The sequence below is a fragment of the Natronomonas sp. CBA1123 genome (assembly GCF_009741925.1).
In the GTDB taxonomy this organism is placed as follows: domain Archaea; phylum Halobacteriota; class Halobacteria; order Halobacteriales; family Haloarculaceae; genus Natronomonas.
Genome location: NZ_WPCC01000028.1, coordinates 1 through 44,209 on the forward strand (window position 1 = coordinate 1; position 44,209 = coordinate 44,209).

Sequence of the window (44,209 nt, forward strand, 5' to 3'; positions counted from 1 at the left end):
CCCCGACCTCCGCCCGCAACAGGTCGACGACCGCGGCTTCGCCGTCCGCGACGGCGACCTCGATTCCGTCGAGGTCACTCGCCGCCCCGACGACCGGGTCGCCGCCGGCTGCTTCGACGGCCGCCGCGAACGCCTCGTCACCGACGACACCGACGCGCTGACTCATCTGCCCGAAGGGACGGCCGGGGAGGGCAAAAAGGCCCCGTCCGCGACCGACGCACGGGAGGGTTTTTGTCCCGCCACTGCAACGGGGGAGATATGCGTAGCGTACTCGACGAGTGGCGGCCGATAGTCGACGAGACCATCGAGTCGCTGCTCCCCCGCGAGGTCGACGAGGCGTACCTCACGGAGTTCTTCGGCGAGGCGACGTTCGCCTACGACCCGACGGCGATACAGCACGCCCTCGCCGACCCCATCTGGGACCTGCTGGACCGCGGCGGCAAGCGCTGGCGGGCCGTCCTCTTTCTGTTGTTCGTCGATGCCTTCGGCGAGGACCCCGAGGAGTTCCTCGAGTACGCCACTATCCCCGAAGTGTTGCACAACGGGACCATCATCGTCGACGACGTCGAGGACGGTGCGACCCACCGCCGGGGCAGTCCCGCACTCCACCACACCCACGGGATGGACGTGGCGCTCAACGCCGGCAACGCGATGTACTTCCTCCCGCTGAAGGTCATCACGCGGAACCCGGCCGACCTTCCGGCCGAAACCCGACTGGCCGCCTACGAGATGCTCACCTTCGAACTCAACCGGACGCATCTCGGCCAGGGGATGGACATCTGCTGGCACAACGAGAAGGAGGTCCGCATCACCGAACCCGAGTACCTCGAGATGTGCGCCTGCAAGACCGGCTGTCTCGGGCGCATCGTCGCCCGATTGGCCGCCATCGTCACCGAGAACCCCGACGCCGAGGACGCCGTCGCGAACTACGCCGAGGACATGGCCGTCGCCTTCCAAATCGCCGACGACGTACTCGACGTCGAACACGCGATGGAGGAAGGCGGCTCCTTCGGAAAGGGCGTCGGAAACGACATCCGCGAAGGGAAGAAGACCCTGATGGTCATCCACGCCGCCGACAACGCGCCCGCGGAGGACGTGGCACGCCTCGAGGAACTGCTGTGGGCCGAAGAGAACACCGACGAGGAGGTCATGGAAGCCATCGACATCCTCGAATCCGCCGGAAGCGTCGAGTATGCACGCGGCGTCGCCGAAGACCTCTCGGCGGAGTCGCAGTCTCACCTCGACGATGTCGACCTCGAAGACGGGGCAGAACGGAAGCTCCGGTCGTTCGCCGAGTTCGTCGTCGACCGGGAACGATAGCGCCCGGGATTTGGAAACACATTAATGGGCTCCGTGCCGACGCCAACGTATGGACCCATCGGTTACGCTGTTCGGCCCGGTCGATACGTATCTCGCGCCGGTCATCGGGTACGTGCTGCTGGCGCTCATCCTCCTCAACGTTCTCGGCCGAGGCATCGAGTACAGACGAATCGCAAAGCAAGCCAAAGACGGCGCCGACGCCGTCAGTCGAAACCCGCTCCGCGTCGCGACGAACTTCCTGCTCGTCGTCGGGGGGTTCTACTACCTCACGGTCAACCGCCACGCGGGCCTCGTCGTCTCGCTGTTCGTCGTCACGATGGTCGTCGCCGACGTCTTCGAGTTCGAATCCCGGAAGGTCGAAGCGCGGCAGGACTGGGACGTCGAACGGCCGTGGGGCTCCCTCGCTGCCTCCGGCTTCGCACTCGCGTACATCGCCTACCAGACGCTGTTCTTCCTCGTTCGGCCGTTCTGGAGCGCCATCGTCTGACCGGTCGGAGCACTCGTCTCTTTTTACGCTGGCTCGTATCCGACCGGTGGACCCACCGAACGCGGCTCCGATAGCTGTCCGTTGACGCCACGCGTCGCTTCGATAATCGTTCCTGACGGACGAGCAACTGCTGTGCGTGTCGAACTGCCGCCAGGAGAGTCACACCGCTTTCCGTGTTGCTGTCGACTGAGCGTCGACGTTACGCCTCGGCGCTTCGCTCGTCGAAGTAATCGCGAAGTTCGTAGAACGCCGGGATGAGGAACCAGAACGTGATGACCCCGATGATGACGAACCCGGCGGTCACGTCACGGAGGAGCAACACCAACTCGGCGTACGTGCCGGGGTCCTCCGGCGGCGGCGCGATGAGCTGTGTCCCTTCGAAGCTCTCGGTCGTCAGCCACGCGGAGATAGCCATCCAGACGAGACCCCCGCCCGTGAGGATGGCGAGTCCTTTCGCGAATTCGTCAGCCATTATCCGAATCTTCGGCGGTGTCGTCTTTAGACTTTCCCATTCCCGCCGTCCGGAAGCGAGTCGAGAACGCGTACACTGCGCTCCCACCGACGATGAGCGCGAGCCCGACGGCGACGAGAAGCAGGTTCACGTCCTCCGGACTCGCCGTCGCACGCTGGGTGCCGCGGTCCAGCAGGACGAACCCCCCGAGAATCGAGACGATGGCGATGAGCGTCGAGAAGACGGTGACCGTCTTGTACAGCCGCAGCGGTACCACGATGTCCCGACCCGAGGCGCCGACCGCCATCTCCGCATCGGAGACGCGAGGGTCGTCGTCGGAGGCAGTGCTGTCGCTGTCGTCGTCGTCGGGAGTGTCGTCTGAAACCATGAGAGAACGAAAAGACGGTGAGCCGCGTTACTTCGGCGGGCGGAGCCGGTAGTACCGGCGGTTGAGTTCGAACATGTACCCCTCGCGCATCGTCTTCAGCACCGAGTAGGCGACGAAGGCGAACGCGAACGGGAGCATGAACGTCAGGATGAACAGCTCACCGGACGTCATCGGGAGCAGGTCCGTGATGAGGTTCTGGACTGCGAGCACCGCGATGGTGAACGCGAAGACGACGCCGCCGACGCCGACGGCCGCCCAGAACGGCTCCTCGACGGGTCGCCGTGCGCTGCCCTTGTTCAGGAACGGGACGATGGCGATGACGCCGACGACGACGAGGTTCGCGAGCACGCCGTACGTTCGGTCCGACATCAGTTTCTGCCCGCCGAGCAGCGACAGCTCGGGGTTGATGGGCGTCAGCTTGAGCAGGCCGAACGACCAGTACAGATACCAGTCCGGCAGGATGACCGCCGGCGTGGAGTTGGGGTCGGCCGGGCCCGGAATGTGCGGCGGAATCGCCGCGGCGATGAAGAACATCGCTCCGAGGAAGAACGACGTAATCGCGAGATTGCGAATCATCTCGTGGGGCCACGTCGGGAACGCGAGCACGTCACGCTCGACGTAGTCCGATGCGCGACGGAGGTCTTCGTCTTCCCGTCGGGACCGCTCGAAGTACTCGTAGGTCAGCCGAGCCAGCCCTTGGGTGCGCTCCTTGCGCTCGCTCCACGTGGGAGCCTGGTCGTCCTGTGGGACGATACCGCCTCCGTCCGTCTTCGGTTCGCCGCCGTCGGTTTTGGGTTCGTCGTTGCTCATTGTATCAGTGCGGTTCCGCGATGCCCTGCATCCAAACGATGCCGATGTGGATGGCGATGACGAGCGTCACCACGAACGGCAACAGGAAGACGTGCAGGATGTACATTCGTTGCAGCGTCGCTTCACCCAGCGTGAAGCCGCCGAAGATGAGCTGTGCCACCCAGTCGCCGATGAGCGGAATCGACAGCGCCATCTCGACGCCAATCTGGCCGGCCCAGTACGACAGCTGGCTCCACGGCAGCAGGTAGCCGGTGTAGCCGAACACCATCGTCAGCGAGATGAGGACGATGCCGATAATCCAGTTCAGCTCACGCGGCTCCTTGTAAGCGCCCGTGAAGTACACACGGAGCATGTGCAGGAAGACCGCGGCGGTCATCACCTGCGCCGACCAGCGGTGGAGGCTCCGCAGGAACGTCCCGAAGTTCAAATCGCCCATGATGAACAGGACGTTCGAGTAAGCGACCGAGGTGGCCGCATCCGCCGACGGTGCAGCCGTCGAGGGGGCGTAGTAGAAGCCCAATAGTGCACCCGTAATGGAGGCTACCACGTATGCGATGGTACTGAACGACCCTAACGCGTACAGCGGGTACCAGTACCAGAACTTGTTGTCGAGGTTGTACTGCTCGGTGTGGCTCTTCGGCATCTGGAGGTTCGTCTTGTAGTACATGTCCTCCAGCAGCTCCAGGTAATCGACGATGCGGAGCCGTTTGTCGAGCCAGATGAGGGTGGTGAGGTAGACCTCCTCGATGGGAGAGAGGTCCTTCGTCTCCATCCACCCTTCGTGGTCGTGTTCGTCTTTTCGTTCTAGGCTCATGGTTATTAGTCAGGTCGCGGGAGCGCGATGAACGTCCCGAACTCGGGGGTGAAGGGGTCGTACGTCGACTGGTGGCACTGACAGTAGACGCCGTTTTCGGCGTCGTACTGGGCGGCACTCGGACTGTCCTTGTAGCCGGGGACACAGCAGAAGTGCGTACAGACGTTGAGGTACGCGATGACGCCGTTGGCCGAGGCGGCCTCGATCCAGTTGCCGGCGTCGCTGTCCTCCTGGGCCAACTCCTCGATACGCGTACTCCGGATGAGCGTCACGGGCAGTTGTCCCTCGACGCCTTCGGAACGCCACGTTGTCGAGGCGGGTTTGCCGGTTCCGTCGTCGCCGATGCCGTTGCCCCAGTCCTCGTAGCCTTCGAAGTCGTCGATGTGGATGCGGTCGCCCTCGCTGAGTTCTTCGGCTTGCCACTCGTACGTCGGGGAGGCAGTGGACCGGAAGTAGTTGTCGAACTCGGCGCTGGGTTCGACGCCACCGGCGTTCTGCCGGCCGCAGTACTGATACCACGCCGAGGAGTACGTCTGTCCGCCCAACTCCATCTCGGCGACATCGTAGGTGACGCCGCCTTCGGTCACCGTCTGGACGTCCGGCCAGATGCCGCGAAGGTAGCCCTCGCCGTCCAGTTCCAGCGGGATGTACGGCATCCCACGAGGTGCTGGACCGCCGAGTTGTTGGATGGCGGCGAACTGCGTCGGACCGCCACCACCGCCACCCGCCTGCGTCGCGATGTCGATGGTTGCGGCACCCCCGACGCCGACGCCGGAGAGGGCCGCGCTCCCGACGACGCCTTTGACGAAGCGACGACGACCGGATTCGCTCGGATATTTGTCACTCATTGTTATTTCTTGTAGTATGGGTAGATGGCACGCTTCAGTTTGTCCAGCGTGCCGTCGGTGATTTCCTCACCGTACATGTCCTCCTCGCGGATGTAGAGGTCCTCCCACTTGCGGCGGCGCTTCTTGACGACCATCACGTCCGGGAGGAACTCCTTGCGGTACAGCAGCAGGATGAACGCGAGATTGATGAAGATGGCCGCGAGCAGCAGACCGAGGAGGACGTTACCGGCTTCCGTACCGGTCGAGGTACCGACGCCCCACCCGGCGGTGAAGCCGTAGGTGAACACGCCGACGAAGACGATTTGGATGACCGACAGCAACACGATGGTAATCGCGGCGACGGTGCTCTCACGCGCCGGTTCGTACCGGTGTATCGCGCCGTAGCTGTTGTCGGACATGTCAGTTACCTCCGCTCGTGTGCGGCGACTCGCCGTACTTCAGCATGAAGAACGTGAACAGCAGCGACACCGTAATCATCAGGATGACGCTGACGCCGACCCAGTGCTCGTGGATGTCCACGCCGAAGTGTGAGGGGTCCTTCAGCGACGGCCCGCTGGTGTCGATGGTGGGCACGTCGTCGCCGACGGCGATACCGCCCTTCATACCTTGTCCTTCGTGCGGATTGCAGTAATACGTCGTGATGCCGGCGTGGTCTTCCGTGAACTCGAACTCGTAGGTCGTGCCGGCCTCGCCAACGGGCGACCCGCTGTTGAGTTCGGCCGGTCCCTCGTTTGCGACGACGTTGTGGGCGCCGCCCTCGCCGGTCCATTCCCACGTCACCGTCGTTCCCGGCGAAATCCAAATCGCTGGCGGGTCGAACGCCAGTCCGTCACCGGCACCGACGGAGATGGTCACTTCGTCCTGGTCACGGAGGTCCTCGGCCGACTCGTACAGATTGGCGTCGTCGAGATAGGCACCGAAGTCCGGCTCGAGATTGCCGCCGCCCGAGCCGCCTCCTTCCTCTGCGGCTGCGGCTGGCTGTGCCGCGCCCGCGGCCGCCGTCGCGGCCACCGACGCACCACCGGCAGCGCGCATGAAGTCCCGCCTTTTCATACACCTGTTGGTCAGGACTGTTTGTGCTTAAACCCACCGATGGCGCCTTCGTGAGAGGGCCCTGTAACGCCGTCTAAACGCCTGTCTCTGCGTTCTCCTTCCCTCGCGGGGCGATGGACCTCCTACCTGTCTCCCGACTGAAGCTCGCTTCCCTCGTCGGCCTCCTCGATGGCCTCCCGGTGGATTCGCTCCATCGCCTCCTCGAGTTCCCGGCCGCCGGCTTCGAAGGCCTCCTCCGGCAGAAACGACGGCCGCTCGTCGGAGCCGGCACCGACCGCACGGAGTCTGTCTCGGTACTGCTCCGAGCGCATCCGGTCGGAGAGTCGCGCGTTCGCCACCGTCAAGAAGAGGAAGAACCCGATGACGAGGAAGAACAGCCCCAGCGTCACGATGATGGCGCCGCCGAAGCCGAGTCCGATTAAGTCGACGACGCCGGCCACCCACACGAGCAGGAAAATCACGCCCGAAAGCGTCGTCGCTCCGGCCACGACCTGCAACATTCGGTTGCCGAAGTCGCCGCTCCCCTCCGGGACCGTATCGGGGTGGGGCAGGCCGGCGTCGTCGTCGACTTCGGGAACGTCGTACTCCTCCATCGCACACAGCGCAATCATCGGCTCGACGTCACGGAGAATCGTCCCGGTCCCCTGAATCGACCCGTCCGGGCGGACGATGACGTACCCCTCGTCGGAGTAAGCCACCACACGGTCGTCGTCACCCTCGCCGACACGCTCGACGACGGCGAACACCTCCCGACGCTCGACGTTCGACCGGAGTTCGTCTTCGACCCGGTCGAGCAGTTCCGACCCAGTTATCCACGAATCCGCGTCGAAGACGGCCTCCCACTCGTCGGCGGACATCTCCGCCATCTCCGCGGGGCCGAAGTCGTCGAAGTCGTACTGTTCTTCGACCTGCCGGCGCAGTTCCTCCGTCGAGAGCGTCTCCGTCTCGCCGGCGCCTGCATCCGGCTCTGTGCCGTCGGATTCGGCAGCCTCGGCATCGGTCGACGCCGAATCCGTGGCGTCCGCTGCCTCCTCGGTCGGGTCCCGCGAGTCGGCCATTGCCGGATGTTGGGCCGTCGAGGGCTTACGCTTTCCGACCGCGGACGACACGGCACACTCAAACCCTCGCCGCCCCTACCGCCGACAATGGCCACGGACGCCCAAATCGCGACACTCGTCGTCATCTCCGTCGCCGCCAGTTTCCCCTGTTTTCTGTACGGCGCGTGGATAATGATAGACAACGAGAAGATTACGTGGGGGGTTCTCACCTACCACCTGAAGTTCATCTTCACCGGCCTGACGCTGACGACGGTGCCGCTTCTGTTCTGGATGCTCCCCCGTCTACTCGAACAGTTCGGGGGCTTTGCCGCCGCACACGCCTTCTTCGGCCTGCAGGCGTACGCGTTCCTCGCCTTCGGCTTCACCGGCATCGTCCGCATCTTCCGGGCGAAGTACGAACACGACCTCTACACCGAGTACGACGAGGACGTACTGCTCGACGAAATCGGCGGCGACAACATGGAGTTCTGGCGCCGACGCCTCCGTATCGGCGTCTTCGGCTACGTCGGCTGTTGGCTCATCGCCTTCCTGACCGGCTTTACGCGCTATCTCTCAGCGTACGTGTTCTGACGGTCGCCGTCTCGATTTTCACCACTCGCTGCCGTCGGCGAGGTCGACGGCGCCGTCTCCCTTCTCGGAGGGACAGATGTCGGCCAACACGCAGTCGTCACAGTCCGGGTTCCGGGCGGTGCAAGTCTCCCGTCCGTGACTGATGAGCAGGTGGGTGTACTCCTTCCAATCGTCCTCGGGGACGATACTCATCAAATCCTCCTCGATGTTTTCCGGGGACCGCTCCTCCGTGAGGCCGAGACGCCGCGAGATACGCTGGACGTGGGTGTCGACGACGATTCCTTCTGTGAGGTCGTGGCCGTGCTGGAGGACGACGTTGGCCGTCTTCCGACCGACGCCCGCGAGGTCGGTCAACTCCGACATCGTGTCGGGAACTTCGCCGCCGTGTTTCTCGACGATGTCGTCACACGCCGAGCGGATGTACTTCGCCTTGTTGTTGTAGTAGGTAATCGAGTTGATGTCCTCGGCGAGTTCCTCTTGCTCGGCCGCGGCGTACGCTTCCGGCCCGTCGTACTTCTCGAAGAGCTCCGCAGTGACCTTGTTGACGCGTTCGTCGGTACATTGTGCGGACAGCATCACCGCGATGAGCAACTCAAGTCGGTTCGAAAAGTCCAGTGAGATTTCGGGGTCGGGATACTGCTCGTACAGTCGGTCGAGTACCTTGACGACCTGTTCCTCGCGTGACTCCAGCGGCGTTCCCATACTCGATGGGTGGGTGGCTCCCCCTTTTCGCTGTCGGGTTGGCGACGCCGTGTGCTATCTTGTGACGCCCCTCCGATAGTTTCAATTCACTCTCCGTCCACGGGAGAAATATGCCCGGTCCAGCCTTCCTCCGCGGCGATACGGTCGACCTCCACACGGTCGAAGAAGACGACCTGCCGTTCCTCCATCGGCTCGTCAACGACCCACGCGTCTGGCGGTCGCTGTTCAACGCCGACCCTCAGACGATGGCCGACGAGCAGGCGTTCTACGAGAACGTCGTCACCGCCGACGGCGAGGTCCACCTGCTCATCTGTGACGACGGCGACCCCGTCGGAATCATCGGCCTCAATAGCATCGACCCGAGTTGGGGCATCGCCGAGGTCGGCTACTACGTCGACCCCGACGCCCACGGCCAGGGGTATGCGACGGCTGCAGTCGCGTTGCTCGTCGAGTACGCCTTCGACCAGCGCCGCCTCGAGAAACTGAAAGCCGATGCCTTGGCGACCAACGAGGCGAGTCAGCGCGTCCTCGAGAAGAACGGCTTCGTCGAGGAGGGTCGCTTCCGAGAACACGGGTACGTCGACGGCGAGCGCGTCGACGTGGTCCGGTACGGGCTGCTGGCCTCGGACCGCTAGAACGCGGCCGACGACTCCGAGACGCTCTGTCGCCACGCCGCGCCCTCTGCGGGCGTCGTGGTTTCGGCGTCGCCGTCGGCGCTCGCCTCGAACAGCGCCGAGAGTTGCCACACTTCTCGCTCGGAGGCGTCACACTGCAGACAGACTAACGAGACCCGGTCGAGCGCCTCGATGCGGCAGTCGACGCCGGTCTGTCGCTCGACGAGTTCCCTCGCCGCCGCCGGCAGTGACCCACCCGCCTCGACGACGCCGCCGGGGGTCACCCACTCGTCGTCGCCGCTGACGGCCAAGACGCCGTCGGCACCTTCGACACGAACCCGAACCTCGGCGATGTCACCGCGACCCTCGACGGACTCGAACTCCTCGCTGTCGACTGACACCGTCGTCTGCTGTACGTCGAATCCCTCGTATCGCTCGTAGAGTGCGTCCAGATACGCGGAGACGCCGCCGGAGATATCGGGAGAACTCATTGACAGGTCGAAGTTCGGGAGCCCCATAAACCCGTCCAATCCGGAACCTTACAGGACGCCGGTGACTGTGGCCGCCTCGATTGCGGCGTCCTCCTCGATGCCGTCACCCAAGATGGTGTAGCGGTCCCGAATCTCGTGGGCCGTCGTCATCGCCTCGATGAACTGCTCGGGGTCGATGCCGAGGTCCTCGGCGGTCGTCGGCGCGTCGATGCCGGCCAGCGCATCGTGGACGCGGTGCCACTCCCCGCTTTCGCCGCTGTGGAGGTACTCCGTGACGATGGAGGCGACGCCGACCTGGTGGCCGTGCAACGCCGCACCGGGTGCGATTCGGTCCAACTGGTGGGAGATGAGGTGTTCGGCACCCGAGGCGGGACGAGAGGAACCCGCAATCGACATTGCCACGCCCGAGGACACGAGCGCCTTCACGACGACCCACGCCGACTCCTCTAAACCGCGTTTGATAGAGCTCGATTGCTCGACGAGCATCTCGGCGGTCATCTGTGAGAGCGCGCCGGCGTACTCGCTGTACTCGACGTTCTTCAGCCGGTGGGCTAACTGCCAGTCCTTCACCGCCGTGTAGTTTGAGATGATGTCGGCACAGCCGGCGGTCGTCAGCCGCCACGGCGCTTCGGCGATGAGTTCCGTGTCGGCGATGACCGCAAGCGGCGGGTCGGCGGCGACGGAGTGGCGGCTGTCGCCGTCCGGCACCGACCCCCGCCCGGAGACGATGCCGTCGTGGCTGGCCGCCGTCGGTACCGAGACGAACCCACAGCCGCGCTCGTCGGCCGCCATCTTCGCGATGTCGATGGGTTTGCCACCGCCCAAGCCGATGAGAAAGCCGGCATCGACCGCTTCGGCCGTCTCCAAGACATCCTCGACTGCGGAGAAGGTGGCTTCCTCGACGATAGCAATCGCGGGGTCGAAGCCGGCGGCCTCGAAGGCCTCGACGAGACGGTCAGCGGCCAACTCCTCCGGCGTCGGCGAGGTGACGATGAGCGGCCGCCCGGTGAGATACAACTCGTCGATGACCTCGACGGCGCTGTCGAGGACGCCGTGACCGACGACGACGCTTCGCGGCAGGCGAATCCACGACGACTTCTCGAACATAGCGGACGTGTGCGAGGACAGGTGAAAACCGTTCCCCCTACTGGACCGTCTCCAGTACGTCGAGTAAGCGCGCTTCGGTCTCGCGGTCCGGGCCGTTGTCCCGGCCCGTCCGCTCGGAGTTGCGGTAGTCCTCAACTGTCTCCGCCAACGCCGTCTCGTGGGGCGTCGACTCCCAGCCCAAAGACCGGAGTTTGCTCGTCTCCAGCAGATGGGGGTATCCCCGGTAGATGGGGAAGTCGTCCAGCGACAGTCCGACCGCGCCGAGTTCCCGCTCGCTCGCATGGACCGTCTCGACATCGGTGTCGCAGGCGTCGGCGAGTAACTCGACCCACTCGCCGAGGACGGGCGCGTGGCCGTCGCCGACGTTGTACGCCTCGCCGGCCGCACCCTCCTCGGCGACGGTTCGGAGTGCCGAGGCTACGTCCTGCACGTAGACGAGGTGCCAGAGGTTCGTCCCGTCGCCGGGGACGACGATGCGGTCGTGGTTCTCGACGCGGTCTATCCAGTAGTTGAACCGCTCGGTGTAGTCGTAGGGGCCGTAGACGACCGGCGGCCGGACGGCCATGGCGTTGACACCACGGTCGGCGGCGGCGAACACCGCGCGGTCGCCCTCTGCCTTCCGGGGGCCGTAGGAGTCCATCGAGTCGTCGACCGCCTGCTCGGTCGAGCAGTCACACAGCGCCGTTTCCCCCCCCCCCTCGCGTTTCGGAATCCGCTCGTCGCCGTAGGCCGCCCCCGAGGAGATGTAGACGTAGGCGTCGACGTCGCTGAAGATGTCGGTCGCCGTGTGGACGTCGCGTGGGTAGTAGGCGACGCAGTCGACGACCACGTCGGGGTCGATGTCGAGTCCCGCCCGGCGGAGTTCCGCCTCGTTGGTCCGGTCGCCGGAGACGTGAGCCACGCGGTCGTCGCCGGCGAAGGGGTTGTCGTGATTGCCGCGGTTGAAAATCGTCACGTCGTAGCCCGCATCGAGGAACTCCTCGACGGTGTGTCGGCCGATGAATCGCGTACCGCCGATGACGAGTGCGTGGTCGGACATACCTGTCGCTGGGGGCGCGACGCGAAAAAGGGTGTGGACAGCACGCCAAACGCCGACGTACCGCCTACAGCGAGACGCCAATCGCGACGACGTTCTCCGCCGGCGCGAACGTCGCAGAGAGGTCCTCCTCGTCGACCGTCGCCAGCACCTCGGCGGGGCCGACCTCGTAGGCGTTGGTTTCCTGTGGGCTGTCGGGCGATTCGATGAAGTAGGAGAACGTCTTCGAGTCGCCATCACCGGACGGCAGGTCGTCGGTGTTGAAGGTGCCAAAGGAGACGACGCCGTCGCCGTCTTTCTTGCCGTCACCGAGCGATTCGAGCAGTTCCCACTCCGGCGGGAACGAATCCCGAATCTCGACGGTATCGGCATCGGTGTCGACCGACTCGAGGGTCACCTCGACGCGATTGGCGCGTCCGCCGGGCGTCGCCGACGCATCCACGTTACGGCTCCCGGACGCGGCGAGAGCCGCACCGACGCCGCCAGGGTCGACGCTCCAGTCGTCGACGCGACCGTACTCGCGTTTCGTCTCGCCAGTCTACGAATCTGCTTGAACCCGAGCGCCGAGGTGAACACGACGTTCCCGAGGAAGGTCAGCGTGTAGTTCTGCAGGCCGAAGGGATGGAGGTTCGCCTGCGTCGCCGGCGGGAGCAGCGAGGAGATGTAGTGGATGCCGCGACCGCTGTCGGTGCTCTCGGTGACCGAGCCGGTCGCCACCAGCCCGTTAGTGCGCGCTGCCACCGAAGCGATACCCTCGTTGGCCGCCGAGAGGAACGCCGACTCGTCGACGAGGTCCATCGGTGCCGAGCCGCTGACCTGATAGCCGAGCGGCTGGACCTTCCAGAGTTGGTTCTGGATGGGTCGGACGCTGTCGTCGAACAGCGGATGGTCGAGGTTCTTGTCGGTGTACCGGGCCACGTCGAGGAACTGCCGCTGGACGTTCGACTCGCCGATGGCGGACCCATCGAACAGTTCGTTGTCGAGTTCCGGCAGGACGTAGGTGCCCGTGTCGGTGACGACGAGATTGCCACCCGAATCAACGAAGTCGTCGAGAGCATCGGTGTAGTCGTCGTCGGTTACGCCCTCCGTAATTTCGACGTTCGCGTTGACGTTCTTCGAGACGCCCTCGGAGATGCGCTCGGTCGGCGAGACGTAGTCGTGGATGAGGACCGCGTGCTCGTACTCATCGAGGGCACCCTGTTTTACGTCCTCGACGGTGACCGGGTCGACGGTACCATCGTCGATGAACGTCCGCAGGGTTCCGCGCTTCTCGGCGGACTGGTAGTCCTCGAAGAACTGGAACGGCGTCACGTCGTAGGCGGTCTGTTCGTACCCCTCGTTGCCCCAGCTGTCGACACTCGATGGGTCGGGGTTGCTCTGGGCAGCCAGCGTCCACCGCTGCATCTCGACGAGTTGGCCGGCTTCCTGGTAGTTGGCGATGCTGAGCGTCCACGTGCCAGGGTCGGGGTCGCTGACGGTGAACTCCGGTAAGCCACAGCACTTGCCGCCGACTCGCTCCTCGGTGACGCCCTCGAACTCGTACACCGTCTCGCCGGACGGCGAGCGGAGTTCGAGGTCCGCGATGACGTCCTGTCCGTGGAGGTGGACCCCCATGCTGTTGAGGTCGGTCTCCGTCACGTCGAAGGTCAACTCGGTGCGGTCGGCCGCGAGTTCGGTCTCCTCGGTCGTCTCGTAGAACTGGGTATCGGGGTCGAAACTGAGTTGGCTCTCCGTCCGTCGCAGGGCGTCGTCAGCGCTTCCGGGGTCGCCAGTCGTGATGTAGGCGACCGAATCGCCGCCGGTCTCGGTTTCGGTGCTGAACTGCTCGTCGGTCGTCGGCGTGTCGGTGTTGTTGACCGCGAACTGCGTGATGGTTCGGATGGCTGCTCGGTAGCCTGTGACCTCCATCTCGAACAGCTCGGGGTTGTAGACGTTACCGCCGAGCATATGGTTGAACGACATCTCGAAGTCCAGCGTCGTCATGTCCAGCCCGATGGGTTCGGGGTGGGCCATCCAGTCGAGGAACGCCCCCGAAACCGTGTAGCCGATGGTGTCGTAGATGGTGGCGTAGTCGAAGGCACTCTCCGGGACGACGCCGAACAACACCGGCGAGAACTGCTGGTCGCCGACGAGGTCGACGCGGGCCTGCCCGACGGTCTCCCAAGTGTCGAGGGCCTCAGCCAGCGTGTCGTTGATGTTGAGGCACATCTCGTAGACCTCGTGCAGTTCGCGGGTGTTGAACTGGTCTTGGCTGATGAGCCCCAACACGAAGTTGTTGAACACGGGGCCACCGTGGAGGTCCGCGCCGTAGTTGAGGTTCTGGTAGTCCTGGAAGTAGTCGACGAGCGCCTTCGCGTCGGGCACCTTCTCGTTGACGAACGACGGCTCCTCGCCGGTGTAGTTGGCCGGGGGTGCCGGGAAGTGTGCGGGGTTGATGTAACCGACTGCCGGGTACTGTCGATTCGTGTCGAACACCTCGGCGTTGCCGCGTTCGTACAGCGGTGCGGCCGGAGCCCGTGGAAGCCCCGTCCCGGGACCGCCGACCTGCCATCCGGAGTCGTACTGCGGGTTCCGGACCGCCCAGCCGTCCGGGTTGGTGAAGCCGATGATGACGACCACATCGTCGAGTAGCGGTTCGAGTTTCGCGTCGCTTCCGGGCACGTCCGGCTCGGAGCCGCGGGCGGCGTTCTCCAACACCCGAGCGCCGGTCTCGCGGCCGGCCATCTCCAGCCCGTGCAGCGAACACGAGAAGAACACCTTCTCTTTGTCCTCGAAGTCCGTCGTCGAATCGAAGTTCGTCAACTCGACGACGTACATCCCCTTCGGGTCCAGGCGGTCGGTGACGTTGTTGGTGTGGCCCGGCGACTGGCCGACGCGTTTCACGCGGATACGGTCGGGATAGCGCTCTTCGAGCACGTCGAGGCCGTCCTTCAGCTGCTCGAAACCGATGTAGTCGACCGACCGTCGCGGTTCCGGGAACACCCCCGCCGGATAGTAGCCGATTCGCCAGAAGGGATTCGACCCCGGCGCGAACTGGAACTCGGAGGCTGACGGCAACTCCGCGAGGGTCGAGGCCTGCGTCGTCGTCAACTGGGCGTAGCCAGCGGGTTCGGGCGACGTAATGGTCTCGGTTTCGACATCGGAATCGAGGAGTCCCTCCATCGCCGTCGGGCCGCTCGCATCCGAGAACCGAACCAGCGTCGGTACCTCGTAGTCTTCGGGAGTGTGATTCAGTACGTACTGATACTCCGTCGAGAACGCCGAGGCGCTTGCGTCGGCCGTCGCGTTCCCCGGAAGCGTCAGGGCGGCACCGGTCGCCGCCGACAGCTGCATGAATCGCCGGCGCGACACCGGCGAACCGTCGAATGGGTCGTCGTTGCTCATGTGTGACTCACACGACCAGACCCACTATCACTTACAAAACGTTGTGACAAACCTATCCAAACAAACCCACTTTTTGCACGAGAACGCGGGTCGCGCGCCGGACGGCGCGCGACACCGGTTCTCGGCAAAAACGTGGGGAAAAATAGCGCGTACTCCTTCTGCTCGCTTCGCTCGCGTCAGTCCGTGCGCGCTACCGATGCCTCACGCCTCCGGCGTTCGGCATCGGAGAAACGCCTCGCTTCGCTCGGCGTATACTACCATTAGCTGTACGTCCAGCATCCGCGAGCGCCGAAGGCGCGAGCGGTTCGCCGGACGCGACCGTAGGGAGCGTCCGGGTCGTTTTTCCCCACGTTTTTGCGAGGAGCGGTTCGCGCTCCGCGCGAACCCGACGAAGTAAAAAGTGGGTTTTAGTCGTCGCTCGCCACGTGACCCGTCTGGTCGGCAGCGGCGTCGGGCGTCGCCGAATCCGGCAGTTCGGTGCGCACGTCGGCCTCCTCGCGCTCTTCGATGATGTCGGCGTAGGCGTCGGGCAGCACCTTCACGAACTTCGGCAGTTCCTCCTCCCAGTTGTCGAGGATGTACTCGGCGCGGTCCGAATCGGTGTAGGCGACGTGGTTCTCCAGCAGGCGCCGGAGCATCTCGCGGTCCTTCGCGTCGAGTTCGTCCATCGTCGACACCATGCCGTAGTTGACCTTCTCCTCGAAGTCGCCCTCGCGGTCGAGGACGTAGGCGACGCCGCCGGACATCCCGGCGGCGAAGTTCTTGCCCGTCTGGCCGAGACAGGCGACGACACCGCCGGTCATGTACTCACAGCCGTGGTCGCCGACCGATTCGACGACGGCCTTGACGCCGGAGTTGCGGACGCCGAAGCGCTCGCCGGCCATCCCGTTGATGTAGGCCTCACCCTGCGTGGCGCCGTAGAGTGCGACGTTGCCGATGAGGATGTTCTTCTCGGGTTCGTAGGGGGCGTCGTTCGGCGTGTTGACGACGAGTTTGCCGCCGGAGAGTCCCTTGCCGACGTAGTCGTTCGCGGTGCCGGTCAACTGCATCGTCACGCCGTCCTGCAGGAACGCGCCGAAGCTCTGTCCGGCGGTGCCGCCGAAGTCGACGGTGATGGTGTCGTCCGGCAGGCCCTCGGTACCGTAGGCCTTCGAGATACGGTTCGACAGTGTCGCACCGACCGCACGGTTGACGTTCGAGATGTCGCTGTCGATGTGGACCGGTTCGCCGGTTTCGATTGCGTCCTCGGCTTCGTCGATGAGGTCCCAGTCGAGGGCCTCGTCGATTTCGTGAGCTTGGGGGTCCGTCTTCGTCCGCTGGTCGCCGGCGGGTTCGGCGAGAATCGCCGAGAGGTCGAGTTTCTTCGCCTTCTCCTGTTGGACGTCGTCGCGCTGTCGGAGGGTGTCGACTTGTCCGACCATCTCTTCGACGGTCTCGAAGCCGAGGTCGGCCATGATTTCCCGCAGTTCCTGGGCGATGAACGTCATGTAGTTGACGACGTGCTGTGGTTCGCCGGGGAACCGCTGGCGGAGTTCCTCACGCTGGGTCGCGACGCCGACCGGACAGGTGTTCTCGTGGCACTGACGGGCCATCACACAACCGGAGGTGACGAGCGGCGCGGTGCCGAAGACGTACTCCTCGGCGCCGAGCAAGGCGCCGACTGCCACGTCGTAGCCGGTCTTCATCCCGCCGTCGACGGTGACGCGGATGCGCGAACGCAGGTCCGTCGAACACAGCATCTGGTTGGCCTCGGCGAGGCCGAGTTCCCACGGCAGGCCGGCGTTCTTGATGGAGGTTTTCGGTGAAGCGCCGGTGCCGCCGGAGTGTCCGGAGATGTGTACTACGTCGGCGTTGGCCTTCGCGACCCCCGCCGCAATCGTGCCGATGCCGGCCTCCGAGACGAGTTTGACGTTGATGTCGGCGTCGGGGTTTGCGGCCTTCAGGTCGTGGATGAGCTGCTTGAGGTCCTCGATGGAGTAGATGTCGTGCAGCGGCGGCGGCGAGATGAGGCCGACGCCCGGCGTCGAGTACCGGACGTGGGCAATCATCTCGTTGACCTTCCGGCCGGGAAGGTGGCCGCCCTCACCGGGCTTGGAGCCCTGTGCCATCTTGATTTGAATCTCGTCGGCGTTGGTGAGGTAATCGCTCGTGACGCCGAAGCGGCCGGATGCGACCTGCTTGACGCTGCACTCCTTTTCGGTGTTGAACCGCTCGGGCGGTTCGCCGCCCTCACCGGTGTTGGACTTGCCGCCGAGGCGGTTCATCGCGATGGAGTTGTTCTCGTGGGCCTCCGGCGAGAGGCTGCCGAGACTCATCGCGGCCGTCGAGAAGCGCTGGACGATGTCCTCAACGGGTTCGACGTTATCGATATCGACGGGGTCGCGGTCGGAGTCGAACTCAAGCAGCCCGCGGAGCGTCTGGAGGTTCTCCGTCTGGTCGTTCATCAGCTCGGCGAACTCCCGGTACTGCTCGTAGTCGCCCTGTCGGACGGCCTTCTGGAGCGTCCCGACCGTCTCGGGGTTCCACTCGTGGAACATCCCCGAAGAGCGGTGTTCGTACTCGCCCTGGTGTTCGAGGTCGGGGTCCTCGCCGAAGGCAATCTCGTAGCGCTTCCGGAGGTCCGACTCGATGTCCCCGATGTCGACGCCTTCCGTCCGGGCCGTCGTTCCCTCGAAGTACTCCGCGACGAAATCGGAGTCGAGACCGACCGCTTCGAAAATCTGGGCGCCCTGATAGGACTCGACCGTCGAGATGCCCATCTTCGCCATCGTCTTCAGCAGGCCGTCCTCGACGGCCTTGATGTACGCCTCGATTGCTTTCTCCTCGTCGGCGCCGTCGGGGCCGGCGACGAGGTCCGTGATGGACTGGTAGGCGAGGTAGGGGTTCACCGCGCCGGCGCCGTAGCCGATGCAGGTCGCGACGTGGTGGACCGCACGCGGGTCGCCCGACTCGAGCACGATGCCGACGTGGTTCCGGAGGCCGTTGCGGACGAGGTGGTGGTGGACCCCACCAGTCGCCAACAGCGCGGGGATGGGGAGTGCCTCGGGACCGGCCTCGCGGTCCGACAGCACGATGATGTCGTGGTCCTGTGCGGCTTCGGTAGCCTCCTCGCGGAGCGCCTCGACGGCGGCTTCGAGGTCGCCGTCGGGGTCGTAGGTGATGTCGAGGACGTACGTCGAGAGTTCGCCGTCATCGCCGTCGAGGTCCTTGATGGATGCCGTTTTGGCGTCCGTCAGGACGGGAGAGTCGACGACGAGCTGTCGGGCGTGGGCCGGCGTCTCGTCCAGCAGGTTCCGCTGGTGGCCGAGACGCGACTCGAGTGAGGTAACGAGTTCCTCGCGGATGTAGTCCAGCGGCGGGTTCGTCACTTGTGCGAACAGCTGTTTGAAGTAGGTGAAAAGCGGCCGGTTGAACTGCGAGAGGACACTGAGCGGCGTGTCGTCACCCATCGAGCCGACGGGGTCCTTCCCGTCGCGGGCCATCGGCTCCAAGAGGTGGTTCATCTCGTCGTGGGTGTAACCGTACAACGCCTGATGGGCGCGAAGCCCCGACACGTCGTCTCGCGGTAGGGCGTCGTCGGAGTCGGCGATGTCGTCGATGGTGACCTGCTCGTCGTCGACCCACTCGGCGTACTTGTCGTCGACGAGGTCGTCGAAGATTTCTTCGTCGGGGATGACACGGCCCTCCTCGGGGTCGGCGAGGAACAACTGTCCGGGCTGAAGTCGGTCCCGTCGCACGATATCTCCGAAGTCGTGCTCGAGGGCGCCGGCCTCGCTGGCCATCACGAGCGTGTTGTCGCTGGTCACGTCGTAGCGGCACGGTCGGAGGCCGTTTCGGTCCAGCACGGCACCGACCCGTTCGCCGTCCGTGGCGGCGACGAGGGCGGGGCCGTCCCACGGTTCGACCAAGGAGGCGTGGTAGTCGTACCACTCGCGTCGCTCCTCGGGGACGCGGTTTGCCTCGCCGCGCCACGCCTCGGGGATGAGCATCCGGAGGGCGTGTGGCATGTCGCGGCCGCCCTGCATCAGCAGTTCCAGCGCGTTGTCGACGGAGGCGGTGTCCGACTGATTGGGGTCGTTGATGATGGGTCGCAGCGTCTCGATGTCGTCGCCGAAGGCCTCGTCTTCGAGGTCGTCCTCGCGGGCGCGCATCCAGTTGATGTTGCCCTGGATGGTGTTGAACTCGCCGTTGTGGATGATGTTGCGGTAGGGGTGGGCGAGGTGCCACGCGCCGAGGGTGTTCGTCGAGAACCGGGCGTGGACCATCGCGAAGACCGATTTCACGCGCTCGTCTTCGAGTTCGGGGTAGTAGGCCGGGAGTTGCTCGGCGGTCAGAAGTCCCTTGTAGACGACGGTGTCGCGGTCCAGAGAACAGACGTAGAAGCGGCCGGAGCCGTCGGGGCGGCGCTCCTCGATGGTGTTCTCGAGGTCGCGGCGGCCGACGTACAGCGCGCGGTCGAAGGCGTCGTCGTCGAGGTCCGAGCGGACGAAACACTGGACGACAGCGGGTTCGGATTCGGTCGCGGTCCGTCCCAACTCGCTGTTGTCCGTCGGCACCTCGCGCCAGGCGAACACGTCGAGTCCGTGCTCGGCGAGGACGGACTCGACGAGGTCCTGTAGATGTGCGGCCTCGTCGGCGTCCTGCGGCATGAATAGCGAGCCGACGGCGTACTCGCCGGGGTCTGGGAGGTCGTCGATTTCGTCGGCGAAGAACTCGTGCGGCGTCTGGAGCATGATACCAGCGCCGTCGCCGGTGCCTTCGTCGGCACCCGTCGTTCCGCGGTGTTCGAGGTTTTCGAGTAGTTCGATACCGTCCGCGACGGTTCCGTGGGAGACGCCGCCGTCGAGGTCCATGACGACGCCTACCCCACAGTTGGCGCGGTAGTCGTCTGAGTCTACGAGTCCGGCCGAACCCGTAGAGGAGTCGATTCGCTCAGGCATACCACACACTCACGAACACCTCAATAAGAGGCTTCCCCTCAAAGACTAAAGGTTAGTTTACCCCATATAAGGCAATATAATGTCGGGAAAGGATAACATTGCCATGTCAAAATAGCGCGCGGCTCAGTCGTCGGCGGCGACCGAATCGAACGTCTCATGCGACTCCAGTGGTGGGACGATTTCCTCGGCGGGTTGGTCGTCGCCGCCGAGTCGGGTACGGCGGTCGCGGACCGTGTGATACGCCGCGGTTCCGGACACCGCGAGCGCGATGCACAACGCGTAGCCGAACCCCGGAACCAAGTCGAACGGCCGAACCCCGAGCGCCGCGACGGTGACGAGGGCGGTGAACACGGCGCCGAGTCCGAGATAGAACTGACTCCACGGGAGGTCGTCGGTCGGGACGATGTCGAGGTAGATGTCGAGTTGGCTGACGTGGGGCGTCATCCCGACGACGCCGCGGTCGCTGTCGTACTCGATTACCTCGAGTTGCGACATCTTCGGGAGGTGGGTCTGGTACAGCGCCGTGTACACACGTTTGCGGAGTTTCGGCGTCACCGACTCGCGGTCGATGCCGTTCTCCCACGCGGCGACCTGTTCGGAGAGGTCCCGAACCGTCACCGGTTCCCCTCGCTGTTTGAGGTAATGGAGCGTGTACCGCCGGCGCTGACTGCTCAGCGTCTCGAACACCGCCTCCGTCGAAAGCGCCCCCGACTCGGAGTCGTCGGAACCGTTAGAATCTAGCCCCCCGCGGTTCCCCTCCTCTGCGGCTATGGCTACCATGTCTCTCTCCCCCTAATCGAACCAAACGCATCGAAACGACATATACACCACTTATAGATGGTTGCCATATCAGGTATGGATACCTTATTGCTCTCCGGGTTCGGTGAGTGAGCGCAGACTGCGTCGGTCCGCAATCAGATGGCACACGGAGGTTCCCGCGAGCAGCGCCAGCGCCGCGCTGGCCCACAGCAGCGGGTCGAGAAGCGACACCACCGGAAGCCCCGCCAACGCGCCGACGACGAGACAGAGCCCGAGGATGCCGATACCACGATACAGCTCCGTCCACGAAATACCGAACATCGCGACGGGCGTGGCGTAGTGTCGAACCGACCGAGCCGCGGCGAGCGCCCGAACTTCCCGGCTATCGGCGTCGTAGGACACCAACCCGAGGTCGGCCAACCGCGGGACGTGGGTCTGTCGCAGCGAGTTGTACACGCTCTCACGAAGCGGCGACGGGGGCTGGTCACAGCCCGCTTCGGCTGCCGCGACCGCGTCGGCGAGCCGCGAAACCGACATCGTCCCCTCGTGACTGAGCAGCCGAAGCGCCGTCGCCCGGCGCGGACTGCTCAGTACGCGGTGTACGGTCGTCTCCGAAATACGGTGCTCGGGGTAGCGCCCTGCTACCTGGTCCCCACTCGACATGCACCAACAGAGGTCCACGGGGTGATAACCATGGGGAGCATACCGGTTTCGACCGGTCGGTTTCGCCAGACGGAGAGCCGCCGGAACGGTGACCATACCGGGACGAAAACCGAGCGTTTAGCCGGGTAGGACTATCGTACCGACTCGACGAACGGGCCGTTCAGCCGGTCTCAACGCCGCGTTCTGTACATGGTCCGCTGTCTTTACCTATGACCCCTCCCCCCAGAGGGAAACCTATCCCGAGGCGTCAGGGGACGACCCACGACCCGCGGGGAGTGAACCAACATGACCGACGACAACAAACCCACGACGTACAGCCTCTCGCGCCGCAAGACACTCGCCGGACTCGGGGCCATCGGCCTCGCCTCCGCCGGCGCCGGGCTCGGGACCTCCGCGTTCTTCAGCGACCAAGAGTCCTTCACCGGAAACACCCTCACCGCGGGCACGCTCGACCTGCGTGTTCCCTACGAAGCCTCCTACGACAGCGGCGGCACGGTCGAGAACATGGCCGATGAAGCCATGGGAACCCAGGACGGCGACCCCGCGGGGATGTTCTACGACCTCCAAGACGTGAAACCCGGCGACTCCGGCCACGTCGAGTTCTGCTTCGAAATCGTCGACAACCCCTCCTACATGTGGGCCTGTGGTGACCTCACCCAAGCCGAAAACGGGATGACCGAACCCGAGATGGATGTCGACAACACGCCGGACATCGGCGAACTCGGCGACGCTATCGACGCACGGCTCTCCTACTGCGACGAAGTCGACGGCGAATTCGTTGAAGGCGAGGAAATCGTCTCCGGCTCGCTCGTCGACGTGTTCGCGGCCATCTCCGGCGGCGCCGCGCTCGACGGCGACGGCGTCGCTGGCCTCGCACCCGGCGAACAATCCCCGTACGACGAGGAAGCCGTCGAGGACGATGAGGAGTACATCACCGGCGCCTGCCTGTGCCTGTACTGGGAAATCCCCTACGAGGTGGGCAACGAGATTCAGTCCGACTCCCTGACGATGGCACTGGAGTTCCACGCGCTGCAGTCCCGCCACAACGACGGGACGACCAACCCCTGTGAACCCACCATCACCACCCGAACCGGTGAGGGCTTCGCCAAACAAGAGGAGTTCGCCACCGAACAGGAGACCTCCTTCGCACGCGGCCGCTTCGGTAACAACGGCCCCTCCGGCTCGTGGGAAGTCGCCGTCGGCCCCGACGTCATCAGCGCCGACACGGCTAACTACGTCTGGACGCCCGGCGAAACCGTCGCGTTCAGCTACAACTACGACGGCAGCGGCAACGCCTCGTTCGCTCTCGATGTCGATGACGCTAACGTGAACGTCGCAAGCGGCATCCCTGCCCCGAGCGGCAAACTCGCCATCACGACGAAGGCCGACGAGGCCACCGTCAGCGTCGAGAACCTCACACTCGACCTCGACGGCGTTCCGACGGCCCTCAGCGGCCCCGACGCGATTTCGGCATCCAACGACGGCCCCGACCGCGACCTCACCTACCTCGTCTTCGACACCGACGCGGCAGACGTCGCGAACGCGTTCACCATCAGCGGTGACGTGACCGTCGACGTCCAGGGCGACTACCCGGGCACCGAGGAAGGCGTCGCCTTCGACATCAGCGTCGAGTAATCGCGGACACTCACCCGGGGGTCCCGGGCCGAACCAAACTACACAACACGAAATCATGAACGACGAAACACAACCACACGGCCTCTCCCGCCGGAAGATGCTCGCCGGTATCAGCGCCGTCGGCGTCGCGAGCGCAGGCGCGGGACTCGGTACCTCCGCGTTCTTCAGCGACACCGAATCCTTCGACGACAACACCCTCACCGCCGGCACCCTCGATTTGAAACTCGATTACAAATCGACGTACCTCGGCGGCCCCGGCCGCCTCGACGACGTCGTGGCGATGGGCTACCCCGACGCCGAGGACCTCGGCGACGGCCGGTACCTCCTCGACCAGGCCCCCAGCCCCGCCGACATGCAGGCCTGGGAGGACCTCGTCCAGGGCGATGAGTTCGACTTCTGTTCGCCCGAAGCCGACGAGTACCTCGTCAACGGCGACGGAATTCCGGTGTTCACGCTCGAAGACGTGAAACCCGGCGACTCCGGCGAGGTGACAATCAGTCTCCACATCTGTGACAACCCCGCGTACCTCCAGCTGTTCGGCGCCCTCACGGAGAACTTGGAGAACGGTCAGACCGAATCCGAGCTGGACGCCGAAGGCGAGGATTCCGACGGACTCGGTGAACTCGCCGACGCCATCGAGGTCTGCGTCTGGTACGACGAGGACTGCGACAACGTCTACGAGCCGACCGGCACCGGTCAACAGAACGAACTGGAAGTCGCACTCGTCAGCGACGTCTCGGGTTCGATGGGTGGGTCGGCGCTGTCCTCGCTGAAGACCGCGGCCACGACGTTCGTCGACAACCTCTCCTCGCCGGACGAAGCCGCCGCAATCTCGTTCAACTCCAGCGCGGCGACCGACCAGGAGCTGACGACGGACTACCAACTCGTCAAGGACGCCATCAACGCCTACACGGCAGGTGGTGGCACGTCCATCGCCGCCGGCATCATCGAAGGCGAGGACGAACTGCTCAACGGGACCAACGCCACGCCCGGCGCGTCGAAGGTGATGATTCTGTTGAGCGACGGCAATTCCGACGCCAGCGACGCGATTTCGGCAGCCAACGACGCGAAGAACGTGGGCATCCGCATCTTCACCGTCGCACTCGGCAGCGCGAACACGAGCCTCCTCCAGAGCCTCGCGAGTTCGCCCGACGACGCCTTCGTCGCACCCGACCCAGCCGACCTCGACACCGTCTACGCCGAAATCGCACAAATCGTCCTCGAGGGCGAACAGAAGATCCTCTCCGGAACGATGGCCGAAGTCTTCGGCCAGCTCTCCGAGGGGTTGCTCCTCGACGGCAACCGCCAAGAAGAGGGCGTCCAGCCCTACCCGGGTGCGACGACCCAGTGTATCGGCTTCGAGTGGGAACTGCCCTTCGAGGTCGGCAACGAGGTCCAGAGCGATTCGGTCGCCTTCGACATCGGCGTCAACGCCGAACAGAGCCGCCACAACGACAGTCCGTTCGCGGAGGCCGACAACTGATTCGGCCGATTGAGCTGGGGTATCTCCCCCAGCCGAGCTACGGTCCCCCACTTGGAGCATGACGTCTTTGGGCCGTTCGAGGACGCATGGCACGGGCACCACCCGTGAAACGGCGGTTCGACTCCGCCGGTGGGCTTTCCCCGACCGGGGAGACACAATCATGACAGACAACAACAGCAACAACCCGATGGCTCTCTCGCGCCGTCGCATGCTCGCCGGCCTCGGAGCCGTCGGCGTCGCAAGCGCGGGCGCCGGCTTCGGCACCACCGCGTTCTTCTCCGACGAGGAGAGCTTCGTGGACAACAGCCTCGTTGCCGGCGAACTCGACCTGCTCATCGACTGGCAACAGACCTACGACTTCGGCGAAGGCCACACCTTCGTCAGCGCCCACCCCGACCACGACGGCGACGGGGAACAGTCCATCGCGGCCGACAACGACGCCGGCCAACTCAAATACAGCGACTTCCCGGACGTGGAAGACCCGGACAGCAACGGGGCGAACATCCCGGAACTGAACTGTGAGAACATCCCGCCGCTGTCGGAAGCCGACTTCGGCACCGACCCCGTGACGGGCGAGGAGATGGAGACGTTGGTGCAACTTACCGACGTCAAACCCGGCGACTCCGGCGAGATTACGTTCTCGCTGCACCTCTGTGACAACCCCGGCTACGTCTGGATGCAGGCCGGCAACGTCAGCGACGAGGGCGGTATTGCCGCCGAACCCGAGCTGTTGGTCGACCCCGACAACCTCGGGAATCTCGGCGAGGCAATCCAGGCGACGTTGTGGTACGACGAGGACTGCGACAACGTCTACGACGGCGCCGAGCCGGTCGACATCATGCTCACGCTGGATTTCTCCGGCTCGATGCTGTACGACCAGTACGGTGGCGTCGTCTCCGAGGACGACATCAGTATCAACGAAACTACGTACGGCGAGACGACGAAAATCGACCTCGTCGAACTCGGTGCCCGACAGTTCGTCGACTACCTGCAGTCGCAGGGCTCCGACGTGAACATCGGCGTCGCGTACTTCGACGGCGAGGGCAGCGACGACACCGAGCCCCGGACCGGCATCCTCCAGACGATGACGACCGACCTGTCGGTCGTCGACGGTGCGCTGTCCGGACTCCGACAGAAGCTCGCGAACGTCGTCAGCGGTGGCCCCGGCTCGACGCCGTCCGACGGTGACGGTGACCCCGACCCGTTCTCGAACGCGGACGGTATCGCGACTGGCACCTACATCGGTGAGGGCGTCGACGATGCACAGGACGAACTGGCCGCCAACGGACGGAGCGGCGCCGAAAAGCGGAACATCGTCCTCTCGGACGGCGAGTCGTTCAACGGCACTGGCAGTACCCAGTTCTCGTCGCCGACCGGCGCTGCGAGCGACGCGCGGGCAGCGTCTCCGGCGCCGGAAACGGACGTCTACACGATTAACGTCAACGGCAGCGCCAGCACGCTACAGGCGATGGCGGGACCGGCCGGCGGCTCCGGCGGTGACCCGGCGTTCTTCAACGACGTCGACGACCCCCTCGACATCCCCAGCGTGTTCGGCAGCCTCGCGGCCCAGACCGTCGCGGAGAAGGTCATCATGCAGGATTCGTTGGGCAACATCCTCACCAAACTGGCCGACGGCAACGGCATCCCGCTGGACGGTAACCGCGCGACGTTGTACGACGAGCTGGAGGACTCTTCGGACGACCCGGACCGCGAGCCGTTCCGCGGTGACGGCGTGATGCACTGCGTCGCGCTGTCGTGGGAACTGCCCTTCGAGGTCGGCAACGAGGTGCAGGGCGACACGCTCGGATTCGACCTCGGCTTCTACACCGAGCAGGCACGGCACAACGACGGCAGCGGGCCGGCGCTGTCCTAAGCCCTAAACGACTGGACACGCCCTGTCACCGTCCCACGCTGGCGTACGGGGGTTCGACTCCGCACACGTCGAGTCGCCGTAGCCGCTGTATCGACGGCGGTACGAACACCCTACCGCTCAACGACGAGGCGACACTCGACCCATACCTATGCGATATCCTCCCCAGTGGGAGAGCAACACGAGCGGCCGAACGCGGCCGGAGACTGATGAAATGCAATTCACACGACGACAACTGCTGGCAGGAATCGGAGGGGGGACGCTCGCAGCCGGCGGCATCGCCGCGGCTCGGCCAGCCGACCCTACGTTCACGAGATACACCTACGCGGCGCCGGACACCGACGACCGCCGGCTCCGCGTCGCGTGGTACGAGCGATACAACGGCGCGTTTCTCGAACACCAAAACGGGACCGAAGCGGTGACGCTCACCGACGCGCTCGATCCGGCGACTGACCCCGAATACGTCGTCGAAGCCAACGGCCCGGTCGTCTCGCTTTCGAACGTCGTCCCCGGGGATAGCGGTACCTTGGTCGTGGGCCTCGAAGTCGTCGACGATGAGGGCGCAGAACCACTCGATGTCTACGTGCGCGCGTCGCTGACGGAGGACGAGGAAAACCGCGTCAACGGACCCGAACTCGCGGCCGGGGATGACCCGGACAGCGACGAGGGAGAACTCGGTGCCGCGACCGAAGTCGCCCTCTGGCGTGACGGCGTGCCGGGTGGCAGTTGTGACGGCCAGTTCCAGCCGATGGCCGGCTTCGGCGAAACCGCTATCGCCGAAGGGTCGATGAAGTCGGCGTTCGCGGGGGAGTTGGCAAACGATGGCGAACTCGCAATCGACTGTCTGTCCGTCGGTTCGATTCGGTGTATCTCGCTGTCGTGGCGAGTCCCGATGGGTGTGGGCAACGTTGTCCAGACCGACAGCGTCGGGTTCGACATCGCCTTCGGCGGCGTCCCCTGTGGCGGCGAGAACCCCTTCACGATGGAGGCGGCCGAATGACGCTCAGCAGGCGCCGCGTGTTGGCGGCACTCGCCACGGCCGGCGGAGCGGGCGTGGTCACCGGCGGCGGGACGGCCGCCCTGTTGGACGACGACGAACGCCTCACGGGCGCCATCGGCGCCGGCGCCGTCGACCTCGCAGTCGGCTACGAAGTGCTGGCCGGACCGAACGCGGGCGAAACGGGACGCAACAACGGACGGACGCTCGGACTCCCCGTTGCCGACCTCACGGAAAGCGACGACAGCGGGACGGCACTCGTCAGCGTCTCTCTTCCAGACCTCCCGGAGAGCGTCAACAATCCGGCGGCCGTCTGGCTTCGGTTGGACTGCCCGCCGGCGTCGGCGCTGTCGGAACACCTCTCAGTTCGGCTCTCGTATGCCGATTGTACGACCGGTGCTCGCGGCGACACCATCGCCGATGGCTCGCTTCTTTCCGTCGCCGACGGACTGCGGAACGGCGAACTGCTCGATGCCGACGCCTCGACCGCTCCGGTCGACTGTCTGACCGACGAACTGTGTCTCCTCGTCGAGTACTGGCTCGACGAAGGGTACGTCGGAACCGACGCCACCGAGCTGTCGTTCGATGTCTACGGCGTCCAGTGTCGCAACGACGAGACGAGAGCGAACCCGTTCCCACCGCGGCCGCGCTGTGACACCTACGATCCCTGTGTGTGCTGTGACCGGCTCGGAAAGCTGGAGTTCGAGGACGGAGCGGCTCCCGGAATCGGTGATAGCTACATCGAACCGGGTGTCTACGCGTTCAGCGAAGGCGGCGACGGCTACGAAATCGAGATATACGACACAGTGGAGAAAGACGGCGGCGACGAAACCACGGCGGTCGCGTTCCGCCTCCACCGAACCGACGGGGGAACGCCCCCAACCCTGTGTGAGGTGGGCATCAAGGCGGGCCCCGGTGACCCACAGCCCTACACCGCGGGAGAGCAGCCGACCAACGACACGGCGTCGCTGGAAGACGGCGGCCTGCTGTACGCCGACGACGACAGGGGAATCAGCCACGTCACCGTCGCCGTCTGCTCGACCGACTGTGAGGAGGAGAACCAATGACAGACGAAACCACTACAACCGAGGAGACGGCGACGAGCGACACCCAACCGGAACGGGAATCGGCACCGGAGAAGTCGTCCGAAACCACCACCAGCGGTCGGGCACGCCGTATCGCGGCCGTTCTCGGGTTCGTCCTCCTCGTGGCGCTCGTCGTCCCCTTCGTGGTGTTCGCGGTGCCCCAGACCATCGGCGCCGACCACGGGTTCGTCGTCCTTTCGGGGAGCATGGAACCGGCCATCTCGCCCGGTGACGTCGTCATCGTCGCCAGCGGCCCGGTCACAGTCGGTGACGTCATCACCTACCGGACGGGCAACGAGGTGCCGACGACCCACCGAATCGTCGAGGAAGTCGACGGCGCCTACCGGACGAAAGGCGACGCCAACGAGAACGCCGACGCCGGACTCGTCGCCCCCGAACAGGTGCTCGGCAGCGTCATCGTCATCATCCCGCTCATCGGCTACGTCATCCTGTGGGCGAACACGACCCTCGGGTTCGTGCTGTTGGTCGTGGTGCCGCTGGTCCTTCTCGGTGGCATGGAGGTGTACCGTTTCCTCCGTGACCCGGAGGAAGAATACGCCACCGCGACCGCGGCGACGGACGGTGGAGCGAGCGTCTCCGACGGGAGTTCGCCTGCCGAAGGGGCTACCGATGCCGAGACCAACTCCTCTGAAACGTCACCACAAAAGACCGTCGAGGTCGCTGGATTCGACCTGACACTAACGTTCTGGGTGCTGTTGGCCTTCGCCGCGTACGCCGGCTACGTGCTCTTCACGGAAGTGAGCCGAACCGGCGTCCCGAGTGCCGTCGGCGTCGGCGTGTTCACCGGCGCACTCGTCGGGTTCCTGCTGGTCGCCGCGTTGGTGGGCCGAGAGCGTCTCCGCACTCGCCGGCAGGACGCCGAACCGGTTGCCGTGACGGACCCGGACGCCGACGGAACCCCCGGAGGTGACTGAGATGGCAAACGACATCGCCGTCGCCATCGCCGTCGTGGCGGTGTTCGTCGCCGCGACGGTCGGTTCCGCGGGCGGAACGGCTGCGCTGCTGTCCGACCAGGAATCGGTGACCGTCCCCCGTCAGCGCCGACGTGGCGCCGCCAGTCCAGCCAGTCGAGGACGACAATGACACAGGCCCTTCGGCCGAAGGGTTCTCGCCGCCGTCAGCCGGTCCACCCGGAGGACCGACCGCGTTCGCACGCGGAGGTGGCCCCGGTGGCGACAGCCTCGATAGCGATACCAGTGCCCCGACGACGGTATCGACCGACGACGAACAGCCGGACGGCGAACAGCCACCCACCGAACAGACTGACGACTCACCGACGGTCGAAAACGGCTCCAGCGACGGAACGGACCCGGACGGAGAACCCGCCGAGGAACCGGGCGAAAACACGCCCGAGTCGAACGACGAGGGAGACGGTTCGACGACCGAGGACGAATCGGACGCCGGTTCACAATCCACTGACGGGTCCGGTGATGCCGAACCCGAGGGCGAGACGTCGGAAGATGCCGGCGAGGCGGACGCTGACGGTGCCGACGCCGACAGTGCTGACGATACCGCGGACGACGAGGACGCCGGTACCGACGCCGAGGCCGAAGAGCAGACCGACGACGGTGTCGACTCGACCGACGGTGCCACCGAGACGCCAGAAGCCGACGAACAGTCCACCGACGATGGCGAGCAGGCTCCCGACGATGGACAAGCCACCGACGAGCAAGCGGACGACTCGACGGAGGACGGTGTCGAAACCGAGTCGACCGACTCCGACGACGAATCCGCGAACGACTCCTCATCGACCGACGGTAGCGACACTGACGGGGCAGTCACCGACGATGAGACGACAGATGAGGACACGACAGACGCCGGGACGGCAGACGACGGAACGACTGACGGCGACACTTCGACCGACGGCGACACTTCGACCGACGGCGACACTTCGACCGACGGCGACACTTCGACCGACGGAACGACCGCCGACGAAACGGACGCCTCAACGAGCGACGCCGAAAGCGAGTCCACGGGCGGAGACACCGACGAATCAGACGAGACCGCCGACACGACCGTGTCCGGCGAGTCCTGATGCGTATCCGAGGGGTCCCGACCATCGGCTTAATCGTGACGCTCCCGGGGATGCGCCCCGGGGCGAATCGCCGCAACGCGCTGGTGGCGCTGACGTATCTGTTCGGGCTGCTGCTCGTGATTTCACGGCTGTTGTAGGTACCGGCCGAAAATCGAACCGCGCGCTCAGTAACTCTTCGCGAAGTACGCCGTCTCGACGGCCTCTTCCTCACAGATGCCGCAGGTGTCGTGGACGGGCTCTTCGTCCTCGTCGAGGGGGAGCATCACGATTTCGGCGGCGATTTCGTCCTTGATGGCCGTCTCACAGGCTTCGTCACCACACCAGCCGGTCTTGACGTAGCCGCCGTGTTGGCCGATGGTGCCGAGGATTTCGCCGCGGCCGTGGGCCTCGCGGATGTTCTCTTCGAGGTTCTCCTCGGCGGCGGCGTACAGTTTGGCGTACACCGTCTCCAGTGCTTCGTCGACCGACTCGACGATGCTGTCCGCGTCGGCCACCTCGCTTTCGCCGTCGGGGCGGTGGACGAGCGTTGCTTCGCCGTCTTCGACCTCGTTGGGACCGATTTCGATGCGGAGCGGGATGCCGTTGAGTTCGTGTTCGTTGAACTTGAAGCCGGGGTTGCGCTCGTCGCGGTCGTCCAACTCCACGCGGAACTCTTCGTCGAGGTCGGCAGCGAGGCCGGCGGCGTACTCCTTGACCTCGTCTTCGGTATCGGCCTGCCAGATGGGGACGACGACGACCTGCGTGGGCGCCAGTGCGGGGGGGATGACGAGTCCCTGGTCGTCGGAGTGGGTCATGATGAGCGCGCCGAGTGCGCGCCACGACAGCCCCCACGAGGTGGTGTGGGCGATGCGTTCCTCCTCGTCCTCGTCGGTGTAGGTGATGTCGAAGGCCTCCGCGAAGGAGGTGCCGAGGTGGTGGGAGGTACCAGCCTGTACCGACTTGCCGTCGGGCATCAGCGCCTCTATCGTGGTGGTCGTGTTGGCGCCGGGGAACTTGTCGTGTTCGGGCTTGCGGCCGGTCATCCCGGGGATGGCCATGACTTCCTCGTACAGTCGCTCGTACTGGCCGAGGCGGGTCATCGTCTCCTCCCAGGCGTCCTCGCTCGTGGCGTGGGCGGTGTGGCCCTCCTGCCAGAGGAACTCCTTGGTCCGGAAGAACGGCTTCGTCTCGGTTGCCTCCCACCGAACGACGCTACACCACTGATTCAGCCGGAGGGGCAAATCGCGGTAGCTGCGAACCCACTCGGCCATGAACGGCGCGATGATGGATTCACTGGTGGGTCTGACGGCGAGTCGCTCTTCGAGTTCGTCGTGGCCGCCGTGGGTCACCCACGCGACTTCGGGGTCGAATCCCTCGACGATGTCCTTCTCCCGTTCGAGATACGACTCGGGGATGAAAAGCGGGAAGTAGGCGTTGTCGACGCCCGTCTCCTTGAACCAGCCGTCGAGGTGGTCCTGTAGTCGCTCCCACAGCGCGTAGCCGCGGGGTCGGGTGACGATGAACCCGCCCATCGGCGCGTAGTCCGCGAGGCCGGCCTTCTGGACGACCTCGGCGTACCACTCGCCGGGACTGTGCTCCTTGCTCTCGGTGATGCCGAGTTCCTGCTCGCCGCTCATACCCAAACGTCCTGTAGGCGAGTATTAAACCCGGCGTATCCACGGGAACGGTTCAGATGCCCCACTCGATTCGGTCCCACGCCCGCTCGTAAGCGAAGTACGTCCCCGTCTTGAGGACGTTCGCGACGAGGCCGATGCTGAGCGCCTCGCCGACGTTGCCGACGACGAAGAAGGCGACCGTCACGGTGATGACGACCATGAACAACCGGTAGCCGACCGTCTTGACGACTGCCCGCGAGAGCCGCTGGTGTGGTCGCCGCCGGAACGCGTCCATGTGAGGGCTCGGGCCGCCACTCACGTAACTCTAGGGGATTGATTTTCTGAAATTTGTAACTACATTCAGTTACTTCTACGGCACCATCTGCAATCCAACGAGCACCACCATCCCGACGACGATGGTCGCGAAGATGCTCTCGGTCCGCCAGGCGACGACCGCAGCGACGATGGCGGCCAGCAGGCGCTCGTTGCCGAGCGACACCGCGGGAGACCCTTCGACGAGAACGACTGCTGGGACGACCAGCGCCGCCAACACCGCTGCCGGGACGAACCGAAGCGCCCGTTCGACGCCCTCGGGAACCTCCGAGAGGTACTCGAAGAGGAAGATGAAGGAGAACCGAATCAGGAAGGTCCCGACGCCGGCCACGGCGATGGCGAGCCACACCGTCGCGGAGTCGGTCACCGGAACCACCCCGTTTCGACGACCAATCCGGCAACGACGCCGGTGACGGCGCCGGTGATGAGCCCGAGATTGAGGGGGAGTCCCGAACCGACGACGGCGATGGAACCGCCGACGCCGGCGGCGACCGCACTCGGCGAGTCGGTAATCGTCGGGACTAAAATCGCGAGGAACGTCAACGGCACGGCGAACTGAAGCGGCAGCGAGTCGGGGACGCGGGCGCCGACGACGACGCCGACGACTGTACATATTTGCCAGACGACCCACAGCGGCACCGCCGTCCCGAGGTAGTACCACTTCCGATTGACCGACTCGTCGGCTCGGAACTCGGCCACCGAGAGGGCGTACGCCTGGTCGGTCAGAATATAGGCCATCGCGGCGCGCCACCGCGTCGAGAACTCCTGGAGGTACGGCGCCAGCGACGCGCTGTACATCGTCATTCGGAGGTTGATGACGAGGACCGTCACGACGACGACCGCGGCAGGTGTGTTATCACCGAGCAACTCGATTGCGGCCAGCTGGGAGGCACCGGCGAAGACGAGAACGGACAGTCCGACCGCGTGCAACCCGGAGAGACCGACCCGGACGGCCGCCGCACCGGCGACGAGACCGAAGGGAACGATGCCGACCATGACCGGCGCGACGGTCCGGGCGCCATCGAGGAACGACCCACGACGCGAAGACATTACGCCACGCTACCGGTGGCGGGGATACATGTGTTGTCTTTCGGGGAAGGACAGTCAGTCGGCTTACTCTTCGTAGGAGACTTCGGTACCGTCGGCGACTGGTTGGAGCACGTAGCCACCAGATTGGCCCTGCTTGACCGGCGTGAAGTCCGCGGTGAACACCGTTCGGGTATCCTCTCGAATCTCGAACGATTGGTTGAACTTCAGCGGCGCGTTACCGGGCGTGCTCACGTCGGCGTCGCTGCCGTCGTCCAACGTGGCGTCGACGTTCGAGACCTGAATTTTCAGGTATTCGTAATCGCCTGCATCGATTTCCTGTTCGTCGACGAGTTGCGTGTTGCCGTCCTGCAGTTCGACGAGGTCGGCCTCGGCGTCGTCGACCTCGTAGGTCTCCTCGGCGGATTCCTCATCCCCGTCGCCATCGGTTTCGTTCTCGGAATCGCCTCCATCGTCGGAGGCCGGCTTGATTCGTAGTTCGGTGATGGTGACGACACACGACTCGAAATCCGAAATGTCGCCGGGTTGGTCGGTGACCTGGGTGGCGAGCGTGCCTGTAGCACCGCCGATACAACCGGCCAGCGAGGCGCCCGCGGCGACGCTTCCAGTCGCGATGAGGTACTCTCGTCGTTGCATACACGTCAGAAATAATCCGTATCGGTTGATAGGTCTGCTGGCCGATTCGCGAGATGGACAGCAGCGGTCAGGCCAACCGCATCTCGTTGCCGCACTCCTTACAGAAGATGGTGAAGCCGTCAACCGGTTCCTCGACGCCGTGCGGCGTCACCTCGCCGCATTCACCGCAGGGCGCGAACGATTCGAGATCTTCCCAGTTGTGCTGGCTGCCGGGGGCGGCCAACGCGAGGCCGACGACGGTGTCGTCGCTTTTGTTTCGTCCGCACTGGAACTCGCCGGGGTCGAAGTAGATTATTTCGCCCGCTTCGACCTTGGTTTCCTCGCCATCGGTGCCGTGTTCGAACGTGGCGACGCCTTCCATGATGTAGAAACACTCCTCTTGGTCGTGGTGGGTGTGGAGGCCGCCCGAAAAGGACTCGCCGGGTTCGAGTTCGTAGTGAACGGCGCTCATCTCTTCGGCGCCGAGAGCGTCGCTGACGTTGCGGCGCTCGCGGTTGACGCCCATCGGGTGCGGTTCCGGGTCGATGTCGTCGATGGTGACACGTTCCATACCGCCACCAGCGAGGGGCCGACCAAAAGCCTACTCCACGGCGAAGGGACTGTCGGATTCCGTCCACTCCCAGCCCGGCAGACGCGTCTGAAAGCCGGCGGCGAGGGCCGCATCGAGGTCGTCGGCGCCCGCGGCGTCGTCCGCTTCGCCGTGGGTGTGTACGTCCGCGAAGTGAAACGTCGCCTCCGCGAGGGTGGCGTGCGGTTCGCCGCCGGCGATGGTCGCCGCGAGTTTGCGGCCGAGGAACTCGTCGACGACGAACCCGGGGTAATCGCCATCACAGTCGAGGTCACGGAGGATGCCACAGAGGGCGGCGACGTTGACCGCGCGGTCGCCGTCCGAGAACACCGCGTCGACCTCCCGACGATACTGCTCGGCCGTCACGCGGTCGACCTCGACGCCGAACAGCGGACCGAGACGGGACCGAACGTCGTTCATCAGCGCCGGAATCGTCTCGTTTTCGCGGACGCGGGCGCGTTCGGCCGCGACAGTTTCGGGTGTAAGCTCCATGTCTTCCGTTTGCGAAGGATTTTATATGAGTGGTGGGTTACGTCCGGGTACGAGCGGGTTTTCCGGTCGTTCCCGCGGTCGAGAGACCACAGTTACCCGTAGATACGACATCCATGACCTGTTGTCACACCGCACGCCGGTCGGGCCATCGGCCCACACGAGAAGCGGTGCACCGCGGCGCCGGAACCCCACAACCGAGGCTTTCTACATCATGAGTGCAGTAGAGCGGAAACTCGAAGACATCAAGGAAACGATAGTGAGCGAAGTCCCGAACGACATCTCCATCTCCGACGTGAAGTACGAGGGGCCGGAGCTCGTCGTCTACACGCGGGACCCCAAGAAGTTCGCCGGCGACGGTGATTTGATTCGGCGGCTGGCGTCGAAACTCCGGAAACGCATCACGGTGCGACCGGACCCCGACGTGCTCTCCCGCCCCGAAGAGGCCCGAAAGAAGATTCGGGAGGTCGTTCCCGACGAGGCCGGCATCACGGACCTCGATTTCCACGCCGACACCGGCGAAGTCGTCATCGAGGCCCAGAAACCCGGGATGGTCATCGGCCGCCACGGGTCGACGCTTCGGGAAATCACCCAACAGGTCGGCTGGACCCCGGAAGTCGTCCGCACGCCGCCCATCGAATCCGCGACGGTGTCGAACGTCCGGAACTTCCTGAAACAGGAACGCGACGACCGCCGGGACATCCTCGAACGGGTCGGCCGGCAGATTCACCGCGAGGAGATGTCCGACGACGAGTGGGTCCGCATCACCACGCTGGGTTGCTGTCGGGAGGTCGGCCGCGCGTCGTTCATCCTCAACACCCCTGAGACGCGCGTCCTCATCGACTGTGGCGACAAACCCGGTGCGAAGGCGAGGTGCCGTACCTCCAAGTGCCGGAGGCGCTCGGCGCCGGCGCACAGAACATCGACGCCGTCGTCCTCACTCACGCCCACCTCGACCACTCGGCGCTCATCCCGCTTCTGTTCAAGTACGGCTACGATGGCCCCATCTACTGTACGGAACCCACCCGCGATTTGATGGGCCTGCTGACGCTGGACTACCTCGACGTGGCCGCAAAGGAGGGTCGGGCCCCGCCGTACGAATCCGAGCAGGTTCGTGAGGCAATCAAACACTGTATTCCGCTGGAATACGGCGACGTAACGGACATCGCGCCGGACCTCAAACTCACCTTCCACAACGCCGGCCACATCCTCGGGTCGGCCGTCTCCCACTTCCACGTCGGCGACGGCCTCTACAACGTCGCCTTCTCCGGTGACATCCACTACGACGATACGCGGCTGTTCAACGGCGCGGTAAACGAGTTCCCACGCGTCGAGACGCTCGTCATGGAGTCGACCTATGGCGGCCGCAACGACTTCCAGACCGACCAAGAAGACTCCGAAGAGGAACTGAAACGCGTCATCCGCGAGACGACCGAGGAGGGCGGGAAGATACTCATTCCCGCCTTCGCGGTCGGCCGCTCCCAGGAAATCATGCTCGTCCTCGAAGAGGCGATGCGTAACGGCGAGATTCCGGAGGTCCCGGTCCATCTCGACGGGATGATTTGGGAGGCCACGGCCATCCACACGACCTACCCCGAGTACCTGCGTGACGACCTCCGAGACCGCATCTTCCACGACGACGAGAACCCGTTCCTCTCCGAGCAGTTCAACCACATCGACGGCGGCGAGGACGAACGACAGGAGGTCGCCGACGGCGGCCCCTGTATCGTGCTGTCGACCTCCGGGATGGTCGAGGGCGGTCCCATCATGTCGTGGCTCAACCACGTCGGTAGCGAGGAGGATTCGACGCTCGTCTTCGTGGGCTACCAGGCCCAAGGGACGCTGGGCCGACGCATCCAGAACGGTTGGGACGAGATTCCGATGGACGACCGCTCGAACGGCCGCGGCACGCTGTCTTTGAACATGAACGTCGAGACCGTCGACGGCTTCTCCGGCCATGCCGACCGGCAGGGACTGATGAACTTCGTCCGCACGATGAACCCACGGCCCGAGAAGGTGTTGTGTGTCCACGGCGACGAGTCCTCCGTTCAGGACCTCTCCTCGGCGCTGTACCACGAGTTCAACATGCGGACGTTCGCGCCGAAGAACCTCGAAACGTTCCGGTTCAAATAACCACCCGAAGCCGCTACTCGTGTCGACTCTCGCCCTCCCACTCGAACTGTTCGAAGTCACCGCAGTAGTCATCGAAGCGGCGTCACCGCTGGTGTCGGACCTCTCGAAGGAAGTCGCGTCGTTTTTCGCGGCGGTTCTCGACGTGATGGTTCACGCCGTCGAAACCGCGACCGGATGGACGGGCCTCGGCATCGTCTTCGTCTACTCGTTTCTCATCGCGTTCATCCTTCCGGGGCCGAGCGAAATCGTCCTTGTCGCGCCGCTGGAACTGGGGCTCTCGGGGGCGGCGACGCTCGCGCTCATCGTGTTGGTGAGTGCGGTCGGCAAGACCGTCGGCAGCATCGTCGCCTTCCGGGTCGGACAGGGAGTGAAACACTCCGACCCGGTGGTACAGCGACTCCGGCGTTCGCGGTTCAACGTCATCGAGTGGTCGGAGAAACAGACGGTCAGAATCGCCCGCAAGTGGGGGTACGCCGGCCTCGCACTCGCCCTCTCGGTTCCCTTCTTCCCGGATACGGTTTCGATATACGCCTTCGCCGTTCTAGAGGAGGACGACCTGAAGTTCGCGCTGGCGACGTTCGCTGGTAGCCTCGGCCGATTCCTCGTCGTCCTCGCGCTTATCGGCGGCCCGGCGACCCTGCTGTGAGCGGTGGCGAGGAACCGAGGCGGGTCGGAACTGACTCCGTCAGCAGACAGGCCAGTGGACGTTCGGACCGACCGAAGGCGTCCTCTGTGTCGTGTTGTACCTCCCGTCGTTTTTCATCGGCTAGGTGCGGTCGTCGAGCCACAGGATGCCGGCGCCCACCACCCCGAGTGAGATAACGACCGTGCCGCCGGCAACCGCGAACAACCCTAATTGCTGTTCGAAGAGGTACAGCACACCACCGAACAGGACGAGAACACCCCCGGAAAGCCCCGTACCGAGAACCAACTGCACCGTACCGTTGTCGGTAGTCCGGTCGGTCCGGGACAACAAGTCCGGCATGAAAAACATGACAACGCCACCGACGGCGACGGCCACGAACTCGGCCGTCGGAAGCAGTGGTTGGTCCAAGGCGTCGAACAGCACCTGAACCCACAGGAGTTGGAGGAGGTACGCACCCGGGAGCGCGTAGGTCTCCGTCCACGGCGGTTGGGGGTCCGCTCGAAGCGTCCAGCGAACGGCCCACACCGTGAGACCGAGTGCGAGCGGCCACGCGACCGCGAACGCCGCATTCGGCAGGAACGGCACCGTCTCTTGGCGGCCTATCCAGAAGAAAACCGGAAACAGCGCGACGAACGCTGTCGGTACGAGCAACACGCCCGGCGGTCTGGTCGCTGGAGCGGGAAGCGATTCCGCCGCCACGCTCGCGGTTCCGGGCCGGCGCCGCTCCCAGTCCTGGAGGAACTGCGGGACGCGTTCGGTCTCTCGGACCCAAAACCAGAGGCTGAACAGACCGGGAACGGTGGCACACAGCAGGTACCCAGCAATGTTCCACCGGGTGAGAACCGAGATGCGCGCAGAGAGGAACACGTCGGGACGGTAGATAGCGATGAACACGAACAGTGCAATCGCCACGAAGGACAGTAGCGTAAGAAGCATCGAAAGCAGCGTTCCCACGATGAAAAACGGCGCTACCATCAGCCCCTTTCGACTGGTGGAGACGTACTTCAGCACTCGGTAGAACCGCATCTCGATGTCGACGGCCCGGTCTCGAATCCCGGTTCCGCTGGGGCCGACGCCGCCGGGTAGTCGCTTCCCAACCGCGGGCGCCGCCACGCCGACCAACACGACGACCTGCGGGAGCGGAAACAGGATACCGACGAACCCGACGGCCATCGAGAGGAACAGACAGACGGCGACCAAAACGAGGGTACAGGAGACGACCCCGAGGCCGTTGCTGACGGGGCCAACCCAGTCCTCACGCGTAAGGTCATCGTGTATCTCCGCCTGCTTTTCGTCGGTGGGAGAGCCAGGGCGAATCTGGTCCATGAACTCGACCCGGTCGTCGATAGCAGCGTCTCGCCACCACGTCCAGTGGAGGTAGGCGGCGATGAGCGTGCTGCTGGCAAGAATCCAGCCGACAAAGACGAAAACGAACACCTCCGGTCGTGTCATCACCGACGCGACCACAGCAGGGAGCACCGACCGACTGAACACGCCCGGCATCTGGTCGGCGAGTGGAACGGCGAACACACAGACGAGGACGGTAGCCAGCAGACGGAATCGCCGGCGACCGATGACCGAGGCCGCCGGGTCGGCATCCGAGAACAGCCGCGGGAGGAGTTGGTAGACGAGGTACCCCAACAACAGCCAGTCGAACCCCGCACCGACGAGACGGAGTTCTTCTCCGCTGACCGCCAATGCGGCGAGGACAAAGGGAACGACGGTAGCATCGGCCAGTAGGTCGCCGAATCGGCCAGCAACCGACGTGAGTCCATCGGGGAGGGCCCGAAAGAGGAGACTGTTGCCCGCCAGCGTCGCGAGGACGCGTCGCGGCGTCGCGACAGCCGCGGTGAGGGCGCTCCTAACCGCCGTCGTCGAGGCGTTCAGCCGTCCCATCCCGGGGGAAACTCACAGGCACCAACAGCAAAAGCCTACGGGACCGTTCGGCGCACGAGCGCCCGTCAGCGGCGCCGTCTCGACACCCGCTCTTCGGCGGTTTCGCTCGTGACGACCTCGTACAGCAAAGCGCGTCCCCCGTCGTCTTTCGGTCGGAGGATTCGGCCGAGACGCTGGGTGAACTCGCGTTCGGAGCCGCTTCCGGACAGCACGACGGCGACGTTGGCGTCGGGCACGTCGACGCCCTCGTCTAAGACGTTCGCGGCGACGACACGGGAGTACTCGCCCCGGCGAAAGCGCTCCAGAATTTCGCGTCGTTCCTCCGCGCCGGTTTCGTTGGTTATCGGCGGGATGAGAAAGCGCTCGGCGAGGTCGTAGACGAGGTCGGTAAAGGCGGTGAAGACGATGACGCGGTCCTCGCGGTGGCGCTCGAGGATGTCGGCCAATCTCTCGACCTTGCGGTCGGCGTTCATCATCACCTCGCGAGCGCGCTGTTTGGCGAGCAGCGCCTCGCGGGCCCGGGGGTCGGTCCCCGACCGCTTGACGAGTTCCTGGTAGTCGCTGCCGCTCCGGAGCTGGATGTTCGATTCCTTGAGGTAGTCGGTGAAGATGCCCTGGTGTTCCTCGTATCGTTCGCGCTCCGCGGCTGTGAGTTCGACCTCGATGCGGCGGATGTCGTAATCGGCGAGGTGTTCGCCGGCGAGGTCATCCGCCGACCGGCGATAGACCACCGACCCGACCAGTTCCTCGATTGCCTCGTGGGCACCGTCGGGGCGTTCGAACGTCGCGGTGAGGCCGAGTCGGGCCGGAGCCGCCATCAGACGCGCGATATCCCGATACCCCTCGCCGCCGAGGTGATGGACCTCGTCGAAGACGAGCAGTCCGAAGCGGTCGCCCAACTCGTCGGCCCGGAGGTACGCCGAGTCGTAGGTGCCGACGGTGATGGCCTCGACGCGCTGTTCGCCGCCGCCCAACTGACCGATTGGGCAGTCGAACTCCGCTCGGAGTTCGCCACGCCACTGTTCGAGCAAGTCGATGGTCGGCACGACGACCAGCGTCGCGGTGTCGAGGGCAGCCATCGCGGCGATGGCGACGACCGTTTTGCCGCTGCCGGTCGGGAGTTCGAGGGTGCCGCGGTCGTTGGCCTCGCGCCAGGCATCGAGGGCTTCCTGCTGGTAGGACCGGAGTTCGTACGTCGTCGAGAGGTCGCCGACATCGGGCGTATCGAGAACGCGGTCCTCGACGGCGAGGCCGCGATTGTGACACGTCGACAGCAGAAACGGGTACCGGAAGGCGGGGGCGCGACGGCTCTTCGAGCGCTCGTCGACCTCGACGAACGACAGGCCATCGAGTGCCTCGCCGTCGGCCCCGTCGACGCGTATCGTCCCCTCGTCGTAACGCAGCGTGACCACACCGGCGTTCGGCGACCGGTCGGCTTAATTCCACGGTTCACCGACTGCGGTGCGACCGCTTTCTCAACCCTTATTGCCGGCCGAGGACACGCTTCGGGTATGAGCGATACGGAGCGAGAGGAGGCCGCCAACGGTGAGGCACTCGACGCCGAGGAGCCAACCGAGGCCGAGGACCCCGAGTCCGTCGACGAGGAGACGGCCGATGTCGACGCCATCGCCGAGCGCGTCGCGGATGCCGACCCTGAGGAAATCGCCGAGGAAATCGCCGCGCTGCGGGAGCGAAACGACGACCTCGAACTCGAACGCGACGACCTCGAATCACGGCTGAAGCGCAAGCAGGCGGAGTTCCAGAACTACAAGAAGCGACAGGAGAAGCGCCGCGAGCAGGAGCGCGCTCGCGCGACCGAGGACCTCGTGACCCGGCTGTTGGAGGTGCGGGACAACCTCAAGCGCGCGCTCGAACAGGACGACGACGCCGACATCCGCGAGGGCGTCGAGGCCACCTTCCGGCAACTCGACGAGACGCTCGCGGCCGAGAACGTCGAACCCATCGAACCCGAACCCAGTTCGGAGGTAGACCCCCAGCGCCACGAGGTGCTGTTGAAGGTCGAAAGCGACCAACCGGCCGGCACCGTCGACTCGGTCCAGCGACCCGGCTACGAGATGGCCGGAAAGGTGCTCCGGGCCGCACAGGTCACCGTCGCCGAGGAAGGCGAATAGCGCTTCTGTTTATATTTCTCGGTCACCAATACCGGATGTTCAGAAAACCGCCGGAAGGAGCCGTGACGGCGACAAGCGTGAGTCACCGTATCTAGCAACTTTTAACCGATTCAGACCGATAGGTACGGCCAACATGGCGAGCAACAAGATTCTCGGTATCGACCTCGGTACCACCAACTCGGCCTTTGCGGTGATGGAAGGTGGGGACCCCGAAATCATCGTCAACGGCGAGGGCGAGCGGACGACGCCGTCGGTCGTCGCCTTCACCGACGACGGCGAGCGACTGGTCGGCAAGCCCGCGAAGAACCAGGCCGTCCAGAACCCCGAGCGGACGATTCAGTCCATCAAGCGGCACATGGGTGAGGACGACTACACAGTCGAAATCGAAGGCGACGACTACTCGCCGGAGCAGATTTCGGCGATGATTCTACAGAAAATCAAACGCGACGCCGAGGAGTACCTCGGCGACGACATCGAGAAGGCCGTCATCACGGTGCCGGCGTACTTCAACGACAAACAGCGGCAGGCCACGAAGGACGCCGGCGAAATCGCCGGCTTCGAGGTCGACCGCATCGTCAACGAGCCGACCGCGGCCGCGATGGCCTACGGACTCGACGACGAGTCCGACCAGACCGTCCTCGTGTACGACCTCGGGGGCGGCACCTTCGACGTGTCCATCCTCGATTTGGGCGGCGGCGTCTACGAGGTCGTCGCCACGAACGGCGACAACGACCTCGGTGGCGACGACTGGGACGAGGCCATCATCGACTACCTCGCCGACTCCTTCGAGGAGGAGAACGGCATCGACCTCCGGGAGGACCGACAGGCGCTGCAGCGACTGAAGGACGCCGCCGAGGAGGCCAAAATCGAACTCTCCTCGCGGAAGGAGACCACCATCAACCTCCCGTTCATCGCCGCGACCGACGAGGGGCCGCTCAACCTCGAAGAGAAGATGACTCGCGCGAAGTTCGAGTCGCTGACGAGCGACCTCGTCGAGCGCACCGTCGGTCCGACCGAGCAGGCGCTCTCGGACGCCGGCTACTCGAAGGGCGACATCGACGAGGTCATCCTCGTCGGCGGCTCCACCCGGATGCCGCAGGTCCAAGAGAAGGTCGAGGAGATGACCGGCCAAGAGCCGAAGAAGAACGTCAACCCCGACGAGGCCGTCGCACTGGGCGCGGCGATTCAGGGCGGCGTCCTCTCCGGCGACGTCGACGACATCGTCCTGCTCGACGTGACGCCGCTGTCGCTCGGTATCGAGGTCAAGGGCGGCCTCTTCGAGCGCCTCATCGACAAGAACACGACCATCCCGACCGAGGAGTCGAAAATCTTCACGACCGCGGCGGACAACCAGACCTCCGTCAACGTCCGTGTCTTCCAGGGCGAGCGTGAAATCGCCGACGAAAACGAACTGCTCGGCGCCTTCCAGTTGACCGGCATCCCGCCGGCCCCCGCCGGAACGCCGCAAATCGAGGTGTCGTTCAACATCGACGAGAACGGCATCGTCAACGTCTCCGCGGAGGACCAGGGCTCCGGCAACTCCGAGGAAATCACCATCGAGGGCGGCGTCGGCCTCTCCGACGAGGAAATCGAGGAGATGCAGGAGGAAGCCGAGGCCCACGCCGAGGAAGACCAGCAGCGACGAGCGTTCGTCGAGGCCCGCAACGAGGCCGAATCGTCCATCCAGCGCGCCGAAACGCTGCTGGAGGAGAACGACGAGGAACTCGACGACGACCTCCAGTCCGATATCGAAGCCGAAATCGAGCGCGTCGAGGAAGCCCTCGAGGAGTACGCCGAAGTCGACAGCGACGAACTCGACGAGGCCTCCGAGGCGCTGGAATCCGCAACCGAGAGCCTCTCGGAGCAACTCCAAGAAATCGGCAAGCAGATGTACGAACAACAGGCCGCAGGCGGTGCTGCGGGCGCCGGCGGTCCCGGCGGCGCAGCGGGTGCCGGCGGCATGGGCGGTAGTGGGCGGCATGGGGCGGTGCCGGCCCCGGGTGCAGGCGCTGGTCCCGGCGGCGCCGACGGCGACGGCGAGGAGTTCGTCGACGCCGACTCGAAGACGTCGACGACGAGGACGACGAGAGTAACGCGACTCGAGTCGTCGGCA

41 protein-coding genes and 2 pseudogenes are annotated in these 44,209 nt (G+C 64.9%); 17 read left to right on the top strand and 26 right to left on the bottom strand.

Annotation, left to right across the window (positions count from 1 at the left end):
- Positions 1-258: 258 nt before the first annotated feature.
- Both GJ631_RS12420 and GJ631_RS12425 read left to right on the top strand, forming a co-directional pair.
- Positions 259-1,320, top strand: a complete 1,062-nt coding sequence (locus GJ631_RS12420) for a polyprenyl synthetase family protein (RefSeq protein WP_156709463.1) — start codon at positions 259-261, stop codon at positions 1,318-1,320.
- A 49-nt stretch (positions 1,321-1,369) separates the two neighbouring features.
- Positions 1,370-1,807, top strand: a complete 438-nt coding sequence (locus tag GJ631_RS12425; RefSeq protein ID WP_156709464.1) for a hypothetical protein — start codon at positions 1,370-1,372, stop codon at positions 1,805-1,807.
- 199 nt (positions 1,808-2,006) lie between these two features.
- Here the strand turns inward: GJ631_RS12425 and GJ631_RS12430 are convergent, their stop codons facing one another.
- The 8 genes from GJ631_RS12430 to GJ631_RS12465 all read right to left on the bottom strand — a co-directional run bounded on the left by GJ631_RS12430 (position 2,007) and on the right by GJ631_RS12465 (position 7,229).
- The gene (locus GJ631_RS12430) at positions 2,007-2,279 is read right to left on the bottom strand and encodes a hypothetical protein (RefSeq protein WP_156709465.1); all 273 of its coding nucleotides are present in this window, start codon (positions 2,277-2,279) and stop codon (positions 2,007-2,009) included.
- Positions 2,272-2,565 (bottom strand): hypothetical protein, encoded by a 294-nt coding sequence (locus GJ631_RS12435; RefSeq protein WP_156709498.1) that lies wholly within the window; start codon positions 2,563-2,565, stop codon positions 2,272-2,274. Before GJ631_RS12435 ends, GJ631_RS12430 begins: the two co-directional genes overlap by 8 nt.
- A 108-nt stretch (positions 2,566-2,673) precedes the next feature.
- Positions 2,674-3,456, bottom strand: a complete 783-nt coding sequence (locus tag GJ631_RS12440) for a cytochrome bc complex cytochrome b subunit (RefSeq protein WP_156709466.1) — start codon at positions 3,454-3,456, stop codon at positions 2,674-2,676.
- Positions 3,457-3,460: 4 nt separating this feature from the next.
- On the bottom strand, positions 3,461-4,270 hold the full coding sequence (locus GJ631_RS12445) for a cytochrome bc complex cytochrome b subunit (RefSeq protein WP_156709467.1): 810 nt from the start codon (positions 4,268-4,270) through the stop codon (positions 3,461-3,463).
- A gap of 5 nt (positions 4,271-4,275) precedes the next feature.
- Positions 4,276-5,124: a ubiquinol-cytochrome c reductase iron-sulfur subunit gene (locus GJ631_RS12450; RefSeq protein WP_370518663.1), complete on the bottom strand. Its 849-nt coding sequence runs from the start codon at positions 5,122-5,124 to the stop codon at positions 4,276-4,278.
- Entirely contained in the window at positions 5,121-5,516 is a 396-nt protein-coding gene (locus tag GJ631_RS12455) for a hypothetical protein (protein WP_156709469.1), read from the bottom strand. The genes GJ631_RS12450 and GJ631_RS12455 overlap by 4 nt, the downstream gene beginning before the upstream one ends.
- A gap of 1 nt (position 5,517) precedes the next feature.
- Positions 5,518-6,171 carry a halocyanin domain-containing protein gene (locus GJ631_RS12460; RefSeq protein ID WP_156709470.1) on the bottom strand — a complete coding sequence of 218 codons (654 nt, stop codon included), beginning with the start codon at positions 6,169-6,171 and terminating at the stop codon, positions 5,518-5,520.
- A gap of 122 nt (positions 6,172-6,293) precedes the next feature.
- Positions 6,294-7,229 (bottom strand): hypothetical protein, encoded by a 936-nt coding sequence (locus GJ631_RS12465; RefSeq protein WP_197425038.1) that lies wholly within the window; start codon positions 7,227-7,229, stop codon positions 6,294-6,296.
- Positions 7,230-7,316: 87 nt separating this feature from the next.
- Here GJ631_RS12465 and GJ631_RS12470 point away from each other — a divergent pair, with 87 nt between their 5' ends.
- The gene (locus tag GJ631_RS12470) at positions 7,317-7,799 is read left to right on the top strand and encodes a hypothetical protein (protein ID WP_156709471.1); all 483 of its coding nucleotides are present in this window, start codon (positions 7,317-7,319) and stop codon (positions 7,797-7,799) included.
- Positions 7,800-7,817: 18 nt separating this feature from the next.
- Here GJ631_RS12470 and nth read toward each other — a convergent pair whose 3' ends face one another.
- Positions 7,818-8,501 (bottom strand): endonuclease III, encoded by a 684-nt coding sequence (nth, locus tag GJ631_RS12475; protein ID WP_156709472.1) that lies wholly within the window; start codon positions 8,499-8,501, stop codon positions 7,818-7,820.
- Between the two features lie 110 nt (positions 8,502-8,611).
- Here nth and GJ631_RS12480 point away from each other — a divergent pair, with 110 nt between their 5' ends.
- Complete coding sequence (locus GJ631_RS12480) at positions 8,612-9,136, top strand: GNAT family N-acetyltransferase (protein WP_156709473.1); 525 nt, start codon at positions 8,612-8,614, stop codon at positions 9,134-9,136.
- Here GJ631_RS12480 and GJ631_RS12485 read toward each other — a convergent pair.
- The 8 genes from GJ631_RS12485 to GJ631_RS12520 form a co-directional block, all read right to left on the bottom strand.
- On the bottom strand, positions 9,133-9,606 hold the full coding sequence (locus GJ631_RS12485) for an NUDIX hydrolase (protein WP_156709474.1): 474 nt from the start codon (positions 9,604-9,606) through the stop codon (positions 9,133-9,135). The two genes, GJ631_RS12480 and GJ631_RS12485, sit on opposite strands and share 4 nt — an antisense overlap.
- A 48-nt stretch (positions 9,607-9,654) precedes the next feature.
- On the bottom strand, positions 9,655-10,713 hold the full coding sequence (locus GJ631_RS12490) for an NAD(P)-dependent glycerol-1-phosphate dehydrogenase (protein ID WP_156709475.1): 1,059 nt from the start codon (positions 10,711-10,713) through the stop codon (positions 9,655-9,657).
- A gap of 37 nt (positions 10,714-10,750) precedes the next feature.
- Positions 10,751-11,752, bottom strand: coding sequence for an NAD-dependent epimerase/dehydratase family protein (locus GJ631_RS12495; RefSeq protein ID WP_156709476.1), 1,002 nt, complete (start codon positions 11,750-11,752; stop codon positions 10,751-10,753).
- 64 nt (positions 11,753-11,816) lie between these two features.
- Complete coding sequence (locus tag GJ631_RS12500) at positions 11,817-12,146, bottom strand: hypothetical protein (RefSeq protein WP_197425040.1); 330 nt, start codon at positions 12,144-12,146, stop codon at positions 11,817-11,819.
- Positions 12,143-15,133 carry a M14 family metallopeptidase gene (locus GJ631_RS12505; protein ID WP_156709478.1) on the bottom strand — a complete coding sequence of 997 codons (2,991 nt, stop codon included), beginning with the start codon at positions 15,131-15,133 and terminating at the stop codon, positions 12,143-12,145. The genes GJ631_RS12500 and GJ631_RS12505 overlap by 4 nt, the downstream gene beginning before the upstream one ends.
- A 407-nt stretch (positions 15,134-15,540) precedes the next feature.
- Positions 15,541-20,073 carry a glutamate synthase large subunit gene (gene gltB, locus GJ631_RS12510; RefSeq protein WP_156709479.1) on the bottom strand — a complete coding sequence of 1,511 codons (4,533 nt, stop codon included), beginning with the start codon at positions 20,071-20,073 and terminating at the stop codon, positions 15,541-15,543.
- Positions 20,074-20,196: 123 nt separating this feature from the next.
- Positions 20,197-20,853, bottom strand: a complete 657-nt coding sequence (locus tag GJ631_RS12515; RefSeq protein WP_156709480.1) for a hypothetical protein — start codon at positions 20,851-20,853, stop codon at positions 20,197-20,199.
- Positions 20,854-20,937: 84 nt separating this feature from the next.
- The gene (locus GJ631_RS12520; protein ID WP_156709481.1) at positions 20,938-21,495 is read right to left on the bottom strand and encodes a hypothetical protein; all 558 of its coding nucleotides are present in this window, start codon (positions 21,493-21,495) and stop codon (positions 20,938-20,940) included.
- 285 nt (positions 21,496-21,780) lie between these two features.
- Here GJ631_RS12520 and GJ631_RS12525 point away from each other — a divergent pair, with 285 nt between their 5' ends.
- The 9 genes from GJ631_RS12525 to GJ631_RS12565 all read left to right on the top strand — a co-directional run bounded on the left by GJ631_RS12525 (position 21,781) and on the right by GJ631_RS12565 (position 30,758).
- Positions 21,781-23,130, top strand: coding sequence for a choice-of-anchor W domain-containing protein (locus GJ631_RS12525; RefSeq protein WP_156709482.1), 1,350 nt, complete (start codon positions 21,781-21,783; stop codon positions 23,128-23,130).
- A 55-nt stretch (positions 23,131-23,185) separates the two neighbouring features.
- Positions 23,186-24,613 carry a VWA domain-containing protein gene (locus GJ631_RS12530; protein ID WP_197425042.1) on the top strand — a complete coding sequence of 476 codons (1,428 nt, stop codon included), beginning with the start codon at positions 23,186-23,188 and terminating at the stop codon, positions 24,611-24,613.
- 160 nt (positions 24,614-24,773) lie between these two features.
- Complete coding sequence (locus GJ631_RS12535; protein WP_156709483.1) at positions 24,774-26,486, top strand: vWA domain-containing protein; 1,713 nt, start codon at positions 24,774-24,776, stop codon at positions 26,484-26,486.
- A 211-nt stretch (positions 26,487-26,697) separates the two neighbouring features.
- Complete coding sequence (locus GJ631_RS12540; protein ID WP_156709484.1) at positions 26,698-27,483, top strand: hypothetical protein; 786 nt, start codon at positions 26,698-26,700, stop codon at positions 27,481-27,483.
- A complete protein-coding gene (locus GJ631_RS12545; protein WP_156709485.1) occupies positions 27,480-28,547 on the top strand; it encodes a hypothetical protein in 1,068 nt (355 codons plus the stop codon). The genes GJ631_RS12540 and GJ631_RS12545 overlap by 4 nt, the downstream gene beginning before the upstream one ends.
- On the top strand, positions 28,544-29,500 hold the full coding sequence (locus tag GJ631_RS12550) for a signal peptidase I (protein WP_156709486.1): 957 nt from the start codon (positions 28,544-28,546) through the stop codon (positions 29,498-29,500). The genes GJ631_RS12545 and GJ631_RS12550 overlap by 4 nt, the downstream gene beginning before the upstream one ends.
- A 1-nt stretch (position 29,501) precedes the next feature.
- On the top strand, positions 29,502-29,669 hold the full coding sequence (locus GJ631_RS12555; RefSeq protein ID WP_156709487.1) for a hypothetical protein: 168 nt from the start codon (positions 29,502-29,504) through the stop codon (positions 29,667-29,669).
- Positions 29,632-30,621 carry a hypothetical protein gene (locus tag GJ631_RS12560; RefSeq protein ID WP_156709488.1) on the top strand — a complete coding sequence of 330 codons (990 nt, stop codon included), beginning with the start codon at positions 29,632-29,634 and terminating at the stop codon, positions 30,619-30,621. Before GJ631_RS12555 ends, GJ631_RS12560 begins: the two co-directional genes overlap by 38 nt.
- Positions 30,621-30,758: a hypothetical protein gene (locus GJ631_RS12565; protein WP_156709489.1), complete on the top strand. Its 138-nt coding sequence runs from the start codon at positions 30,621-30,623 to the stop codon at positions 30,756-30,758. The genes GJ631_RS12560 and GJ631_RS12565 overlap by 1 nt, the downstream gene beginning before the upstream one ends.
- 27 nt (positions 30,759-30,785) lie before the next feature.
- Here the strand turns inward: GJ631_RS12565 and proS are convergent, their stop codons facing one another.
- From proS to GJ631_RS12600, 7 genes are all read right to left on the bottom strand, one after another.
- Entirely contained in the window at positions 30,786-32,237 is a 1,452-nt protein-coding gene (gene proS, locus GJ631_RS12570; protein ID WP_156709490.1) for a proline--tRNA ligase, read from the bottom strand.
- A 52-nt stretch (positions 32,238-32,289) separates the two neighbouring features.
- Positions 32,290-32,511, bottom strand: coding sequence for a DUF2061 domain-containing protein (locus GJ631_RS12575; protein WP_156709491.1), 222 nt, complete (start codon positions 32,509-32,511; stop codon positions 32,290-32,292).
- A 75-nt stretch (positions 32,512-32,586) separates the two neighbouring features.
- Positions 32,587-32,916 carry an AzlD domain-containing protein gene (locus GJ631_RS12580; RefSeq protein ID WP_370518661.1) on the bottom strand — a complete coding sequence of 110 codons (330 nt, stop codon included), beginning with the start codon at positions 32,914-32,916 and terminating at the stop codon, positions 32,587-32,589.
- On the bottom strand, positions 32,913-33,599 hold the full coding sequence (locus GJ631_RS12585; RefSeq protein WP_156709492.1) for an AzlC family ABC transporter permease: 687 nt from the start codon (positions 33,597-33,599) through the stop codon (positions 32,913-32,915). Before GJ631_RS12585 ends, GJ631_RS12580 begins: the two co-directional genes overlap by 4 nt.
- Before the next feature lie 63 nt (positions 33,600-33,662).
- A complete protein-coding gene (locus tag GJ631_RS12590) occupies positions 33,663-34,232 on the bottom strand; it encodes a DUF4382 domain-containing protein (RefSeq protein WP_156709493.1) in 570 nt (189 codons plus the stop codon).
- 67 nt (positions 34,233-34,299) lie between these two features.
- Complete coding sequence (locus GJ631_RS12595) at positions 34,300-34,782, bottom strand: cupin domain-containing protein (RefSeq protein WP_156709494.1); 483 nt, start codon at positions 34,780-34,782, stop codon at positions 34,300-34,302.
- 30 nt (positions 34,783-34,812) lie between these two features.
- Entirely contained in the window at positions 34,813-35,292 is a 480-nt protein-coding gene (locus tag GJ631_RS12600; protein WP_156709495.1) for a hypothetical protein, read from the bottom strand.
- A gap of 211 nt (positions 35,293-35,503) precedes the next feature.
- Between GJ631_RS12600 and GJ631_RS12605 the strand changes: the two are divergent.
- Together GJ631_RS12605 and GJ631_RS12610 are read left to right on the top strand one after the other, a co-directional pair.
- A pseudogene (locus tag GJ631_RS12605) lies at positions 35,504-37,422 on the top strand (beta-CASP ribonuclease aCPSF1).
- Between the two features lie 145 nt (positions 37,423-37,567).
- Positions 37,568-38,068: a YqaA family protein gene (locus tag GJ631_RS12610; RefSeq protein ID WP_197425044.1), complete on the top strand. Its 501-nt coding sequence runs from the start codon at positions 37,568-37,570 to the stop codon at positions 38,066-38,068.
- Positions 38,069-38,188: 120 nt separating this feature from the next.
- On the opposite strand, the gene GJ631_RS12615 is transcribed toward GJ631_RS12610, so the two are convergent.
- Positions 38,189-39,964, bottom strand: a complete 1,776-nt coding sequence (locus GJ631_RS12615) for a hypothetical protein (protein ID WP_156709496.1) — start codon at positions 39,962-39,964, stop codon at positions 38,189-38,191.
- Between the two features lie 65 nt (positions 39,965-40,029).
- On the bottom strand, positions 40,030-41,376 hold the full coding sequence (locus GJ631_RS12620) for a DEAD/DEAH box helicase family protein (RefSeq protein WP_370518662.1): 1,347 nt from the start codon (positions 41,374-41,376) through the stop codon (positions 40,030-40,032).
- 99 nt (positions 41,377-41,475) lie between these two features.
- Here GJ631_RS12620 and grpE point away from each other — a divergent pair, with 99 nt between their 5' ends.
- Positions 41,476-42,096: a nucleotide exchange factor GrpE gene (gene grpE, locus GJ631_RS12625; protein WP_156709497.1), complete on the top strand. Its 621-nt coding sequence runs from the start codon at positions 41,476-41,478 to the stop codon at positions 42,094-42,096.
- 133 nt (positions 42,097-42,229) lie between these two features.
- Positions 42,230-44,209, top strand: a pseudogene (gene dnaK / locus GJ631_RS12630) (molecular chaperone DnaK); the annotation flags it as partial.

Coding starts and splice junctions, on each gene's coding strand:
- proS (WP_156709490.1), bottom strand. CDS start 32,237: ATGAGCGGCGAGCAGGAACTCGGCATCACCGAGAGCAAGGAGCACAGT.
- grpE (WP_156709497.1), top strand. CDS start 41,476: ATGAGCGATACGGAGCGAGAGGAGGCCGCCAACGGTGAGGCACTCGAC.
- GJ631_RS12600 (WP_156709495.1), bottom strand. CDS start 35,292: ATGGAGCTTACACCCGAAACTGTCGCGGCCGAACGCGCCCGCGTCCGC.
- GJ631_RS12470 (WP_156709471.1), top strand. CDS start 7,317: ATGGCCACGGACGCCCAAATCGCGACACTCGTCGTCATCTCCGTCGCC.
- GJ631_RS12435 (WP_156709498.1), bottom strand. CDS start 2,565: ATGGCGGTCGGCGCCTCGGGTCGGGACATCGTGGTACCGCTGCGGCTG.
- GJ631_RS12440 (WP_156709466.1), bottom strand. CDS start 3,456: ATGAGCAACGACGAACCCAAAACCGACGGCGGCGAACCGAAGACGGAC.
- GJ631_RS12460 (WP_156709470.1), bottom strand. CDS start 6,171: ATGAAAAGGCGGGACTTCATGCGCGCTGCCGGTGGTGCGTCGGTGGCC.
- GJ631_RS12515 (WP_156709480.1), bottom strand. CDS start 20,853: ATGGTAGCCATAGCCGCAGAGGAGGGGAACCGCGGGGGGCTAGATTCT.
- GJ631_RS12530 (WP_197425042.1), top strand. CDS start 23,186: ATGAACGACGAAACACAACCACACGGCCTCTCCCGCCGGAAGATGCTC.
- GJ631_RS12525 (WP_156709482.1), top strand. CDS start 21,781: ATGACCGACGACAACAAACCCACGACGTACAGCCTCTCGCGCCGCAAG.
- GJ631_RS12590 (WP_156709493.1), bottom strand. CDS start 34,232: ATGCAACGACGAGAGTACCTCATCGCGACTGGAAGCGTCGCCGCGGGC.
- GJ631_RS12575 (WP_156709491.1), bottom strand. CDS start 32,511: ATGGACGCGTTCCGGCGGCGACCACACCAGCGGCTCTCGCGGGCAGTC.
- GJ631_RS12485 (WP_156709474.1), bottom strand. CDS start 9,606: ATGAGTTCTCCCGATATCTCCGGCGGCGTCTCCGCGTATCTGGACGCA.
- GJ631_RS12615 (WP_156709496.1), bottom strand. CDS start 39,964: ATGGGACGGCTGAACGCCTCGACGACGGCGGTTAGGAGCGCCCTCACC.
- GJ631_RS12595 (WP_156709494.1), bottom strand. CDS start 34,782: ATGGAACGTGTCACCATCGACGACATCGACCCGGAACCGCACCCGATG.
- GJ631_RS12490 (WP_156709475.1), bottom strand. CDS start 10,713: ATGTTCGAGAAGTCGTCGTGGATTCGCCTGCCGCGAAGCGTCGTCGTC.
- GJ631_RS12610 (WP_197425044.1), top strand. CDS start 37,568: ATGGTTCACGCCGTCGAAACCGCGACCGGATGGACGGGCCTCGGCATC.
- GJ631_RS12555 (WP_156709487.1), top strand. CDS start 29,502: ATGGCAAACGACATCGCCGTCGCCATCGCCGTCGTGGCGGTGTTCGTC.
- GJ631_RS12455 (WP_156709469.1), bottom strand. CDS start 5,516: ATGTCCGACAACAGCTACGGCGCGATACACCGGTACGAACCGGCGCGT.
- GJ631_RS12535 (WP_156709483.1), top strand. CDS start 24,774: ATGACAGACAACAACAGCAACAACCCGATGGCTCTCTCGCGCCGTCGC.
- GJ631_RS12540 (WP_156709484.1), top strand. CDS start 26,698: ATGCAATTCACACGACGACAACTGCTGGCAGGAATCGGAGGGGGGACG.
- GJ631_RS12585 (WP_156709492.1), bottom strand. CDS start 33,599: ATGTCTTCGCGTCGTGGGTCGTTCCTCGATGGCGCCCGGACCGTCGCG.
- gltB (WP_156709479.1), bottom strand. CDS start 20,073: ATGCCTGAGCGAATCGACTCCTCTACGGGTTCGGCCGGACTCGTAGAC.
- GJ631_RS12550 (WP_156709486.1), top strand. CDS start 28,544: ATGACAGACGAAACCACTACAACCGAGGAGACGGCGACGAGCGACACC.
- GJ631_RS12420 (WP_156709463.1), top strand. CDS start 259: ATGCGTAGCGTACTCGACGAGTGGCGGCCGATAGTCGACGAGACCATC.
- nth (WP_156709472.1), bottom strand. CDS start 8,501: ATGGGAACGCCGCTGGAGTCACGCGAGGAACAGGTCGTCAAGGTACTC.
- GJ631_RS12430 (WP_156709465.1), bottom strand. CDS start 2,279: ATGGCTGACGAATTCGCGAAAGGACTCGCCATCCTCACGGGCGGGGGT.
- GJ631_RS12425 (WP_156709464.1), top strand. CDS start 1,370: ATGGACCCATCGGTTACGCTGTTCGGCCCGGTCGATACGTATCTCGCG.
- GJ631_RS12480 (WP_156709473.1), top strand. CDS start 8,612: ATGCCCGGTCCAGCCTTCCTCCGCGGCGATACGGTCGACCTCCACACG.
- GJ631_RS12465 (WP_197425038.1), bottom strand. CDS start 7,229: ATGGCCGACTCGCGGGACCCGACCGAGGAGGCAGCGGACGCCACGGAT.
- GJ631_RS12565 (WP_156709489.1), top strand. CDS start 30,621: ATGCGTATCCGAGGGGTCCCGACCATCGGCTTAATCGTGACGCTCCCG.
- GJ631_RS12520 (WP_156709481.1), bottom strand. CDS start 21,495: ATGTCGAGTGGGGACCAGGTAGCAGGGCGCTACCCCGAGCACCGTATT.
- GJ631_RS12505 (WP_156709478.1), bottom strand. CDS start 15,133: ATGAGCAACGACGACCCATTCGACGGTTCGCCGGTGTCGCGCCGGCGA.
- GJ631_RS12445 (WP_156709467.1), bottom strand. CDS start 4,270: ATGAGCCTAGAACGAAAAGACGAACACGACCACGAAGGGTGGATGGAG.
- GJ631_RS12545 (WP_156709485.1), top strand. CDS start 27,480: ATGACGCTCAGCAGGCGCCGCGTGTTGGCGGCACTCGCCACGGCCGGC.
- GJ631_RS12495 (WP_156709476.1), bottom strand. CDS start 11,752: ATGTCCGACCACGCACTCGTCATCGGCGGTACGCGATTCATCGGCCGA.